This window comes from Aldersonia kunmingensis (assembly GCF_001646865.1).
Lineage (GTDB): Bacteria > Actinomycetota > Actinomycetes > Mycobacteriales > Mycobacteriaceae > Aldersonia > Aldersonia kunmingensis.
The window spans coordinates 1-41213 of record NZ_LRRB01000218.1 but is presented as its reverse complement, the minus strand read 5'-3'; the positions used below and the strand labels follow the sequence as shown (position 1 = coordinate 41213).

The window sequence follows — 41213 nt, the reverse complement described above, 5'->3', positions numbered from 1 at the left end:
GTTCACCGGATCAAGCACCGTCGAACCACTTGCCCGCCGCAGGCAGGTAAACCAGGAAGGACGCGATCAGCAGGGCCATCCCCGCGATGATGAGCAGGGGATGAATCGGCAGACTCGCGGAGCCGACCACGAGCAGGAAGGCAAAGACGACCGACAGCACGACCAGCGTGCGGCGCATTCGCGCGCTGCCCTTGCGAACCGGGCCGGCGAGCGCCGCGACGGCCACACCCACGACGGCGGTGATTGCACCCACCCCACGGATCAGCGTGATCGTGGCGTCGATATCGGCATCCGGATGCCGCTCGAGCAGAGCATCGCGCACGGCATCACCGGAGATGAACAGTTGCAGCAGGCCGAAGAACACGCACATCGCGGCGGCGGCCAGCCAAACCCAGTACGCGGCGTTCACAACAGTCGGGCGACGCGGCGTTTCGAGCGGGGCGGGAGATGTCGACACAGCGCTATCCTGCGTGACTCCGCTTGTGAAGACGAATCGGGATGGTCAGCCGACCATGCCGGGGACCAGCAGAACGGCGACGGTAATAAGGGCGAATAGGAAGATCAGGCCAAGCACAGCCATCTCACGTCGTGCACTGTGCCGCTGCTCGATCACAACCCGCATTCGCGCTTTCCTCCCCGAAACCCCGCCTGTGATTGCGTTCACAATAAGAGGTAGTGCCCTGATTCACAAATTTGCAATCAAAGCGCAGGTCAGCGCGGTCGCAGGCCCGGTAGGAAGTAGGTATTCGAGTCCTTGCGATGCATGAGAAATATCGCTCCCGCGGCGGCCACGCCACCGAGGATTGCCAGCGCGCCGGTGAGCATTCCGACCGCACCCGTCGCAGTGCCGAGCCCGAACAGTGCGGGGACCGCGAACACAACGAGGATCGAGCCGAGCATCGTGAGTACCGTGCGCGCCCACTGGCGACCTTTACGCATTTGATAGGCGATGAGCAGGACGATCGCTGCGAGCACGATGCCGATAACGACCGCAAGCACCATGCCGGCGAAGACAAACAGTTCAGCGGTGTTCCGGCTCAGCGCGAGCTCGGGATCCCGGCGGGCCATATCGGAGAGCAACTGATCGATGACCTGGTCCCGCTCGCCGAGCGCACTGATCACGGCGCAGACCAACTGTGCGAGCCCGAAACCGGCGGCGACCCACCACAGCTGGAACGCGGTGATGACGTCCTGCGGTGTCGAGCGCGGCGCCGTCACGGGCGGCGTCATCCCCGGCATGGTCACGAGAGTCGGCGGGCGACGTCGGCGGCCCAGTACGTCAGCACGATGTCCGCACCGGCGCGCCGGATGCTCAGCAGCGATTCCAGTATCGCGGCGTCGCGATCGATCCAGCCGTTGTCCGCGGCCGCGGTGATCATCGCGTACTCCCCCGAAATCTGGTACGCCGCAACGGGAACCGTGGACCGGTCGGCAACCTCTCGCAGGATATCCAAGTAGGCCATCGCCGGTTTTACCATGACGATGTCCGCGCCCTCGGCAAGATCGAGGTCCACCTCGCGGATCGATTCGCGGCGGTTCGCCGGGTCCTGCTGATAGGTCCGCCGGTCTCCCTCGAGCGTCGAACCTACGGCCTCACGGAACGGGCCGTAGAACGCCGAGGCGTACTTCGCCGCGTAGGCGAGAATCCCGGTATCCACATGACCGGCTTCGTCGAGCGCGGCACGGATCGCGCCGACCTGCCCGTCCATCATCCCGCTGGTCCCGAGCAGCACCGCGCCGGATTCCGCCTGCGCGAGAGACATTTCCACGTACCGGCGGAGGGTTGCGTCGTTGTCCACCGCACCGTCCGCGGTGAGCACACCGCAGTGACCGTGATCGGTGAACTCGTCGAGGCAGGTATCCGCCATCACGACGGTGTCGGCACCGACCTCGTCGCGCAGCGCGGCAAGGCCGCGGTTGAGGATGCCGTGGGGATCGCTCGCGCAACTGCCCTCGGCGTCCTTGTCCTCTTGCCGCGGGACACCGAACAGCATGAGCCCACCGACGCCGGCATCGACCGCCTCGGTCGCCGCCTTACGCAGGGAGTCGAGCGTGTGCTGCACGACGCCGGGCATCGACGAGATGGGTCGCGGCTCCGCGATGCCGTCGGCGACGAACATCGGCAGCACGAGGTGCCGTGCCTCCAAGGAGGTCTCGGCGACAAGTCGACGCATCGCGGGGCTGGACCGCAGCCGGCGAGGACGATCGGCGGGAAACACTGGGACTCCCTTCTCGACCGGCGAGCGGGTCAGCGCCGGCGACTCTTCTTACGCGGCGGCGGAAGCAGACCCTCGGCGCGCAGCCGGGCGGCATGCTCGGCGAGCGCCTCGACCAGCGGACCGACCTGCGCGGTCTCCGGCTGCACGTCCACGCGCAGACCGAATTCGATCGCCGTCTCCGCGGTCTTGGGACCGATGCACGCAACGATGGTGCGCGCGTGCGGCTTACCCGCGATGCCGACAAGGTTGCGGACCGTCGAGGACGAGGTGAACAGCACGGCGTCGAATCCACCGGTCTTGATCATCTCGCGGGTCTCGGCCGGCGGCGGCGCTGCCCGCACGGTGCGGTAGGCCGTCACGTCGTCGATCTCCCACCCCCGCTCGCGCAGGCCCTCGGCGAGGGTCTCCGTCGCAATGTCGGCGCGCGGCAACAGGATTCGGTTGACGGGGTCGAAGATCTCGTCGTAGGGCGCGAACTCCTCGAGCAGGCCCAGACTGGACTGCTCACCGGAGGGAACCAGTTCGGGCTTGATGCCGAACGAGCGAACCTTGTCCGCGGTTGCCTCGCCGACGCAGGCGATCTTGACGCCGGAGAACGCCCGCGCGTCGAGACCGAACTCGGCGAACTTCTCCCACACGGCCTTCACGGCGTTGGTCGAGGTGAACACCACCCACTGGTAGCGGCCGTCGACCAGGCCCTTGACCGCGCGCTCCATCTGCGCGGGGCTGCGCGGCGGCTCGACCGCGATGGTCGGCACTTCCATCGGGATGGCGCCGTGCGTGACCAGCCGATCGCTCATCTCCGCGGCCTGATCCTTGGTGCGCGGCACCAGAACCGTCCAGCCGTAGAGCGCGCGGGACTCCCACCACGACATCTTGGTGCGCTGACCGACGATCTTGCCGATCGTCACGACCAGTGGGCCAACCAGCTCGGAAGCCGACTCGTTCAGCGTGGCGAGGGTGGCCTCGACCGTGCGCTGCTGGCGGGTGGTGCCACGAACGGTGACCGCGACCGGGGTCTGCGGGGCCAGGCCGTGCTCGACCAGTGCGCTGGCCGTCTCGGCGAGGTGTCCCGAAGTGGCGTGCAGGACCAGCGGTCCCGGCGCCGCCGCGAGCGCGGCCCAGTCGACCTCGCCGCGGACATCGGCCTCGGTGTGGCCGGAGCCGAGCGCGAGACCGGCGTAGGCCGGCACAGCGGTGCCCGCCGACAGGCCGGGCAGCGCCTCGAACTGCACGTGCGCCCTGGCAACCGCGTTGACCTCGGCGATCACCGAGTCGGTGGTCAGCGGGTCGCCGGAGACGACGCGGACCACGTCGTGCCCGTTGCGGGCCTCGGCGACCAGGGTTTTGGCCACCTCGGCGGGATCGCCGAGCGCGGGCCGGATATCGGCCACGAGCTCTTCGGCGTCGCCCTCACCATGGGTCGCGTCGAGCGCGGTGCCGATCAGGGCGACTACACCCTTGTCGACATCCGGGTCGGTGAAGGCCAGCGCTGCCTGTGTGAGCACCTCGCGTGCCCGCACGGTCAGCAGCGCTGGGTCGCCAGGACCCGATCCAACGAACAGGACCCGTCCGGTCGTGTGCTTACGTACTCGGCTCATCGGTGGTTCTCCAGTGCATTTCCAGCGTCGAACATGAAGCGGTCGATTGGTTCGTTCGGGGGCCATCGGCGGGTATGCCGTGACCCCCGGCGTAGGTGCGTCATGGCGCACCCCCGCTCTCGGTACGAACGCCCATCAACTCGCGTGCCCCGAGGTCGAGCAGCTCGCGCGCTACCGCGCGACCGAGCTCATCGGCCTTGGCAAGTGAACCCACCGCGGAGGCGCGCAGCACATCGCTGCCGTCCGCGGCCGCTGCGCAGCCGCGCAGGGAAATCTCTTCGAAAATCCGGCCGTCGTCGTCTATCGACTCGACGACCTCGGCGAGCGCTCCGACCGGTGCGGTGCAGCCGGCTTCCAGCTCGGCGAGCAGCGCGCGCTCGGCGATCACCGCGGCGCGGGTGCCCGCGTCGTCGAGCGCCGCGAGAATGTTCGCGGTCTCAGGGTCATCGCTGCGGCATTCCACCGCGAGCGCACCCTGCGCGGGTGCGGACAGCATCTGTACCGGCTCGATCGCCTCGGTGATCGAGCCGGTCCGCCCGATCCGGGACAGACCCGCACGAGCGACCACGACGGCATCGAGTTCGCCGTCGGTTACCTTGCGCAGCCGGGTGTCGAGATTGCCGCGCAGCGGAACGATTTCGAGGCCGAGTCCGAGGGCGAGCAACTGCCCGATCCGGCGCGGCGCCGAGGTGCCGACCCGCGAACCGGGCGGCAACTCCCCGAGCACCATGCCGTCGCGAGCCACGAGCGCGTCGCGCGGATCCTCGCGGGGCGGGATCGCGGCGATGGTGAACCGCTCGTCGGGCGCGGTTGGCAGGTCCTTGAAGGAGTGCACCGCAATGTCGATGTTCCCGGCGGCGAGTTCGTCGCGCAGCGCGGTGGTGAATACGCCGACGCCGATCTCCGCGACCGGTGCGGCGGACTCGTCACCCGCGGTGCGCACGATCTTCAGTTCGGCTGGGTGGCCTGCCGCGATCAGTGCGTCGCGCACATGACCGGCCTGGGTGGTGGCGAGCAGGCTGCCACGCGTGCCGATGCGCAGCACGGGGTCATCGCCGGCCGGACGGGTACCCGCCACGGCTTCGGTGAAAGTGCTCACGAGGCAGCTCCCCGGTCCTCGTGCAGACCGCCGGCGGTGAAGTCATCGGCAAGCTCGATGGACAGCAGATCGCCCAGGCTCGCGTTGGAAACATCGCTGACGTTGCGGATTTCCATCGGCGCGGCAACCGCCTGCGCGGCACCGGGTTCGAGCGCGAACAGCTCGCGCAGCGCCTCGGCGTAGCTGTCGCCGCCGGGTGTGGAGGCAAGCTGTTTGACCCGAACCGTCGGGGCATGCAGCAGTTTGTCGACGACGCGTCGCACCGTGCGCGCGACCTCGTCACGCTGGGGATCGCCGAGGTTGGGCAGGCGGGTGTCGAGGCGCATCAGCTCGGCCTCGACCACCTCGGCGGCGCGCTGGCGCAGTGCCGTCACGGTCGGAGTGACCTCGGCCTGGCGCTGGCTGGAAAGGTATGCGGCGAGTTCGGCCGCGACGATTTCGCGTGCCGCCTCGGCATCGGATGCCGCGGCTCCCGCGGCGGGGTCACGCTGCAGCGTCTCCATATCGATGACGGTGACGCCGGGCAGGCCGCCGACGGCCCGCTCCACATCGAAGGGCAGTCCGAGATCGCAGACCACCAGCGGCCGAGCGGTGGTGTCCCGCTTCGACAGTGCCCGGTGGGCATCGCCGATCGTGACCACGGCACCGACCGCGCCGGTACAGGTGATCAGCACGTCGGACGCGGAGATCGCGTCGCTCAGCTCGGTGAGGTCGTACACCTCGGTATCGACGCCGTTGGACGCGGCAGTCGCCGCGAGGCGCTCGGCGCGCTCGCGGGTGCGGTTCACGATGAGAATGCGGCCGATTCCCGCACGGGTCAGATGCGCCACCGAGAGGCCGCCCATGGAACCGGCGCCGACGAGGGCTGCGGTCCGTCCGGCGAGGCCCGAACCGGTCTGCTTGACGAGCGAACGATCGGCGCGGTCGAGCGCGACCGAAACGACCGAGGCACCGGCCGAGTCGATACCGGTCTCGGAGTGCACCCGCTTGCCCACCCGCAGGGCCTGCTGGGCAAGTTCGTGCATGACACGGCCCGCGGCCTGCTGCGCATCGGCGGCGGCATAGGCATTTCGGATCTGGCCGAGCACCTGCTGCTCGCCCACGACCATCGAGTCCAGGCCGCTGGCCACCGCGAACAGATGTTCCGCGGCTGCCTCGCTGTATCGCACGTAGGCGTGCCGGGTGAGATCGGCCATCGCCATCCCGGAGTGCTGTGCGAGCAGCTCGCCGACGACGGCGAGAGCGGCGTGGAAGGCGTCGACCACCGCGTAAACCTCGACCCGGTTGCAGGTCGAAACGATCATCACCTCGGAAATGTGCCCCGAGGAGAGCATGCGGTCGGTGAGCTTCGGCCGATCCGACTCGGTAATCGCAACCTTCTCCAGCACGGATACCGGAGCACTGCGATGGGAGATACCGACGAGGAGAACGCTCATGGTGTGGCCACCGCTCCCTTGGTCGCTGACGCCGCCCCCGTTGGCGACGCAAGGGGCACTCGCGAGGAGCGCCCCGGTTCCGCAGCCGCACCGCGCTGCGAAGGCTGCGCGTTGCGCACACTGCTGAAGGAGAGCAGCTGCATCTCCACGGCAAGGTCCACCCGGCGGATATCCACCTGATCGACCTCCGACGCCGTTACCGGCGCGAAGCTGAGCAACCGCCGCACGCCGGCGGTGACGAGCTGGTCGCACACCTCCTGCGCTGCCGAATCCGGCACCGCAATGACGCCGATCGTCGGCGCGAGGTCCACGCACAGTGCCTTCAGGTCGTGGACGTCGAGGACCTCGAGACCGGCCACTTCGGTGCCGATCACATCGGGGTCTACGTCGAACAAGCCGACCAAGTCGAAGTTGCGGCGCCCGAAACCGCCGTATCCGGCGAGCGAGCGACCAAGGTTCCCCACGCCGACGAGGACAACCCGGTGGCCCTGGCCCATGCCGAGCGCGCCTTCGATCCGGGCACGGAGCCGGTCAACGCCATATCCGACGCCACGCACACCGTTCGGTCCGAGGAAGGAGAGGTCCTTGCGCAGCTTCGCCGAGCCGACGCCGGCCGCCGCGGCGAGCTCTTCGCTGGACACGATCTGCGTTCCCTCATCGGCGAGCACGCCGAGAACACGCAGATAATCGACGAGCCGCGCGACGGTCGCCTGCGGAATGTCCTTGTGCTCAGCGGGGCCCCGCGTCGCGCGCTCAGCTACCGCCGACGAATGCAAATGCAGAGCCTCGGAAGAAACGCCGCGCACGCTCGGCGTCTCGTCGTGCTCTGTCACTTCGATGGCTCCTCATGCGGCCGCAGGTAAACGCCCGGGTTTCCGATCGGCAATCCGGGAATGTTCACACCACGGTAACTGCTTGTGAACCCCTGCACAAAGTCGGTGAAATCCGCCACTACCAGGAAGGGCATGTGTGGGCGCGAGCGGGGGGTGGGTCACCGTGTCAAGTCGGCACGCAATCTGGCTTCGTCGACATCGAAATAACTGTGCTCGCGCCCGTCGAGGAGTACGACCGGTAGGCGATCACCGAATTCCGCCCGCAGCGCAGGGTCTGTACCTGCGACTTCGTCCACATCGACGGTCGCGACATCGATGCCGAAGTCGGCGCAAATGACACGTAACTCGTCGTGCGCCCGATGGCACAAACCGCAGCCCGCGCGAGTGAGCAGAGTCACTGTGTGAGCGTGCTCTTCGGACGCTGCATCGGGTGACGATCCGGACACTGTCATGCCTTTCACTGTGCCACCCCGAGCGTGCCCAGTCGGGATAGTGTTGTCGCGTACATCAGCGATGGTCGCGGCAGCCCCGTGACACTGGAGGTGCAGGTGCCGGAGCGACCGGAATCGAAGGTGTCGGGCCTGCTGCCGGCCGGGTTCGTACCCGGCCGATTCGGTGCACGCCCGCTCGTTGGTGGCCGTAACCGCAACCCGTTCCGCCCCAGCGACGCCGAGGTGCGCGCCAACCTAGCCGGTGAGGCCAGCGCCGACGCCGCGTTGGCGCTGCACGAGGCGGACGAGGTCGCCGTCGAGCGCGAGGCACCGCCGCGCGACCTCACCGCAGCTGCGTTCTTCGATGTCGACAACACGATGGTGCAGGGCGCCTCGATCATTCACTTCGCGCGTGGTCTGGCGGCGCGCAAGTATCTGAAGACTTCCGACCTGGTCGATTTCGCCTGGAAGCAGGTGAAGTTCCGGGTGTCCGGCAAGGAGAACAGCGACGACGTCGCGAGCGGACGGGAGAAGGCGCTTGCCTTCATCGCCGGGCGGTCCACTGCGGAACTCGCGCAGCTCGGCGAGGAGATCTACGACGAGATCATCGTGGACAAGATCTGGCCGGGCACTCGCGCGCTCGCCCAAATGCATCTCGATGCCGGCCAGCAGGTGTGGCTGGTCACCGCGACGCCCGTCGAATTGGCACAGGTGATCGCGAAGCGGCTCGGCCTCACCGGAGCACTGGGCACCGTCGCCGAGAGCGAGGACGGCAAGTTCACCGGACGCCTCGTCGGCGACATCCTGCACGGCGCGGGCAAGGCACATGCCGTGCGCTCGCTCGCCATTCGTGAGGGCCTGAACCTCAAGCGCTGCACCGCATATTCGGACAGCTACAACGATGCCCCGATGCTGTCGCTGGTCGGCACCTCGGTGGCGATCAACCCGGATTCGGATCTACGCGAGCTGGCCAAGAACCGCGGGTGGGAGATCCGCGATTTCCGGACCGCACGCAAGGCAGCCAAGATCGGCGTGCCCACCGCGCTCGCACTCGGCGCGGCCGGTGGTGCGGTGGCAGCGGTGCTCACCCGGCGGCGCGAGCATCCGCTCGCGAGCTAAACCACCTCTGCGACGGCGACGGGCGCAGGCTTTCTGGCGGTGGGGAATGCGCGCGTGCCGCGCGAGAGCCGCCCGCGCGGCGGACGGATCCTGCCGCCCGTCGGAATCCACCGCCCGAGCGCACGGTGCAATGCCCATGCGATCGGTACCGAGATCGCCACGGTCATCAGGAATGCCACAGCAGTCGAGCCGCCGAACAGCGGGTAGTTGAGCAGGTCGACGACAAGTTCCAGCACGATCACGTGCACCAGGAAAAACTCGTAGGAAATCTCGCCGAGCCAGACCATCGGCCGAGTCGAGAACAACCAGCCGATCGGGCCGGGGTTGTCCCCGATCACCAGCGGCGCGATCAGGCCGACCGCGACGACGAGGTAGAGCAGCGATTTCGTGATCGCCGCGCCCTGATCGTCGGGCACGATGGTCGCTTCCCCCGCGAGTGGCGTGCACGCCATGAAGAACGTGACCGCTACGAACACGAGCATCAGATAGGGGTTGGCCTGGCGCAGCCGACCGGCCAGAAACGCCAGAATCATGCCGCCGGCGAACCAGGCCATGAAGCCGGGGAGCCACAGTCGTGACGTGAAGTCGAAATTTTCGTTGTGCTGTGTGAGGAGGATCCACAGCGGTGTGACCAGCACGAGCGCGGCGAGAAATATCGCGAACCGCACCGGGTGTGCCCCGCCGCGGCACACCACCCGTACCGCAAGCCATCCCAGCACGGGCAGCACGAGGTAGAAGGTGGCCTCCACCGCGAGGCTCCACGTCTGGGTTAGCCCGGTGTGCAGGTGCCCGAGCCCGTAGATCTGGGTGAGCGTCATGTTGCGTAGATAGCCGTCGAGACCCTGCCCGGTCGGGCCCGGCTCGCGCACCAGGTAGATCAGGTACACCGCGGTCACGACGGCCCAGTACGCGGGAAGGATGCGCAACACGCGGTGCCGCAGGTAATTCCGCACCGAGGGCATCGGTCGGCCCCGCTCGGCCGCAAGGACCCAGGGGCGGAAGAGCAGATACCCGGATAGTGCGAAGAAGATCGCGACGCTGACCTCGAGCCGGGAGAAGAAGCCCCCGATCAGGTCGGGCGTGTAGCGGCCGGTCCAGAAACCGGCGTGCGCGCCGGCCACCAGCAGCGCGGCGAGCGCGCGAACACCGGTGAGCGCGGCGACCCGGTCTGCCGTCTTGTGCGCAGCGGTGGGCGGTTGCGTCATCATCCGACCGGCGTATTCGTGCGCGCGACGATGCCGACCGGTCCCGAGCCGACACACATCGACAATCCGGGCGTGCGGGGCCGCAGGTCGACGTGCCACCCCTTCCCGTTCAGGCGAACGAACACCGTGTGCAAACCCGCCTGCACAGGAACATCCACCGCGTCACCGGTGGACAGTGACACCGTGACGATGCCGTCCCGGTCGGCGTTGTAGTTCAGCTGCGCGGTCCAGCCCCAGTACAGCAGCCCACCGTCGAGGGCGATCGCGGTCACCGGAGCCAGTTCACCCGCTACGGCCGGGGTAATCCGGAACCCGCAGCCCGGTTCCGGGCCCTGCGGGATCGCGCGGGTCCAGTTCACATTCGCCTCCATGAGTCGGCCGAAGTCGTCCATCGATCGCAGCTTCGGGGTCCATGAACCGAATTCCGGACGCTCGGGCAGTGCGCCGAGGACATGGCTGATCTGGTTGTTCGGGTACGCGACCGGCAACAACACCCAGATCGACGCTGCCTCGTCGAGCAGCGGCACATCGCGATTCGCCGCAAGCTCGGCCCTGGCGGTGGCGAGGTAGTCGACGGTCGGGTTGTTGCGCCACGCCCGCTGGAAAGTCGCCGTTGAGACCAGGCTCGAGACGGTGAAGACGGCTACAAGGGCCACCACCGCGATCGACCGCATTCGCCCGTTCAGCGCCCAGCTCGGCAGGACCCGTCCCCCGCGCATCGGCGCACGTGCGGTCAGCGCCAGAGCTATCGCGATCACCACGGCCGCATCGGCGACATATCGCAGGGTCTGGCCGAGCTCGTATGCGGTGCCCTCGCTCGATCGGGTCACGATCATCGCGGCCTCACACACCGCGACGTAGCCGAGTACACCGAGCCACACCGCGCCCGAGGCGCGTTTGTAATAGAGCGCGGCGCCCAGAGCGAGCACGATCACCACCCACGCGAGCCACACCACCGCGTCCGGCGGGGTCGCCCATGGCGGGCTGGGCGGCCAGCGGTCCCACTGCGTGGGACCGCCGACGACGGCCGGGAAAAGCCCAAGCGACGTGGCGTGCCAGATCAACCCGGGCGCACCCGACGTGTGCTGGAACATGGGCCGGGACTGCACGATGACCAGGTAGAACGCGGTCCAGCAGGCAAGCAGCGCGCCGCACAGAATCCACAGGATCCGGCCCTCGCGCAGCACCGTCCGGATCGGGCGGAACTCCCCATCGATACGGGCGCACATGGCGACGACCGCGAACGCGACGAACGGAACGAGCACTGACTTCTCGAAGAAGGCCAGCGCGATGGCGAAGACGACGGCACCAGACGCGGCATAACGCGCGCGACCGGTGCGAACCAGTTTCAACGCGTCCCCGGCAACCCACGCCAGCGCGAACTGCATCGGTAGCGAGTTCAGCGCGGCGGCCCACCAGGCAAAGGACGGCAAGGTCAGCGGCGTGAACAGGTACCAGGCAAACACCGCGAGCAGGATCGGCCGGGTCCCGAGCAGCAGGCGCAGCAACCGCAGGACCGCCAAACCCACGGCGGCTTGCATGACGATCAGGGTGAGCGCCGCAGGCCACCACTGCAGCGGCGCGATTTTCGTGGCGGCCGCAGCGACGAAGAAGGCACCGGGCATGAAGTGCCCGTCGTGGTCGCGCAGCAGCAGGTCGGCGGAGAACAGTCCGTTCTCTGCACCACGGCCGATGAGGATCAGGTCATCCCAGTAAAAGTTGCCGGTCAGCGCGATGAACCCGCGCAGCAGCAGCGCTGCATCGAGCAACAGGAACGCGGCGATCAGAACCCGGCGGCCGGACCAGAACCGCCGAGTCGGATGGGCGACCCGGGCGGGAACATCGCGGATGAGGACCGACTGCACGCGAACACTGTCTCATCCGCCCGTTATCGAACGGTTATCACCTCGCGATGCGTCGTCTGACAAAGCTCGGGCCCGGTCGGTGACCGGGCCCGGGCAGCGTCTCAGCCGAGGAAGACGTTCCGTCGTTTGGCGAGCAGCCGGTAGAGCGTCTGCTGGATGGTCTCGCGCACCTGATCGGTGACGTCGAACATGATCATCGGGTCATCCGCGGTATCGGGTTCGTACGTGTCGGTGAGGATCGGCTCGCCGAACTCGATGTACCACTTGGACGGCAGCGGAATCGCTCCGAGCAACCCGAAATGCGGGAACAGCGGCGTCACCGGGAAGTACGGCAGCCCGAGCAGTCGGGCGAGCGGCGCGATGTCGCCGATCTTCGGGTAGATCTCCTCGGAGCCGACGATCGAGCACGGGATGATCGGCGCGCCGGTGCGCACCGCCGCCGAGACGAAACCGCCGCGTCCGAAGCGCTGCAGCTTGTACCGGTCCGTGTACGACTTGCCGACGCCCTTGAACCCCTCGGGGAACACCGCCGTCAGTTCACCGCCGCGCAACAGCCGCTCCGCATCCGCGGTGCAGGCCAACGTGTGCCCGGCCTTGCGCGCTGCGGTGCCGAGGAACGGGGTCTCGAACACCAGGTCCGCCGCGAGCATCCGCAGCGGACGCTGCTTCGGGTGGTGGTCGTGCACTGCGACCTGCGTCATCAGCCCGTCGATCGGGATGACACCGGCATGGTTGGCGACGATGAGCGCGCCACCGGCCTCCGGCAGGTTCTCGATCCCGCTGACCTCGACGCGGAACCACTTCTCGAACGTGGGCCGCAGCGCCGGCAGCAGCACCGATTCGGAAAGGTGCTCGTCGTAGCCGAACTCGTCGATCGTGTACTCGCCCGACAGCCGCTTGCGCAGGAACGAGGCCGCGCCCGTGATCTGCTTGGCGACCGAGCGGCGCACACCGTCGACGAACTCCGTGGGCCCGCCAGTGCCGGGCAACCGGTCTGTGAGCGAGGAGACCGTGCCGAGCTGATCTCCGTTGCTCGGGCGCCGTATGGCGGAGTCCGAACGGTGATCACTGTATAGCGGAATGACGCGGGCGCCGTTCGGATCGATCGCGTGTTCGGGGGCCGGCACCGCGGTGCCGCGTCCAGGGTGTACGTCGGATTCGTTGGTGAAGATGTCGTTGGTCACAGCGCTCCCGCTTTCGCTCCGACAAGATTCAGCAGACCGGCCTCGGCCGCGTCGATCCAGTCAGGTTTGATTACCGGTCGCAACGCTGCGCCCTTGACGAAATCATCGAATGCCTGCGGTGTCGTCCAGCGGGGCTCGAATCCGAGCACGCTACGCATCCGCGAGGTGTCCATCGCGCAGCCGAACTGGAAGTAGTCCATCTGCGCCGAGGTGTAATCCCTCATCAACGGGCCCATCAGAAAGCGACCGGCGTTGCTGAACACCGAGAACGGCATCGGTATCTCGACGCGCCCAGCGCGCCGGATAGCCTGCGACAGCATGAGCAGGCCGTCGCCGCCGATGTTGAATGTGCCGGCCGGACCCGAAACTGTGGCGAGTTCGAGCGCGGCGAGCGCATCCTCCTCGTGCAGCAGCTGCAACCGCGCATCGCGGCCGAGCACGCTCGGCACGAGCGGCGAGGTCACATAACGGACCGCGCTGCCGAGCAACTGCGGACCGACGGTCGGTGCCAGCCGCAGAACCGAGATCGCAATATCGGGCCTGCGGCGAGCCAGCCCGCGGGCGAAACCTTCGACCTCGATCATGTCGCGCGCGAATGCCCCCCGTGGCGGTCGCAGCGCGCCCATGTCCTCGGTGAACTTCACCGGATCCTTCGCACTCGATCCGTAGACCGAGGACGACGACCGCACGACAACCTTGCGCACGCTCGGCGTCTTTTGGCAGACCGCGAACAGCTGCATCGCGCCGAGCACGTTGGCGTCTTTCATCGCGGTACGACTACCGGACTTCAGCGGTCGCGCCATTGTGGCAGAGTGCACCACGGTGTCAACCTCGTTGCCCGCAATTACCTTACTGATCAACGGATTTCGAATATCCGCACGAACGAACTCGGCTCGGCCCATGCGCCGCAACAAATCCTTGGACGGCGTTTTGGCATCCACGGCGATCACCCGCTCGACGGCCGGGTTCTGCGCCAGCCGCGACACGAGATAAGCGCCGTAGAACATACTCGCGCCGGATACCAGCACCACCCTCGGTGGAGCAGTCCCACGTACTTCGTTAGTCAACGAGAATCCCCCAATTCCGTGTTATTCAGATCACTCTAGGTCACCTACGACCTACTTGATCGAAGGCTTAACCAGGTGCTAACGAGCTATTAATTAGCCGTTCGAAGTTGGTCCCTTGACTCAAAACATCGCGTTTCAAATACGAATGCCCGCCACCCCAAGTGGGTGGCGGGCATTCGCTGGAGCATCTACGGCTTACTTGCCGAGTTTGCGACGCTGAACTCGCGTGCGGCGAAGCAGCTTGCGGTGCTTCTTCTTCGACATGCGCTTGCGGCGCTTCTTGATCACAGAACCCATTCGGGCACCCTCACGTTCTCTCTAGCGTTCGCGCACGCCGGTCACGTACGCCCCTTCTTGCGCAGCGCTGACGGAACCTGGCTGGCACGACGAGCACCGATATTACCGGTCTCGCCTCGGTTGCACGAAACCGGCTGGGTACTGCACTTCCATTCGACTCGGTTTAGCGATCACCCGGCGTCGAAGTACGAGGTCTCGAGATAGTCGTGCACGGCCTTCGCGTGTACACGGAAAGAGCGTCCCACCCGCACTGCCGGGAGCTCACCCGCGTGCACAAGCCGATACACCGTCATTTTCGAGACCCTCATCAGGTTCGCCACTTCGGCGACGGTTAGGAACTGCGTTCCACCGAGGGCTTGCTGCGGGTCGGTCGACCCACTTGCGCCCTGCGACGGCTTGTTTCCAGACGCCATCAACTCACACACCTCCGGCACGTCCGCGCCGCAGGCTTCCCCTCCCGCGGAACAGACACGCACGTGCTAAGAGAAGCTTAGCGTTGCCAGTGGTATTACTGCGACGCCTGAGCGCAATCGGATTACGATTCAGCATCCAATCCGAGTTGAGCGGAACGCGCCTTTGCAGCACTCAGCGCCTCGATAAAGGCCGATCGGACGCCGTGACGCTCGAGTTCACGGATCGCAGCTGCGGTCGTGCCCGCCGGAGAGGTGACCGCGCCACGCAGCTGCGTCGCGGATTCTTCGGTCACCGCCAGCATCGCCGCGGAACCGGCCATCGTCTGTACGACAAGCTCGGTGGCGGTCGCGTGCGAGAGCCCGAGGCCTACCGCCGCATCCACCATCGCCTCGACGACCAGGAAGAAATACGCAGGTCCGGAGCCCGAGACCGCGGTCGCGGCATCGATCTGGCTCTCGGAAATCGTGGTTACCTGGCCGACCGCGCCGAGCACCTCGTTCACCAGCTCGATGTGCTTCTCGCGCGCGTAGCGGCCGGGCGCGATCGCGCTCATGCCCTGCCCGATCAGCATCGGAGTGTTCGGCATGGCCCGCACCACCGGGAAGCCGGCAGGCAGCTTCAGCTCGAATCGCGAGGTCGGGATACCGGCGACTAGCGAAATCAGCATCTGCTCGCGCTCGCCGTCGAGTTCGACCTCACCGATCGCATTGAGAACCGAGTCGACGTCGCCCGGCTTGACCGCGATGGCAATAACATCGGCGCCCTCGACGGCGTCGGCGACGTTGGTGACGCGGATTCCGTAGTTGGCGGCGAGTTCCTTGGCGCGCGCCTCGAGGTGCTCGGCCACGACCAGGTCCTTGGTGGCGCGGCCGGATTCGAGCAGTCCGGCGATCAGCGCCTCGCCGATCTTGCCGCCGCCGATCACTGCGATTCTCGTCATGGCGGACAGCCTAGGCCGCTCGGCCGACCCCACTCGCCCCGGCTGGGCACTAAATAAGCGGGGCTACTTCGGGGCCATTGCGAGCTGGCGGCTCTGCGCCACGACCGCGCCGGTCTCGTCCACAAGCACGTGATCCTCGTCGAAGAGCACGGTGCCGATCGACTTCGCGCTCGACATGACCCGCAGCCAGCCCGGGGCCGGGATGCGCTGCAGGTATGTGGTGATCTGCACGGTCGGCGCCCAGCCCATCTTGCCGAGGTTCATCAACACGGGCGGGCTGATATCGGCGGCCATCATCGCGAACAGCACGCGGGTGTCGAGGTCCTCGTCGTCCGCGTCGTACGGACGTGCCCACAGCCGGACCGCGGCCTCGCCGGTGCGGCCGGACAGGAAGTGCGCGGAGGTCGTGTCCAGGCGCAGGTGGCAGCCTTTCGCGACATTGACGATCTGCCCCATCGGCGACGCGGGCTGGTAGTCGTCCGCGTTGTCCGGCGGCGACAACGGCATATCGGCAAGTCCATCCACCTGATGCACCGGCGGAGTCTGCTCCGGGAAGCCGAGCGTGACGGTGGAACGCACGAAGGTCCGGTCGCCCTGGGTCAGCTCGACGTCGGCCAGACAGATCTGGCGGCCGGTCTTGCGCACTTGCACCGCGAGGATCACGTCGCCGGGAGTGGGCGCGCCGAGAAAGTCGACGCTGGCGGCGATCGGCTGCATCGCCGCGGCAGCCTCGCCGACGGTCCCGCGCAGTTCGTCACGTGCTGCAGCGGCAGTGACCGCGAGCATGACGCCGCCGTGCACCTTCGGCCCGATCGTCCAGATCGGATCGATGTGCGCCTCGTACCGGCCGCCCCCGAGTCGGGTGAGGGTGGTCAGCTGCCGGAAGGGTGCAAGCCCGGCTTCGTCGCCGCTCTGCATGCGGTCCACGGTGGTCGGGTCAGCGGTCATCGTCTTCTCTTTCGGTGTTTTCCGACGATTTCTGCACGTCGGTGACTACTGGGGTGCCGACAGACGCGGCGGCCAGGTCCTGATGCGCCAGACGCCGCATCGCGGCGAGTACCGGCTCGTAACAAACGGTACCGACGACTGCGTATTCGATCGCCGACAGTGCGGAGTCGGTCGGCATCTCGGCGAGGTCGGCCTCGGCGATGCCGCGGACATGCTGTCCATACGCGCGCAACCGCGCCTCGCTCATCGGGATGCCGATCTGCTCGACGGTCGCGAGCGCGTTCTCGAGCTGCGCCACGGCCGGGTAATCGGGGGTATAGGTCTGGCCGAGGCACGCAAGCGCGGCACGGGCTCGCGGATAGTCGACCGGCTCACTCGACGCTCCTGCTTCGCCGGCCTCATCGGAATCGAGGTAGGGCGGCAGGGCGGACAGCGCGGCGCCGAGCGTGGTGAACAGCGACTCCACCGGTGCATCGATGACCTCCACGATCTCGCGCACCTTGGCCAGCGGAATCCCGAGGGCGGTGAGCGCCTTGATCAGCCGGAGCCGGCGCACGTGTTCCTCGCCGTAGACCGCACGCGTCGCACTCGTCGTCTCGCCAGGCATGAGGAGGCCCTCACGCAGGTAGAACTTCACCGATGCCAGCGGGATGCCGGTCTCGGCGACCAGTTCCGATACGCGCATCGAAAACCTCCTTGACATTGGATACTAACACTATCCAAGATTGGATAGAAGCAGTATCCAATGCGTCGTCAATCGGAGGGAGTCGCCATGAGCGCCACCGCATCGACCGTCGAGCCGCTGTCCCCGCTGCTCGGCACGGTCATCGGAATCACCGTGCTGACCGTTGTCGGGATCGCGTTCGGCGGGACATTCATGCTCCGCGTCGTCACAGGCAAGCAGGGCGCCAACGACCTGCAAAAGACGTTCTTCCGCGCCGGTCACGCCCACGCGGGTGTGCTGGTGATCCTCGGACTGGTGATCGCCCTACTCGGGCCCGCATCGGGAGCGAGCCCGGGCTGGGCCGCGGCAGGCGCGATCATCGTGCTGTCCGCAGCGATCTTCGTCCCGCTCGGCTTCTTCCTGTCCGTGCTCGGCAGCGATCCGCAGCGGCCCGGCCGGATGATCGCATCGGTCTGGCTCGGATTTGCCTGCCTCGTCGTCGGACTGGTGATCTCAGGCGTTGCCGTGCTCGTTGCCGGCATCACCGGATTCTGAGGCCACGATGACCTCCGGTGTCCGGTAGTCGCTCGGCCCGGTCAGATGAGTGCGCGCGAACGTGAGCGCCTGGCGCAGCATTGCTGCCCGTTCCGCGAGGCTGCGCACGTTCTGCGTGTTCACCTCGAGCACCACCTGACCGGCGAAATTGCTCTGCGCCAACGTGTTCAGCACCTCGGCGCAGGGCTGGTTGCCCTCACCCGGAATCAGATGCTCGTCGTAGGCGGCACCGCGGCCATCGGCGAGATGCAGATGCGTCAAGCGATCGCCCATGCGCTTGGCGAGCGCGATCGCATCCGTTCCGGCGGTCGCGGTATGCGACAGGTCCAGGGTGTAGTGCGCGTGGTCGCTGTCCGTCGGATCGTAGGAGGGGCTGAAGACCGAGATCCCCGCGCCCGGACCGCCTCGGCGTCGCATCCGCTCGACCGACGCTTCACCGCGTCCGAACAGAGTGTCCGCGCGCATCGGGAACATGTTCTCCACCGCAACGCGGACGTTGCTGTTTTCCTCGAGTTCGGCGACCTGATCGACGAACCCGTCCGCGTAGCGGCGCTGCCAGCGGAACGGGGGATGCACCACCACGTTGTCGGCCCCGAGCGCCTCGGCCATCCGAACCGACCGGTCTAACTTGGCAACGGGGTCGGCACCCCACACACGTTGCGAGATGAGCAGACACGGCGCATGCACGGCCTGGACCGGCACGGCGTACTTGCGCACCAGCGCTTGCACGCGACCGAGATCCTGGCTGACCGGTTCGGCCCACACCATCAATTCGACACCGTCGTAACCGAGTTCGGCGGCGTAGCGAAATGCGTCCTCGGCGTTTTGGGGATACACCGACGCGGTGGAAAGCCCGACAGGGATCTTCCGCCGCAGCGGTCGGTCGACGTTAGTGGTCACGGCCCTATCCCGTACTCAGCAGGAATGCGAGCGGACCGATCGTAACGAAGATCCCGACCACGATCGCGATGACGAAGCTGAGGATGTCGTCGGTGCGGCGAACAACCCGCACCAGGGCGACGAGGCCGAGGATCACCATGACCGACAGCACCAATGCGACCCAGGGCAACATGTCCCACAATCGCTCGAAGCCCTTGAACAACAGTCCGCCTACGACGAGCGCAACGCCCGCCTCGACCGCCAGCGCGAGCCACTGCTTGAGCGGGCTGCTGCCTTCGCCGACGTCTTCCTCGTGCTCGTCCGCCTGCTCGCCCTCGTCGAAATCGACCTCATCGTCGTAGTCGACCTCGTCGATTTCCGGCTCGATGCCATCGGCCTCGAGATAGTCCGAGTCGAGGTAGTCGGACTCTTCATCGGCCCAGCCTTCGGGCTCATCGCGCTTGGCCGGATGGGGGGCGGTCCACCCGCCAAAAGTTGGCGACTGCGGGACGTCGATGTTGCCCGTGAGCGCCCACGACGGCACGTCGACGACCGGGAACTCCTTGCGGAACAGTCGGCGTTCGGGCTTCGGCGGGGCCTCCGGCGAAGGCTGGGTCGCGGGCGGCGCCGGTGGCGTGGGCGCGACGGGAGCGGGCGCAGCGAATGACGGTGCTGCAGGAGCGCGCGTTTCGACGGGAGGATCGTCGCGGGTTGCCTCGATGGAGTTGCGCAGCATCTCGCTGGCGACGGTGCTGCCGCCGGACAGCAGCTGCGGCTCGCGCTCGTATTCGGACCAGGCATGCACGGTGTCGCCCGTGCTATCGCCGGAGGAATCCGGCGCGGGGTCCGGCACCGGGGCGCGAGGCGGCGCCACTGGCGTGGGTGGCGGACTGGGCGGCGCCACTGGCGTGGGTGGCGGAGCGGCGGCCGCCGCGATTTCCTGCGCGTCGTCTTCCGGTTCGGCTGCCCTGCGGTGCCGCGTCGCGTCCCGGACCACCGGGATCTCGCCAGTCAGGTCGGTGACCGAAATCCCGCCGTCGGACTCACCACGGCGGCGACGGCCACCGCCAGAGCTGCCGCCCGCGCCGCCGGCCCGGCCGTTGCGCGCGAGTAGTTCGGCGACGCTGATCTGGCCGGTTTCGTTTGGGTTCTCGGCCGGGCTCACGGGGCCGCCTCCACCAACTGTGCGTCACTGCTGTGCCCGTTCGGCTCGGCATCGAGCTTCCGCAGGATCAAACCTTCACGCAGCGCCCACGGGCAAATCTCGAGCTCGTCGACATTCAACGCGCGCATCGCTGCTTCTGCTATCAGGGCCCCCGCCACCAGTTGGCGCGATCGATCTACGCTCACGCCTTCCAATTCTGCCCGGTCCGCGGCAGTCATCCGAGATATGAATGCAATCACTTGTCGAAGACCTGCCGCTGTGAGCGTTCGGCGCACCCGCAAACCGGCCCCGGACGGCGCCGCACCGGTCAGTCGGGCGAGCGAACGGAACGTCTTCGAGGTGCCCACGGCCAGGTCGGGTTTGCCGCCCGCCTTCAATTCCTTGGCCGCGTCGGCGAGTTCGGCGTCCAGCCAATCGCGTAGCACCGCGATGCGGCGCTTGTCCGGCGGGTCCTCCTGCAACCAGTCCCGGGTGAGCCGGCCGGCGCCGAGGCGAAGCGACAGCGCGCAATCGGGGTCCTCGTCGCCACCGGTGCTCAACTCGAGTGAGCCGCCGCCGATGTCGAGGTTCAGAATGCGACCCGCGCTCCAGCCGAACCAGCGCCGCGTGGCGAGGAACGTCAGCCGGGCCTCGTCCTGTCCCGACAGCACCTCGAGTGCCACGCCGGTGTTGTCCCGTACCGCGGCCAGTACCTCGTCGGAGTTCTCCGCCTCTCGAACAGCGGATGTCGCGAAGGCCATCAACTCGCCACAGCCGGAACTTCGCGAGATACCCGCGAATTCCTCCACCGTGCGGATCAGCCGGTCGGCGCCCGCCGTGGTGATCCGGCCCGCATCGTCGATGTTCTCGGACAGGCGGAGTGCGGCCTTCGTCGAACTCATAGGCATTGGATGCCCGCCGCGATGTGCGTCCACCACAAGGAGGTGGACAGTATTGCTGCCGACATCAAGTACCCCTAAACGCACAAATACAAGGTACTGGTCTACCGTCGGCGTCTGTGACACCAGGTGATCGCCCGTCGCAGTCGAAGATGGATCCTGCTCCCGAGGTGGACCTCGACTTTCCCCGGGAGTGGATCGAGTTCGTCGATCCAGACAACGATGAGCACATCATCGCCGCGGACCTCACCTGGCTGTTGTCGAGCTGGACGTGTGTTTTCGGCACGCCTGCCTGCCAAGGCATCATCGAGGGCCGCCCCGATGACGGTTGCTGCAGCCACGGCGCGTTCCTGTCCGACAAGGACGACCGCAAGAAGCTCGCGAACTCCGTGAAGATGCTGACCGCAGAGGATTGGCAGTTCCGCGAGAAGGGCCTTGGCAAGAAGGGCTACCTCGAAGAGGACGAACTCGAGGACGAGCCCGCGCTGCGCACCCGCCGCTACGACGGTGCCTGCATCTTCCTGAACCGTCCCGGTTTCGAGGGCGGCATCGGTTGTGCGCTGCACATCATGGCCGTCCGCAAGGGCATCGAACCGCTCGAGGTGAAGCCGGACGTCTGCTGGCAGCTGCCGATCCGCCGCACCCAGGAATGGGTGACGCGGCCGGATGGCGTGGAGATCCTGCGCAGCGAGATCGGTGAGTACGACCGTCGCGGCTGGGGCGAGGGCGGCCTCGACCTGAACTGGTACTGCTCCGGCTCCCCCGACGCCCACGTCGGCGCCAAGGCCGTTTACCAGTCCTACGCGCCTGAGCTCACCGAACTGATCGGTGCTGCCGCCTACGCCGAACTCGCCCGGCATTGCAAGCGCCGCGAGGGCCTCGGGCTGATCGCGGTGCACCCCGCGACCGCGCACGCGCATCCGGACCGCTGAGGGCCCACGCCGCACTGGTCCCTCCGTGATCACCGCGGGAACGAGCCCCCTACGCCTCGAGCTTGTACCCCAACCCGCGCACGGTGACGATGTACTTCGGCCGGCCCGGATCGTCCTCGATCTTGGAGCGCAGCCGCTTGATGTGGACATCGAGGGTCTTGGTGTCACCCACGTAGTCGGCGCCCCACACCCGGTCGATCAGCTGTCCGCGGGTGAGCACACGGCCGGTGTTGCGCAGCAGGTATTCGAGGAGATCGAACTCCTTGAGCGGCAACGTCACCTGATTACCGCCGACATGCACGGTGTGCCGGTCCACGTCCATGCGGACCGGGCCGGCGTCGAGAACTCCGCTGTCGAGAATCCCGCCGTCGAGATCACCCTCCGGACCGCGACGCAGTACCGCGCGGATCCGGGCGATCAGTTCGCGCGCCGAGTACGGCTTGGTGACGTAGTCATCGGCGCCCAGTTCGAGGCCTACGACCTTGTCGATCTCGCTGTCGCGTGCGGTCACCATGATCACCGGCACCCCGGAGCGGGCGCGCAGTTGCTTGCACACCTCGGTGCCGCTCATCCCCGGCAGCATCAGGTCGAGCAGCACGATGTCTGCTCCGGAGCGATCGAATTCGGCCAGCGCCGAGGGGCCATCCCCCACGACGGTCGCGTCGAAGCCTTCCCTGCGCAGCAGGAAGGCGAGCGGATCTGCCAGCGACTCCTCGTCCTCGACAATCAACACGCTGGTCAAAGAGTTGCCTCCACCACTTGTTCGAACCGGACCATGGCCGGCCTATCGAAATTGGTCTGTTCAGCCCTCGCCTGCGCGACGTAATCCGGCCAGAGCGGCAGGTCACGCAGCGGCACCTTGGTGTCGAGTTCCTCGAAGGCCGGTATGCGGATCGTGAACGTGGAGCCGATCCCCGGTTTGCTCCACAGCTCGATCTCGCCGTTGTGGTTCGCAACGACGTGCTTGACGATGGCGAGCCCGAGGCCGGTACCGCCGGTCGAGCGAGACCGCGCCGGGTCCACGCGGAAGAAGCGTTCGAACACGCGCTCCTGGTTTTCCTTCGCGATGCCGATACCGCGGTCGGTGACGGAGACGGCCACCTTGCCATCACGCAGGCTGCGGCTAACCGACACGCTCGATCCGGCCGGCGAATAGGTGATCGCGTTCTCGACCAGGTTGGTCAATGCGGTCAGCAGCAGGGTGCGGTCACCGGCGACCTCGAGCCCGCTGGGCCGATCGGTCGCGACGGTGATGTCCGCGGTTTCCGCCGATAGCCGGGACCGGACGACGGCCTCGTTGACGAGCTCGTCGATATCGACGATCGACAGCTCCGGCAGCTTCTCGGCTCCCTGCAGCCGTGAGAGTGAGATGAGTTCCTTCACCATGTTGCCGAGCCGGTTCGACTCCATCAGCACCTTGCCGCCGAAGTGGCGGACCGCGTCGGGGTCGTCGGAGCTTTCCAGCAGCGCCTCTGCGAGGAGGCTCATCGCGCCCATCGGGGTCTTGAGTTCGTGGCTGACATTGGCGACGAAATCGCGGCGGGCGGATTCCATCCGCACCTGTTCGGAGTCGTCGTCGGCAAAGATCAGGACCAGGTTGCTGTTGTACTGGGACAGCATGCGAGCGGTGCCGCGGACGGAGATGTTCTCCCGGGCGCCGAGTTCACGGTTGCTCAGATCGCATTCGGCGGCATCGCCGTTTCGCAGCACCACCTGCGCCGCGACCCACGCGCGGTCGTCGAGGCGTCCGCTCTCGTCTACGAGCCCAAGTTCAGTGGCGCGAGGGTTGAACAGCACGACGTCGCGGTGTTCATCGACCACCGCGACGCCACTCGGCGTCGACCGGACGATGTGGTCAAGCACCTGCGCAATCGTCAACCCGGTGTCCTCGATGACTCGCGGGCGTCGGCGACGCAGCGCTGGCGCGATCAAGGCACCGGCGAGGAAGGCCACCGTCGCCACAGCGACGATGACCACGATATGAACGGTGTCCACGCCGCAATCGTACGTTCAACCAAGGATTGGCAAACATCGGAAAAGTGGCGAGAGTGCGTTCTCACAGTTATTCCGAATGAGTATTCCGCTGCCGTTCACCCGCTGTTCGCCGGAATCGCGGCGTGCGCCGCAATGGGCGCCGCCGCGATCGAGAATTACTTCGCGGCGCCCTGGTTCGCGACCGCAGCCGCACCCGCGGCAGCCGCCTCGGGATCGAGGTACGCCGACGGGCCGAGCGGCTTGAGGTCCTCGCCGAGGTCGTAGCGCAGCGGGATACCGGTGGGGATGTTCAGGCCGGCGATGTCGTCGTCGGAAATGCCGTCGAGGTGCTTGACCAGCGCGCGCAGCGAGTTGCCGTGCGCGGCGATCAGAACTGTCTTGCCGGCGAGGAGATCCTTGGAAATGGTCTCTTCCCAGTACGGGACCATGCGCTTGACGACGTCCAGGAGGCACTCGGTGAGCGGCACGTCGATATCGGCGTACCGAGGATCGGTGTCCTGGCTGTAGGTGCTGCCGAGTTCGATCTCCGGCGGCGGGGTGTCGTAGCTGCGGCGCCAGAGCATGAACTGGTCGTCGCCGTACTCGTCCCGGATCTGGGCCTTGTTCTTGCCCTGCAGCGCGCCGTAGTGGCGCTCGTTGAGCCGCCAGTCGCGCACGACGGGGATCCAGTGGCGGTCCGCGGCGTCGAGGGCGATGTTGGCCGTGCTGATCGCGCGGCGGAGCACCGACGTGTAGACGATGTCGGGCAGGATGCCGTGCTCGGCGAGCAGTGCCCCGGCGCGCTTACCCTCGGCGACGCCCTTATCGGTCAGGTGAACATCCACCCAGCCGGTGAAGAGGTTCATCGCGTTCCACTCGCTCTCGCCGTGGCGGAGCAGGACGAGGGTTCCGGTGCTCATGGCAAATATCCTCGCACGCGACAATTCCGACCGCGCCGGGACCCGAACGGGTATGCGCTCAGTTTTCCTCGGTTGTTTCGACGAGGTGCTCGAAGGCCTTCAGGTTGGCCAGGGACTCGCCCCGCGACACTCGCCACTTCCACTCGCGCCGAATGGATTCCGCGAAGCCGAGCTCGAGGATCGTGTTGAAGTCGCCGTCCGCTGCCTCGAGTGTCTGACCCAGAACGCGGTCGAGCTCGTCCGGGGTGACCGACTCGGCGGAGATGCGGCCGACGAGGTAAATATCCCCGATCCGGTCGATCGTGTAGTGCACGCCGTAGAGCCGCCGATTGCGCCTCAGCAGCCAGCGGTGCACCCCGGCCTCGTTCTCGTCGGGATGCCGGGCGACGAACGCCTCGATCCGCACGCCGTGGTTGCCGACCGTGAGCAGGACAGTCGTCTTGAGCTTGCGCTCACCGGGCAACTCGACGATGAAATTGTCGTCGCCCTTGTTGGTGAATTCGAGTTCACGATCGCGCAGTGCAGCCTCGACGACCGCGCGGGTGTCCGCCGTGTCTATGCCCGCCTCCGGCGAGGTACTCACAGGCGGACCTCACTGCGCCACACCTGACGCGTCCCGGTGCGGCTGGACCATGCGAGCGCAGGCACCTCGCCAATCGGCGTCGCGCCGCGGTGACCGGCCAGTGCGGCGGCATAACTCGCCGCCAGGCCATCCGCGGTGGCGTCCCAGGAGAAGTCCGATGCGTGCCGGTGCGCGGCCTCGCCCATCTCGCGCAACCGGGCGGGCTCGCGCAGCATGGCGCCGAGCGCGGTGGCCCAGTCGTCGGTGCGATGTCCCTGCACGAGCAGGCCGGTTTCGTGGTTGCGCACGGCAGTTCCGAGGCCACCGACATCGGCGGCGATCACCGGCGTGCCACACGCCTGCGCCTCGATGGCGACCAGCCCGAACGACTCGTTGTAACTGGGCACGGCAACCAGGTCGGAGGCCCGGTAGACGTCGACGAGACGGTCCGGCGGCTGCGGCGGCAGGAAGCGCACCCGGTCGGCGATACCGAGTTCGGCGGCGAGATCGATGAGCAGGTCGGGACGCTCGAGTCCGGTGCCGGATGGGCCGCCAACGACGAGCACGCGCAGGCGCTGATCTGGACGATCCTGAAGCAGTCGGGCAGCGGCGCGCAGCAGGACGTCCGGGGCCTTGAGCGGCTGAATACGACCGACGAACGTCACGACGACCTCGTCGTCGGCCAGGCCGAGGCTTCGGCGGGCAGCAACCCGGTCACCGGGCCGGTACCGGGTCAGGTCCGCGCCCGGTGCCACGATGTCGATCTTCTCCGGCGCCGCGCCGTAAGCCTCGATGAGCGCCTTGGCCTCGTCGGCGGTATTCGCCGTGAGCCGGTTGGACGCGGCGACGACCTGCTTCTCTCCGATCACGCGCGCGGCGGGCTCGGGGCGGTCGCCGTCTGCGAGCGCTGCGTTCTTCACCGCAGCCAGCGTGTGGGCGGTATGCACGAGCGGCGTTCCCCAGCGATCGCTCGCGAGCCAGCCGACCTGCCCGGACAACCAATAGTGCGAATGCACCAGGTCGTAATAGCCGGGCTCGTGCCGGGCCTCTTCGCGCAGCACTCCGGCGGCGAAGGCGCACAGCTGGGTGGGTAGATCGTGCTTGTCCAGGCCCTCGAACGGTCCGGCGACGATATTGCGGACGACGACGCCGGGTGCGGCGTGCACCACCGGCTCATCCGCAGACGACGTCGCCCGGGTGAAGATGTCCACCTGGGTGCCGCGTCGGGCCAGTTGGAGGGCGGTCTGCAGCACGTAGACGTTCATTCCACCCGCATCACCGGTCCCCGGTTGTGCGAGTGGCGACGTATGCAGGGACAAGACCGCGACGCGGTTCGGCCGACTGCTCTGCGTGGGACTCACAGCCTCCATACTGCCTGTTTTCGCTGCGGTGTCGCGGTCCCGGGGTCCCGCAGCAGGTCGAATCTCAGCCGAGTGCGTCGACGAATTCGGTCACTTCGCCCACGAATCGGTCTCGGTCCTCGATGAACGGACCGTGCTGCGCGCCCTCCCAGAACGAGGTGCGCACATTCGGAATCAGTTGTGCCGCATGCTCTCCGGCCGAAACATCGGCGACCGGGTCGGCCGTGCCGTGGATGATCAACGCCGGCACGTTCAGATTTCGCAGCACTTCGTCGTGACCGAGCGTGCGCACGAACAACGCCTTGCGAACCCGCGGAAGTGTGCCGAGGCTCGCACCGAACATGCGCTGCGCGTCGATGCCCTTGTCCTCGCCCGCCCCGGTCATGGCATTCCCAAATGCACCAAATGCCCGAAGTGCCGCACCTGATCGCTCCTCGAAGACACCCGGGATGGCCGCCTTCATCGCCGGGCCGACCATTCCGCCGGGCTGCCCGGGTCCGATTCCGGTGATCGCGCCCACCAGCACCACTCCGCCGATCGCGCCGGTGCCGTGCACGGACAGGTAATCGCTGATCACCAGCCCGCCATAAGACCAGCCGAGGAGCACCGCATCGCTGGTGATGCCCTCCCCGTCGAGCACCGCCGCGACATCGGCGGCCCAGTTTGCGGAGTCGTTGTAGCCGGATTCGGGGGCATCGGAATAGCCGTGCCCGCGCAGATCCATCGCGATAACCCGGTAGCGCTTCGCCAGGTCATCGGCCGCCGCGCCCCAGCACTGCAGGTTTGCCGACCAGCCATGAATGAGCAGCAACGGTCGCGCGTCCTCCGGACCGGTCACCCGGTAGACGATCGCGGTTCCATCGGCGCTGCGTACCTCACGAATCGGCATGGACGCGAGCCTCTCATACGCCTGCTGAGGTCCTGCCGCTGGAACATTGGCCCACCCCAAACGGGTGCAGATTGTGTAGACGGGGGCGAAGTTTCGCACCCGCAGACACAATTTGCACCCGGGAAAGGTGCAGAACTGCGCTACGCCCCGACGCGGATTGCGCTGGTGCGCCGCATCGCCGGGATCGGGTCGGCATAGATCGCGCTGAGCGAGGTGACCGCGCCCGCGAATTCCTGCACCCGATTGCCGAATCCGGTGATCCGAATATCCTTGCGCGTCAACGCCGATGTGCGCGCAAACGCCTCCGCGACATGCGGGATAGCGGCCGGGTACTCGGTGAACGCCTGCCCGCCGAGGATCACGCGATCCGGGTTGAGCACATCGCGCAGCGTGGCAACCGCACGGCCGAGGATCCGCGCGCGGTCGACGAGAAGCTCATGCGCGCCGAGCGATCCCTCCCGCGCAACGCGGTAGAGCTCGCTCATGGCCGGGGTACCCACACTCGCATCGATCAGACCCAGCTCCACCGCGCGCGCCAGCACCGCTCGGTCGCTGACCGCAGCCTCGAGGCAACCCCGCTGACCGCATTCGCAAATCACGTCGGAAGTCGTCGGCAGATGCGCGATCGAGCCCGGGCCGTTGGCGGGTGTATGCACTCGATCATCGAGAGCGATTGCGACACCGGCAGTTTCACGTGCGTACACGAAGAGGCTCGTGCCGCCGCGCGGGGTGTCGCCCGGATTGCGTTGCGCCAAAAGCAGTTCCGAGGCCGCCATCGCCTCGACGTGTGCCGCGACAGACGCCGGCAGCGCCAGCACGTCGGCCACGATCGCGCCGACCGGAACGTTGTGCCAACCGAGCCGATCGTGCTGGACGACGACACCGGTCTCCGGGTCGACCCGACCACCGAGCGCGACGCCGACCCACAGCGGACGGCGGCGATGCCAGCGAGCGGCGAATTTCCTTGCGCTGTAGGCGATTGCGGCCACCGCACGGTCCGCGGGACCGCGCGGGGTGGGGATCTCGACGCCGCCGAGAATCCGGCCGCGCAGGTCCGATGCGACGACGCTGGTAACGACTGCACCGATGTGGATACCGACGGTGAGGAATGCCTCGTGGTCCACCTCGAACGGCACGCGCGGACGGCCGATCGCGCCGGGCTCGGTGAGATCCGCGCGCTCACGCAGCAAACCACACTGGAGTAGCGCTGCGACCTGGCGATTTACCGTCGCAATGCTCGCGCCCGTGATGCGAGCTGCAGCGTCACGCGCGATCGGTCCGTGCTGCACTGCGGCACGCAATACAGAGGCGGCCGAGGAGTCGGAGACGCGGAAATCGGGTGCAACGACCCGAATCCGATTGGTGGGTGCCGTCGGAGCGGCAACGAGCTGCGGAGAGATGGGTGCAACGAGCGTGGAGACGGACATCGATTTCCTTCTTTTGCCCCGGCTACGGCTCGGGGGCGAATGTCGACGCGGGCATGCGGGAAGCACTGCACAGCGACAGCCATCGCGAAGAAATCAGGGTTCAAGAACCGACTGTGGGCAGGGCCCTGCGATGGCGTCTAGCTGCAGCGACAGCTGCGCGGACAACACAGTTCGCGCGGGTGCGGCAGCCGCGAGCCGAGCGCACACGTCACGAAAGTGACGCGAAGGATGCGCGATCGGCCGGAAGACATGCGCTCAAGTTAGCACTGCCAGATCGTCTACGCCAATTTCACCCGCGCAAATTCTTGCTCACACCGTTGCGCTCAGGCTGACCGAAATCCTTCCGGCACGCATGGTTTCGCTGGTTGCCTTGTTTGCACGGCCGTGTTGCCGCGGATTTCCCAGCCCTTATTTCGAAAGGCATCGCTATGTCCATCGACCTCGCCACCTCCCCCGATACGCAGCAGGAGACGGCCACTGTGGTCAAGCTCGGCGCCCACATCGGCGCCCGCATCGACGGGGTGACCCTCGGCGGCGACCTCGACCCGGCCACGGTCGAACTCATCCGTCACGCCCTGAACGAGCACAAGGCGATCTTCTTCCGCGGCCAGCAGCACCTCGACGACGACTCGCAGTACGCATTCGCCGAACTGCTCGGCATCCCGACCACCGCGCACCCGACAGTCTCCTCGCGCGGCACCAAGACCCTCGCGATCGACTCCGACTACGGCAAGGCCAACAGCTGGCACACCGACGTCACCTTCGTCGACCGCATTCCGAAGGCCTCGATCCTGCGGGCCGTCGAGCTGCCGACCTACGGCGGAGCGACCCAGTGGGCGTCGACCACCGCGGCGTACGAGTCGCTGCCGGAGCCGCTGAAGCAGCTGGTGGACAACCTGTGGGCGGTGCACACCAACGTCTACGACTACTCGGCGTCCAGTGCCGCGCAGATCGAGGACGACAAGACGGCCGAGTACCGCGCCGAGTTCCAGTCCACCTACTTCGAGACCGAGCACCCGGTCGTGCGCGTGCACCCGGAGACGGGCGAGCGCACCCTGCTGCTCGGCCACTTCATCAAGAACTTCGTGGGCTTCTCCACCAAGGAATCGCAGGCACTGTTCAACCTGCTGCAGGACAGGGTCACCAAGCCCGAGCACACCACCCGCTGGAACTGGGAAGCCGGCGACGTGGCGATCTGGGACAACCGCGCGACGCAGCACTACGCGGTCGCCGACTACGACGACCAGTACCGCCGCCTCAACCGCATCACCCTTGCGGGCGATGTGCCGGTCAACCCGCACGGCGAGCGCAGCCGGGTCGTGAAGGGCGACGCTTCGGCGTTCTCCCCGATCGCGGACTGAGCCCAAGGTCGACGCGCACCTGCCGCCACGCCCGAACCGTGGCGGCAGGTGCGTTGTCTTGTTTCTAGGATCAAAGCCATGACCGCGATCAGTTATCCCGTCGCCGTCGTCACCGGAGCGAGCTCCGGAATCGGCGAGGCCACCGCACGCACGCTCGCCGCCCAGGGCTATCACGTCGTTGTCGGGGCGCGCCGCCTCGACCGGCTCGAGAAGCTCGCCAGCGATATCGGCGGCACGGCGCTGTCGCTCGATGTCACCGATGAGGACTCCGTCGCCGCATTTGTCGCAGCCCTCTCGAGGGTCGACGTGCTGGTGAACAACGCCGGCGGCGCGAAGGGCCTGGCCCCGGTGGCCGAGGCCGATCTCGACGACTGGCGCTGGATGTGGGAGACCAATGTTCTTGGCACGCTGCGCATCACCAAGGCGCTGCTGCCGAAACTGATCGACTCGCGCAACGGCCTGATTGTCACAATCACGTCCGTCGCCGCGCTCGAGGGCTACGACAACGGGGCCGGCTACACCTCGGCCAAGCACGCGCAGGCGCTACTGCACCGCACGCTCCGCGGCGAACTGCTCGGGAAGCCGGTCCGGCTCACCGAGATCGCACCCGGCGCGGTGGAGACCGAGTTCTCGCTGGTGCGTTTCGAGGGCGATGCCGAACGCGCCGCGAAGGTCTACGAGGGCATCGATCCGCTGGTCGCTGCCGATATCGCCGAAATCATCGGCTTCGTCGCCTCGCGCCCGGCGCACGTGAATCTGGACCAGATCGTCGTTCGCCCGCGCGATCAGGCGACGGCGGGGCGTTTCGCCCGCCGCACGACCTGAACGCTCGGATTACTCCGGGGCCGGCGGCTCGGTGGTCGGCGGCTCCGGAGTGGGTGCCGCTGCGTCCGAGTCCCCGTCCTCGGTCTGATCGAGGATGCTGATCGTCACGCCGTAGGGCAGGAAGCGCACTCGGCGGCGTGGATCGGTGTTCTCCCGATTGGCCCGCAACGCGTCGAGTTCGGTGGGATACACCTGGTCCACGCGCGCGATGCCGTCCCCGTCGAGCACGAATATCGCCCATACGCCGCTGCCTGCGTCGCCGGTGGTCTCCGGCTTCGTCGTCCGTTGCTGCTGTCCGGCCCGCGCAAGGTCGGAGAACACCGAGGTCCAGGCGCCCCCGCCGGTTTGCGTCAGCCCGGAGGTGAGGTTCTCGAACACTTCGCGAAGGCCTTCGCCGGCCTCGCGGGCGGCGCGCTCGAAATCTTCCGGATCGAATCCGAAGGGTCCGTTGTTCGCCATCGCCGCTCTCCTTTGTAGTGCGGTGGGTGGTTAGCGGCCCGCCACCGGTGCAGGTGCGATCGGGGTCGCCGATACGACGCTCGCGTCCGAGCCGTCCAGTGCGGACATCGACTGCCAGGTCGGCCAATCGATCGTCCAGTCGTAGATGTCACCGTCCGCGGCGGACAGATCGATCCGGGTGCCGGTGACCTCTACCGGGTCGCCGTAGAGCGCGGTCGGGAAGTACTCCGCCGCGTCCTCGCTCGAGAGGTTGATGCAGCCGTTGGTGACGTTCGAGGAACCCTGCACACCGGTGGTCTGCGGGTTGGCGTGGATGAACTCGCCATTGTTGGAAATGCGCACGGCCCAGCGCTCGCGAACGTTCTCGTAGAACGGCGGGTTGGACATGAGGAAGTCCTCGTGCTTCTCCGACACGACATGGATGCCGCTACGAGTCACGTTACGCGCCTCGTTGCCCTGCCCGTAGCTGACGGGGAAGTCGAAGATCTCCTCTCCCTCGCGGATCACCACCATGCGATGACTGGTCGCCTCGGCCTTCACGATCTGGCTGCGGCCAATGGTGAAGTCCGATGTCAGATCGGCCGCACCGTACGCGCCGTCGCCGAAGTCCACGCCGTAGAGCTTCGCGTCCACGTGCACGACGGTGCCGGGGGTCCAGTAGTTCTGCGGGCGCCAGTGCACGCGCGAGCCGCCACTGTCGTCGGGCAGCCAAGCCCAGGAACCGACCGTCGGCGGGGTCGTGGTGACCGTAAGGGCGCGCTCGACCGATGCCTTGTCGGTGATGTCGTCATCGAACTGCAGGATGATCGGCGCGGCGATGCCGACGGTCTGCCCGTCGGCGATCTGCACCTGCGCCGAGGTCTTGGACGTCGGCTGCAGCGTGGTGAAGCTTCCCTCGACCGGCACCGGCTTGTTGTCCATGCCGACCGCGATGCCGCTCCAGCTGTACGTCGCGGCGTAACCGAGCGGTTCGGTGACGGTGTAGGTCTTCGCGTCGGGGCTCAGCAGGCCGGCGACGACCTTGCCGTTCGAGTTCGTCAGAGCGACGTCGCGCAGCACGCCGTTCTCGGCCTGAACCGAAACCGGGGTGGTCGGGCTGACGCTCTCCGAATCCGCCTCGGGCGAAACCGTGACCTTGGCCACAGGACCCTGTTCGGCGGGGGTTCCGGAGCCGGGATTGGAATCATCACCACAGGCCACGACGAACGCCAGCAGGGCAAACACTGCCGCGACTAGCGAAATCAAGCGAGACGGACGCACGTGGATCCAGAATACCGGCCGAGGCCGGAAGTGCCCGATTCGCGCAAGTGCCGAAGACACGAAAACTTGAGACAAAAATCGGACATGTTGAGATTTTGAGACTGAAATCGGACATTTCAGGATTGTTGAGACTAGGCGAGGCCCAAACTTGTTCCTCCTGCCCAAATAGTCACCGTTCGGGCCTGTCAGCAGGCCTCCGGGGCTGACGTGGCCGAGTTCTTCACACCGTCTCCTGATCGATCGCTGCCTCGTAGAACGCGTCCGCGAGCGGAAGCCAGGGTCGACGTTCGCCCGCAGGGGAACCTCGATCCCAGCAGCTTGGGCGAGATGGCATCGCTCCGAGCTGAAGGCTGGACGTTCAAGGCGCTTGGAGAGACGTACGGGGTGACCCGACAAACAGTGGCGGCAAGGCTGCGATTAGCCAGCCCAGGGTCACGGGGGCACATCAGCCGAGGTGGTCCTCGAGGAACTTGCGGACCTTGCGGAGGGTCTTGTCATCAGCCCGGGTCAGGAGCGCGACCACCACGCCCAGTTCGGCAGCTCGATTTTGGCTGAGGGGTTCGTGAGGCGTTTCCTGCCAGTCCTCCTCCTCTTCCAGTGGGCCGCCGAGCACGAGGCGCCGCGCTTCGCGGATCCTGCTGTTGAACTCCACGAAGATCGGATCTCCGTCGTCGTTGATGGGGTCGAAGAGGATCAAGTCCTGCCGAGATCCATGAGGATCGGGCTCAACTGCGCCGTCCGCGCCGTAGACACTCAGGAATTTCCGCATCTGCCCGAGTGCAGGCGTGCGCTTGCCAACCTCGATCAGGCGGAGGTACTCGCCGGAGAACCCGAGCTGTGCCGCAGCCGCGTACGAGGTCTGACAGGACCACACAATGCCGTCAAATGCTCGGATTCGCGCGGCACTACGCCATACGGCCACCGGAATGCGTGCGTACGACACACAGTCGGCTCCAGCTCAATGTTGAGGAGCTTGCTGGTTGATAGACCCAACCCTGCGGGGCCCGCTGACTCAGCTCTCCTCGAATCCGGACTGGTCGAACTTGAGTGTCCTCGCGTTCTCGGAGACGGTTCGCACGCGGTTCTCGTTGAAGCCCTCAGAGTCAGTGGCCTCGATCTCGATCCGCACTGTCACGCTGGTGTTCTCTCCGGAACGAAGGTGCGCGAGCACCTCATCGGCAACGTTCTTGAACTCGAGCGCGACCTTTTCGGAGTTGAGGGTCTTAACGCCGTAAAAGCGGGTTGGCCAGGCGATATCCGGCTTCGGCGGCCTTGGCCCCGGGCCTTGGCCTTGGCCTGAGCCTGGGCCCTGTCCCGTTCCTGGACCCGGGCCTGGTCCAGGACCCGGACCCGGACCCGGCTCCTGCGCCCGTTGCCTTTCCGCGATGTCCGGACGCACGAGCAGCAGGGAGTCGGTCGCGAGTGGTGCGCTCTCCTTATCTCCCGGCGTCCAGAGACCGATGTACCGCCCGGCGGCCTCGTCGTAGCCAGCTGCGAGCGCGAACGCGTCCGTCTGCCAAATCATCGGCAGGTCAAGGATTCCCGCATCGAGAACGGATCGGTCGCGCAGGCGCGGCATGTATGGGTACTGCGAGTACAGGCCCCACAGTGCGCCCATGGAGACGTGTCCGTCCTTCCAGATCTGGGGAACCTTGCCGATCGCGAGTCGGATTGTCGCCGCGGCCTGACGGGTCGACAAATCGCCATCGTTACCGAGCCGTCGGGACACACGATCCGCAAGCGCGTCGGACTGGCCCTCGACCTTGGTCTCCCTGATCAGGAACGGCGCGCCCGGGTCGGGCTGCGCGGGAACCAGCGCCCACGTGAAGCTCTGCAGCAAACGGGCGGTGACGGTCTGGTCGGCCTGAGCAGCTCGCTGCGACGCCTGGTTCTTCTGGTTCTGAGTCAGGTCGAGGTCCGCCTCGTTGTCGAGGACGTGCGTCCAGCCGAGGTAGTCACGGGTCGCATTGTCGAGCTCTTCTAGACGGGCCTCGTCGGCGGCGAGGTAGACGAGTGCATTGCGGTGCGTTCTGTTCGAGCTGCCGCGATGCTCGGTCGCCTTGTGAGCGAATTCCTTTGCCGCAGAATCAGTACCTCGCTTATGTGTGACCTTCGGATGCAAGATGACGAGTCGAGCCTCGTCGGTGTCGGGGATGTCGGAATTCGACTCCGGGCAGACGTGGACACCCGCGAAGTCGCCCCGTTTGCGACCCTGATCCTGGAGCCGACGGACGATCTCGAACCACACGTCCTCCTTGTGAAGTCGCTCGGCCTGGTCCTTTGCGGTGCGTGTGATGTTGGGCTGGACGTCGTACCAATATTTGCCCGAGCCGGAGTAGAAGTACGTTGCGCGGTCGCCGAGCTGGGTCAGGGCGGAGTGGAAGTTGCCGGGGACGTCGCCTGGGATGGCGGTGCCGAGAAAGACTCGCTGCGCGCCGATGCCCTTGTGGATCGACCCGGGTGCGATTGTCGGAGCTGCGCCGAAGAAGACCGTGCGTGCGAGGCGCTTGGTCAACGCCCGCTGACCGAAGAGTGGCTTTTCCTTGTCGATGCGGGCCGGTTCGGAGTTCGCGCCGTCGACGTCGGCGTCGATGATCGTCTTCCAGGAGTCCTGGAGGTACTGCGTCAGTTCGGAGTTTACGTTCGACGTGGCGAGCGGGATCGACGCGGGCATGATCAGCGGCGACGAGTCCTCACCGACCCAGAGGGCGTGAATGACCGTACTCATCAGACGCAGGACACCACGCGTGCGCTGAAAACGCTCCAGCGACGACCACTCCTCGTAGAGCGTGTCGAACAACTCAGGGTGGATCGGGTAGGTCCGCTTGATCCGGTCCTCGTACGCGCTGTCGCGGGCTTCGCGTGGGAAGTCGTCGGAGAACTTGCGATACATCTCGACGTACGTGCGGGCGGTCGCGCCGATAGCTGCGAGTGCCGCGGCGTCCGGCTGTTTGAACAGCCGCTGTTTGACGATGTGGTACGCCTCATCGGACGACGCGGGTCGCCACTGATCCGCGACACGACGAACGACGTTCTGCAGGCGCTTGAGTGCCTCCAAACCGTTTTGGCCGCCGACCTCTTCGGCGTTGCCGGCGACGATCTTGTCGGTTGCGTCCCCGGTCTCCGACGCCGGGATCGAGATCGCGAGCAGAACCCCTTGGGTGCCCTTGACGGCCTCGGTAAGCGACTGCGCGAACGTGAACTGGTCGTCGAACGTGCCGCCGGCCAGGTCGTCTCGACCGACCAGTGACCGCGCGTAGGCGACCCATTCGTCGATGAGGATGACGGCCGGCGCGTACGTGGTCAGCAACTCGTGCAGCGCCTCGCCGGGGTGGGTCCTGTCGCGGTCGGCCTTGGCGACGACGGCGTATGCGTCAGGCCCGCCAAGTTGCCACGCGAGCTCACCCCAGATGGTGTTCACCTGGGTGCCGTCGTCCTTTGTCACCCCGGACGGGCTGAAGTGGTTACCGACGATCGCGACACGGTTGACCGTGGTTGCCGAATAGCCGTTCGCGGTAAGGAGTTCCTGGGTTTCCTGCGGGAAGGTGCCAACAGGCAGACCCGCGGCGACGTGCCACAGCGAGAGCATCGAGTGGGTCTTGCCGCCACCGAAGTTGGTCTGCAGGTTGATGACCGGGGATGCGTTGTCGTCACCTGCCAGGCGGCGGACAGCCCGGCCGATGAGGTCGCGGAGACCTTCGGTCAGGTAGGTACGGCGGAAGAATTCGACAGGGTCGGCGTAATCGGCGTCGACCTCGCCGCCCGTGGCGACCTTGTAGAGATCGGCCGCGAATTCCGAGGCGTGGAAGTTGCCGGTCGCGACGTCGTCGTGGGGTTGGAGTACCTCGCGCCAAGGCCGAAGGCCCGCGGCCTCGGGATTGTCGACCGCCGCCTTCAAAGCCTTCTTGTCGTCTTTGTCAGCGGTGACGCGACGGAGGTTCAGGCGGATTGCTCGGACCTGGTCGGCATCCTTGCCGGCACCGATTAGCTTGAGGAATCTTTCGCCGGTGTCGAGAGCGCGATAGGCGTCGTCGTCGGTGAACGTGCCGTTGTGCGCCCATTCATTGCGTACTTCGCGAAGTTCGCTGGCGAAGGTTTCACCAGTGCGGCCGATGGCCTGATTGAACGGGCGCCACCCCGGCTTGAACCCGGTGGTGATGTTGCCCTCGGTCAGAATCCTGAACTGCACCTGCGGGTCCAGAGCGTCATAAATCTTCGTCGACGGCGCCCCATTTTTGCTGTCCTTCGCCTGAACGAGCTTCGTCCAGGCAGCCCCAATCGCAGGGTCACCCTGCCCGACGACGGTCGCGATGAAGTCATCGAGTGCCGGCGCCAGAACCTGGAACATGCGGTCGATGCGGTCGCGGTTGCTCAGTGCCATTTCAGTTGAGCTCCCATTCCTTGTGTAGCACGGCCAGGAGATCCGCCTGGCGGGCCTCTATCACCGCCGGAGTCCACTCGTCGTGCGTGAGCACCTGGGTCGTTAGCGCGAAGACTGCGCTGCCGTTGGCGCTGGTGAAGTAGTTCGCCTTCTTCTTGGCGAAGTCATAGTTCTGGGCCTCACTATTTTTGGCTCGGTTGAGCAACACCAGATTGCCGAGTCGGTGGGTCCAGTGCAGGCGCTCTTCGTCGCTGAAATCCTGCTTCCACACGCTGTTGTCCTTCGGGTTCTGCGGCAGGACGTGCTCGACGGTGATCATCTTGTGCTGGTAGCTGACACCAGGCTGCTTGGCGAGCAGATCGTCCAGCCGGAGAAGGACGTACTTACGCACGGGCGTAACGAGATACAGCCGGTCGGAAAGACGGTCTTTCGTATCAGCTACTTCCTCAAGAGTGAGGTCGAGGGCTGCCGCAGATAGTCCGTCACCTCTTTCGAGCTGCATGAGGAGTTCGCCGTACCTTAAATTTCGCGGCGTCGCGTACACGCGCCGAAGCAGCATGCTCGCGGCGAGGCGCTCAAGTTTACGTAGAAAGTCGGATAGAAATGCCGGATCGTTTCCGTGCTCCTTCAGTGCCCACAGAGCGGGCGCTTGCCAGTTGTCGTTATCGATCTGCATCAGGCGGCGCAACCAGTTGTTGACCGGCGACCAGTTCACGTCGTCGGGGTAATTCTGGGTCAGTAGGCGCTCGTAAGCATCGGAGAAGGGGATGAGCACGTCATCGACGAACTCGCGAGCCTTGCCAGGCAGGTACCTACTGAGGACCTGCTCGTCGAACTCCTGAAGCAATACCTTCCTGGGCCGCTCCTTCACAAAGATCATGCGGATGTGCCCGAAGAGGCTCGCAAAGGAGTCGCGCCCGAGGTCGACCTCCTCCTGCTCCCACTTGTCGGCGTAGTCGCCGGCGTCCAGTTCCGCGACGTTGCCAATCACCTTGGACTTGAAGATGTCTGATGGAGTGAGATCGAGTCCGCGCGCATTCATGACGCTGAAGATGCGGTGCGCACTGTTGAGATCAGGAGTACTCACCACGACCAAGAAAGTGCGAGTGCCGAGCATGGCCGCAAGTCGCTGCCGCTGGTCATCGGGCCAAGCCCCGACACGTTCGCGCAGCGCTGCCGTGTTGTCGCGGATAGCCTTCTGCGCGTCCGTCTTGAGATGAGCGTCGTCGAGTGCAACGAGGCCCTCGGTAGCTCCCTCTGTCTGAACCCGCTCAGCGAAGAATTTGGCGTCCCGCTTCCGCAGCGTCAGTCGCGGCTTCGCCTGAGTGCCGGCAAGGATCTCGCCCGGCTCAACAACCACCTTGGCCAGTTCCGCGGCAAGCTGCTGGTTTTCCGTTAGATCACGAAGTACCGCAAAGAGAATGCTCAGGGTCGTCAGCCGCTGCTGACCGTCGATGACCTCTGCGCGGGGGTCAGATCCCGCCTTGACCAACACGATCGATCCCAGGAAGTAGGGCTCGTCGGAGTCTCGGGCTAGGGCGCCCTCCAAGTCGTCGAGAAGTTGGAGTGCCTGTTCCTTGCCCCATGCGTAGGGGCGTTGGTAGTCCGGGATCGTGAACTCGTAGTCGCTCGAAAAGATCTTGCGCAGCGAGTACTCACCTGCGGTGAGGTCCTTCATCAGTCGTCTCCCTCGTCGAAGTCGAATGCCCTCTGATCGGCCGCAGGCTTTTTGACGCTCCTCGCGACTTCGAGGATCTCGGGCCAGCTAGTGACCAGCGTGTTGAAGCTCAGTGCGTCCTTGGTCCAGCCGTTGCCCTCGGCGATGCGGAAGAGCAAGTGCGCCAATTCTTTTACAAGGTCGGTGTCGATTGCCCCGTCGGGGCGGCTCAAAGCCGACTGCAGGAAGTCACCGGCGGGAGCGATGCCATCACGCTCCAGCACCTTGATCAAGTGGTGAAGGGCTTCCCAGTTGCTCGTGTGCATGTCCTTGAGGACGTCGTAGTCCCACGACAGGTCGGATGGCTTGATGAGCTGGACATTGCCCGCACGGCTCGTCAGAATCTCGTCGCGGTCCATCGTGTCCACGCTCGTATTGCGCGCCCGCGCAAGGTTGTCCGCGTCGCCGAACTTGCCAACGCCATAGCCGTGCTGGCGGTACCAAGCGATGGCGAAACGCGACGTCGAATCGAAGTCGCCCTCTTGCTCGTTAAGTACCTGGTCAAGGATCTCGTTGATACGAGAGAGCGCGGCGCGAACGGTCATCTTTCGACCGTCAGGTTCAAGGACAGCGCTATATCGGCTGAACACACCCATGCCCGGACCGATTGCTGCTTGTGGAAGATCCACCGGCGCGATCTGACCCTGCTGAAGCTTGCGGAGGGCCCCCGGCAGCTCGGCCTCGAGAGCAGCAATGAATCCTCGCCTGTCGGTCGTTGCGGCGCTGTCCACGCGCGGCCGGAGGCTCAGAACGATCGAGGAGGCAAGGGCGTTCTTCCCGCTCGCGATCATCCGATTGCTCATCTCGGACCGGTTCGGCCATGTCGACGTGATTTCCCAACCCGAGGTGATCATGCCTTCGAGCAAAGTCTCCCAACCCGTGGACGCTTCGCCAGCATCGTCCGCCTCGCTCTGTTTAAAGGCATACCAAACAGTGATCGGGTAATCGAAGTTTGCCTTTTCGCGAGCTCGGAAAAAGACGCTACGGAAGCCCTCTTCGAAGAAGCGCTTTGCGCCGTCCTTGCCGTTATGCCGGTAGGGATTGGCCACCAGTTCCTCCGCCTTAGGAACCAGCATTGTCGCCAACAGATCAGGGTGAACATTGCGAAGCGCTCTGCGAAGCCATACGTAGAAGAAGTCCGACAGATCCGAATACCCGATGTTGTCGTAGTACGGCGGATCAGTGCTGATAACGACTCCGCCGTACTCCCGGGTCGCAGCATCCGCCTGCTCCACGAACCCTGTGGCCGCGGGTGCCAATTGTTCGAGGACCTTGCTGATCCACGTCCACTGGTCACGCATGTTCCCAGATGAACTCGACAACGGGTTGGCTTCGCAATAATCCCAGACCATCGGAATTGCTTGGCGGGCGAAAAGATGGCCAATTCCTTCGTTCTTCACGTCCGAGCGCCAGGCACAAAGGGCGTTGTGATAGTCGGCTGCCTTTGAGATACCGAAGCCTAAGAGTGTCGCGATCGCATCTGCCCGATTCTGCGAACCACCATCGGCGATTACGCGCGCCCTAGCTTCCTCGACCAAGTCAGCAAAGGTGCCGAGCATGTGCAATTGGCGGTTCGTGAAAAGCGATGCCCAAGTGTTCATCCCGTAGTTCGGAGTCTTGAAGTCGCGTGGGTTCGCCGGGAGCTGCCCCACAGGAACATCGTTCGGTACCGGCATAGCGGCGACAGCGACGTGTTCCGAGGAAGGAGGAAGGTAGATCCGCTGACGGTTGCCTTCGGCAACGATGGCCATGAGCTCGGAGCCCATACGCCCGGCGCGCCCTTCAGCGCGGATGTAGTCGAGCGGCACAGATGACTCGCACGCAAGGCACCGGCCTCCAAGCCGGCCGACGGTGCCATCGCTCTCTGCCGTTGGCGCACCAGCGAGACCGTGACCGATCGTGTATGCCACACGCTGTTGGCCGGGGTGATCTGAATCCGAGATCACCTCGGGGACAACGTAAGTTTCCTTACCTTTCTTTTTACCTAGCCACCATGAGCGCACAAGCGGCATCGCGATGCCACACGCCGGATTCGGGCAAGTGACTGTGCGGCACCAAATCCAAGCTATGACCGTCGCAGCACCGTCGCGCGTCGCAGCCTTGGGATAAAGCAAGCCGAGACGGCGGTCCCCTTCGTCGCGCATCCACTGCCCATAGGCGCGAACGTCTGCGGCAAGTCCCTCCGCTCCTGACCAACTACGGATTTGAGATTCCGCCAGCCCGGGGTACACCGGCGGCTCGTCGCGGAACCGACCGGGAATCTCGATCAAAGCCTTATTGATAAGGACGGCAACTGGGTTTAGATCGGATGCGCGCGACTCAAGGCCAAGCCGCTGCGCCTCGAGC

General features: G+C 66.0%; 38 protein-coding genes. 5 read left to right on the top strand and 33 right to left on the bottom strand.

The window, feature by feature from the left end:
* Positions 1–10 precede the first annotated feature (10 nt).
* From A8G08_RS16960 to A8G08_RS16925, 8 genes are all read right to left on the bottom strand, one after another.
* Positions 11–457, bottom strand: a complete 447-nt coding sequence (locus tag A8G08_RS16960; RefSeq protein ID WP_068276498.1) for a hypothetical protein — start codon at positions 455–457, stop codon at positions 11–13.
* Positions 458–711: 254 nt separating this feature from the next.
* Positions 712–1230 (bottom strand): hypothetical protein, encoded by a 519-nt coding sequence (locus tag A8G08_RS16955; protein WP_068276533.1) that lies wholly within the window; start codon positions 1228–1230, stop codon positions 712–714.
* An 11-nt stretch (positions 1231–1241) separates the two neighbouring features.
* Positions 1242–2219, bottom strand: coding sequence for a porphobilinogen synthase (gene hemB / locus A8G08_RS16950; protein WP_068276495.1), 978 nt, complete (start codon positions 2217–2219; stop codon positions 1242–1244).
* Between the two features lie 29 nt (positions 2220–2248).
* Positions 2249–3820, bottom strand: a complete 1572-nt coding sequence (locus tag A8G08_RS16945; protein WP_068276493.1) for a bifunctional uroporphyrinogen-III C-methyltransferase/uroporphyrinogen-III synthase — start codon at positions 3818–3820, stop codon at positions 2249–2251.
* Between the two features lie 100 nt (positions 3821–3920).
* Entirely contained in the window at positions 3921–4919 is a 999-nt protein-coding gene (gene hemC / locus A8G08_RS16940) for a hydroxymethylbilane synthase (RefSeq protein ID WP_068276490.1), read from the bottom strand.
* Positions 4916–6355: a glutamyl-tRNA reductase gene (locus A8G08_RS16935; RefSeq protein WP_068276488.1), complete on the bottom strand. Its 1440-nt coding sequence runs from the start codon at positions 6353–6355 to the stop codon at positions 4916–4918. Before A8G08_RS16935 ends, hemC begins: the two co-directional genes overlap by 4 nt.
* A complete protein-coding gene (locus A8G08_RS16930) occupies positions 6352–7188 on the bottom strand; it encodes a redox-sensing transcriptional repressor Rex (protein ID WP_187344480.1) in 837 nt (278 codons plus the stop codon). The genes A8G08_RS16935 and A8G08_RS16930 overlap by 4 nt, the downstream gene beginning before the upstream one ends.
* Positions 7189–7346: 158 nt before the next feature.
* The gene (locus tag A8G08_RS16925; RefSeq protein ID WP_068276484.1) at positions 7347–7640 is read right to left on the bottom strand and encodes a glutaredoxin family protein; all 294 of its coding nucleotides are present in this window, start codon (positions 7638–7640) and stop codon (positions 7347–7349) included.
* 132 nt (positions 7641–7772) lie between these two features.
* On the opposite strand from A8G08_RS16925, the gene A8G08_RS16920 reads away from it, so the two are divergent.
* Positions 7773–8738: an HAD family hydrolase gene (locus A8G08_RS16920; protein ID WP_245672866.1), complete on the top strand. Its 966-nt coding sequence runs from the start codon at positions 7773–7775 to the stop codon at positions 8736–8738.
* On the opposite strand, the gene A8G08_RS16915 is transcribed toward A8G08_RS16920, so the two are convergent.
* The 9 genes from A8G08_RS16915 to A8G08_RS16880 all read right to left on the bottom strand — a co-directional run bounded on the left by A8G08_RS16915 (position 8735) and on the right by A8G08_RS16880 (position 17343).
* Positions 8735–9946: an acyltransferase family protein gene (locus A8G08_RS16915; RefSeq protein WP_245672862.1), complete on the bottom strand. Its 1212-nt coding sequence runs from the start codon at positions 9944–9946 to the stop codon at positions 8735–8737. The genes A8G08_RS16920 and A8G08_RS16915 overlap by 4 nt on opposite strands.
* Entirely contained in the window at positions 9943–11808 is a 1866-nt protein-coding gene (locus A8G08_RS16910; RefSeq protein ID WP_245672861.1) for a hypothetical protein, read from the bottom strand. Before A8G08_RS16910 ends, A8G08_RS16915 begins: the two co-directional genes overlap by 4 nt.
* A gap of 101 nt (positions 11809–11909) precedes the next feature.
* Positions 11910–12935: a lysophospholipid acyltransferase family protein gene (locus tag A8G08_RS16905; RefSeq protein ID WP_425394572.1), complete on the bottom strand. Its 1026-nt coding sequence runs from the start codon at positions 12933–12935 to the stop codon at positions 11910–11912.
* A 53-nt stretch (positions 12936–12988) separates the two neighbouring features.
* Complete coding sequence (locus A8G08_RS16900) at positions 12989–14059, bottom strand: NAD-dependent epimerase/dehydratase family protein (RefSeq protein ID WP_187344479.1); 1071 nt, start codon at positions 14057–14059, stop codon at positions 12989–12991.
* Between the two features lie 195 nt (positions 14060–14254).
* Entirely contained in the window at positions 14255–14356 is a 102-nt protein-coding gene (locus A8G08_RS26775) for a 30S ribosomal protein bS22 (protein WP_003402602.1), read from the bottom strand.
* A gap of 170 nt (positions 14357–14526) precedes the next feature.
* Entirely contained in the window at positions 14527–14769 is a 243-nt protein-coding gene (locus tag A8G08_RS16895) for a helix-turn-helix domain-containing protein (protein ID WP_068276516.1), read from the bottom strand.
* A 122-nt stretch (positions 14770–14891) separates the two neighbouring features.
* Positions 14892–15710: a pyrroline-5-carboxylate reductase gene (proC, locus tag A8G08_RS16890; RefSeq protein ID WP_068276480.1), complete on the bottom strand. Its 819-nt coding sequence runs from the start codon at positions 15708–15710 to the stop codon at positions 14892–14894.
* A 63-nt stretch (positions 15711–15773) separates the two neighbouring features.
* Positions 15774–16658: a thioesterase family protein gene (locus A8G08_RS16885; RefSeq protein WP_084436400.1), complete on the bottom strand. Its 885-nt coding sequence runs from the start codon at positions 16656–16658 to the stop codon at positions 15774–15776.
* Positions 16648–17343 carry a MerR family transcriptional regulator gene (locus tag A8G08_RS16880; protein ID WP_068276478.1) on the bottom strand — a complete coding sequence of 232 codons (696 nt, stop codon included), beginning with the start codon at positions 17341–17343 and terminating at the stop codon, positions 16648–16650. Before A8G08_RS16880 ends, A8G08_RS16885 begins: the two co-directional genes overlap by 11 nt.
* Before the next feature lie 87 nt (positions 17344–17430).
* On the opposite strand from A8G08_RS16880, the gene A8G08_RS16875 reads away from it, so the two are divergent.
* Positions 17431–17877 carry a hypothetical protein gene (locus tag A8G08_RS16875; RefSeq protein ID WP_425394571.1) on the top strand — a complete coding sequence of 149 codons (447 nt, stop codon included), beginning with the start codon at positions 17431–17433 and terminating at the stop codon, positions 17875–17877.
* Here the strand turns inward: A8G08_RS16875 and A8G08_RS16870 are convergent.
* Genes A8G08_RS16870 through A8G08_RS16860 form a run of 3 tightly spaced genes read right to left on the bottom strand, consistent with a single transcriptional unit; the run spans position 17836 to position 20886 of the window.
* Positions 17836–18777 (bottom strand): sugar phosphate isomerase/epimerase family protein, encoded by a 942-nt coding sequence (locus A8G08_RS16870; RefSeq protein ID WP_068276475.1) that lies wholly within the window; start codon positions 18775–18777, stop codon positions 17836–17838. The two genes, A8G08_RS16875 and A8G08_RS16870, sit on opposite strands and share 42 nt — an antisense overlap.
* A gap of 4 nt (positions 18778–18781) precedes the next feature.
* Positions 18782–19921, bottom strand: a complete 1140-nt coding sequence (locus A8G08_RS16865) for a Yip1 family protein (RefSeq protein ID WP_068276472.1) — start codon at positions 19919–19921, stop codon at positions 18782–18784.
* Complete coding sequence (locus A8G08_RS16860) at positions 19918–20886, bottom strand: Ppx/GppA family phosphatase (protein WP_068276507.1); 969 nt, start codon at positions 20884–20886, stop codon at positions 19918–19920. Before A8G08_RS16860 ends, A8G08_RS16865 begins: the two co-directional genes overlap by 4 nt.
* Positions 20887–20951: 65 nt before the next feature.
* Between A8G08_RS16860 and A8G08_RS16855 the strand changes: the two genes are divergently transcribed.
* Positions 20952–21731: a DUF3109 family protein gene (locus tag A8G08_RS16855; protein ID WP_068276469.1), complete on the top strand. Its 780-nt coding sequence runs from the start codon at positions 20952–20954 to the stop codon at positions 21729–21731.
* Between the two features lie 49 nt (positions 21732–21780).
* Here the strand turns inward: A8G08_RS16855 and A8G08_RS16850 are convergent, their stop codons facing one another.
* From A8G08_RS16850 to A8G08_RS16820, 7 genes are all read right to left on the bottom strand, one after another.
* Complete coding sequence (locus tag A8G08_RS16850; RefSeq protein ID WP_068276468.1) at positions 21781–22473, bottom strand: response regulator transcription factor; 693 nt, start codon at positions 22471–22473, stop codon at positions 21781–21783.
* The gene (locus A8G08_RS16845; RefSeq protein WP_084436398.1) at positions 22470–23726 is read right to left on the bottom strand and encodes a sensor histidine kinase; all 1257 of its coding nucleotides are present in this window, start codon (positions 23724–23726) and stop codon (positions 22470–22472) included. Before A8G08_RS16845 ends, A8G08_RS16850 begins: the two co-directional genes overlap by 4 nt.
* A gap of 155 nt (positions 23727–23881) precedes the next feature.
* Positions 23882–24634: a phosphoglyceromutase gene (locus A8G08_RS16840; RefSeq protein WP_187344481.1), complete on the bottom strand. Its 753-nt coding sequence runs from the start codon at positions 24632–24634 to the stop codon at positions 23882–23884.
* 49 nt (positions 24635–24683) lie between these two features.
* A complete protein-coding gene (locus A8G08_RS16835; RefSeq protein ID WP_068276503.1) occupies positions 24684–25184 on the bottom strand; it encodes a type III secretion system chaperone family protein in 501 nt (166 codons plus the stop codon).
* Positions 25185–25204: 20 nt separating this feature from the next.
* Positions 25205–26557: a D-inositol-3-phosphate glycosyltransferase gene (gene mshA, locus A8G08_RS16830; RefSeq protein ID WP_068276462.1), complete on the bottom strand. Its 1353-nt coding sequence runs from the start codon at positions 26555–26557 to the stop codon at positions 25205–25207.
* Between the two features lie 55 nt (positions 26558–26612).
* Positions 26613–27437 (bottom strand): alpha/beta fold hydrolase, encoded by an 825-nt coding sequence (locus tag A8G08_RS16825; RefSeq protein ID WP_068276458.1) that lies wholly within the window; start codon positions 27435–27437, stop codon positions 26613–26615.
* A 140-nt stretch (positions 27438–27577) separates the two neighbouring features.
* Entirely contained in the window at positions 27578–28864 is a 1287-nt protein-coding gene (locus A8G08_RS16820; protein ID WP_068276455.1) for an ROK family transcriptional regulator, read from the bottom strand.
* 428 nt (positions 28865–29292) lie between these two features.
* On the opposite strand from A8G08_RS16820, the gene A8G08_RS16815 reads away from it, so the two are divergent.
* Together A8G08_RS16815 and A8G08_RS16810 are read left to right on the top strand one after the other, a co-directional pair.
* The gene (locus A8G08_RS16815) at positions 29293–30225 is read left to right on the top strand and encodes a TauD/TfdA dioxygenase family protein (RefSeq protein WP_068276453.1); all 933 of its coding nucleotides are present in this window, start codon (positions 29293–29295) and stop codon (positions 30223–30225) included.
* Positions 30226–30303: 78 nt separating this feature from the next.
* On the top strand, positions 30304–31050 hold the full coding sequence (locus A8G08_RS16810; RefSeq protein ID WP_068276451.1) for an SDR family NAD(P)-dependent oxidoreductase: 747 nt from the start codon (positions 30304–30306) through the stop codon (positions 31048–31050).
* A gap of 9 nt (positions 31051–31059) precedes the next feature.
* Here the strand turns inward: A8G08_RS16810 and A8G08_RS16805 are convergent, their stop codons facing one another.
* The 6 genes from A8G08_RS16805 to A8G08_RS16780 all read right to left on the bottom strand — a co-directional run.
* The gene (locus tag A8G08_RS16805) at positions 31060–31509 is read right to left on the bottom strand and encodes a hypothetical protein (protein WP_068276448.1); all 450 of its coding nucleotides are present in this window, start codon (positions 31507–31509) and stop codon (positions 31060–31062) included.
* A 30-nt stretch (positions 31510–31539) separates the two neighbouring features.
* The gene (locus A8G08_RS16800; protein ID WP_068276500.1) at positions 31540–32775 is read right to left on the bottom strand and encodes a L,D-transpeptidase; all 1236 of its coding nucleotides are present in this window, start codon (positions 32773–32775) and stop codon (positions 31540–31542) included.
* A gap of 439 nt (positions 32776–33214) precedes the next feature.
* Positions 33215–33712: a transcriptional regulator gene (locus tag A8G08_RS16795; RefSeq protein ID WP_068276447.1), complete on the bottom strand. Its 498-nt coding sequence runs from the start codon at positions 33710–33712 to the stop codon at positions 33215–33217.
* Positions 33713–33781: 69 nt separating this feature from the next.
* On the bottom strand, positions 33782–37150 hold the full coding sequence (locus A8G08_RS16790; RefSeq protein WP_068276445.1) for a Swt1 family HEPN domain-containing protein: 3369 nt from the start codon (positions 37148–37150) through the stop codon (positions 33782–33784).
* A gap of 1 nt (position 37151) precedes the next feature.
* Entirely contained in the window at positions 37152–38828 is a 1677-nt protein-coding gene (locus tag A8G08_RS16785) for a DUF262 domain-containing protein (RefSeq protein WP_068276442.1), read from the bottom strand.
* Positions 38828–41213: DUF1156 domain-containing protein (locus A8G08_RS16780; protein WP_068276441.1), on the bottom strand; the 2386-nt coding region annotated here is incomplete at its 5' end. The genes A8G08_RS16785 and A8G08_RS16780, both read right to left, overlap by 1 nt.

What these genes read in the sequence shown, in the direction of transcription:
- A8G08_RS16790 (WP_068276445.1), bottom strand. Translation starts at nt 37,150, where the DNA reads ATGGCACTGAGCAACCGCGACCGCATCGACCGCATGTTCCAGGTTCTG.
- A8G08_RS16895 (WP_068276516.1), bottom strand. Translation starts at nt 14,769, where the DNA reads ATGGCGTCTGGAAACAAGCCGTCGCAGGGCGCAAGTGGGTCGACCGAC.
- A8G08_RS16785 (WP_068276442.1), bottom strand. Translation starts at nt 38,828, where the DNA reads ATGAAGGACCTCACCGCAGGTGAGTACTCGCTGCGCAAGATCTTTTCG.
- A8G08_RS16880 (WP_068276478.1), bottom strand. Translation starts at nt 17,343, where the DNA reads ATGCGCGTATCGGAACTGGTCGCCGAGACCGGCATCCCGCTGGCATCG.
- A8G08_RS16815 (WP_068276453.1), top strand. Translation starts at nt 29,293, where the DNA reads ATGTCCATCGACCTCGCCACCTCCCCCGATACGCAGCAGGAGACGGCC.
- proC (WP_068276480.1), bottom strand. Translation starts at nt 15,710, where the DNA reads ATGACGAGAATCGCAGTGATCGGCGGCGGCAAGATCGGCGAGGCGCTG.
- A8G08_RS16825 (WP_068276458.1), bottom strand. Translation starts at nt 27,437, where the DNA reads ATGCCGATTCGTGAGGTACGCAGCGCCGATGGAACCGCGATCGTCTAC.
- A8G08_RS16805 (WP_068276448.1), bottom strand. Translation starts at nt 31,509, where the DNA reads ATGGCGAACAACGGACCCTTCGGATTCGATCCGGAAGATTTCGAGCGC.
- mshA (WP_068276462.1), bottom strand. Translation starts at nt 26,557, where the DNA reads ATGGAGGCTGTGAGTCCCACGCAGAGCAGTCGGCCGAACCGCGTCGCG.
- A8G08_RS16945 (WP_068276493.1), bottom strand. Translation starts at nt 3,820, where the DNA reads ATGAGCCGAGTACGTAAGCACACGACCGGACGGGTCCTGTTCGTTGGA.
- A8G08_RS16820 (WP_068276455.1), bottom strand. Translation starts at nt 28,864, where the DNA reads ATGTCCGTCTCCACGCTCGTTGCACCCATCTCTCCGCAGCTCGTTGCC.
- A8G08_RS16955 (WP_068276533.1), bottom strand. Translation starts at nt 1,230, where the DNA reads ATGACGCCGCCCGTGACGGCGCCGCGCTCGACACCGCAGGACGTCATC.
- A8G08_RS16855 (WP_068276469.1), top strand. Translation starts at nt 20,952, where the DNA reads ATGGATCCTGCTCCCGAGGTGGACCTCGACTTTCCCCGGGAGTGGATC.
- A8G08_RS16875 (WP_425394571.1), top strand. Translation starts at nt 17,431, where the DNA reads ATGAGCGCCACCGCATCGACCGTCGAGCCGCTGTCCCCGCTGCTCGGC.
- A8G08_RS16935 (WP_068276488.1), bottom strand. Translation starts at nt 6,355, where the DNA reads ATGAGCGTTCTCCTCGTCGGTATCTCCCATCGCAGTGCTCCGGTATCC.
- A8G08_RS16925 (WP_068276484.1), bottom strand. Translation starts at nt 7,640, where the DNA reads ATGACAGTGTCCGGATCGTCACCCGATGCAGCGTCCGAAGAGCACGCT.
- A8G08_RS16885 (WP_084436400.1), bottom strand. Translation starts at nt 16,658, where the DNA reads ATGACCGCTGACCCGACCACCGTGGACCGCATGCAGAGCGGCGACGAA.
- A8G08_RS16915 (WP_245672862.1), bottom strand. Translation starts at nt 9,946, where the DNA reads ATGATGACGCAACCGCCCACCGCTGCGCACAAGACGGCAGACCGGGTC.
- A8G08_RS26775 (WP_003402602.1), bottom strand. Translation starts at nt 14,356, where the DNA reads ATGGGTTCTGTGATCAAGAAGCGCCGCAAGCGCATGTCGAAGAAGAAG.
- A8G08_RS16810 (WP_068276451.1), top strand. Translation starts at nt 30,304, where the DNA reads ATGACCGCGATCAGTTATCCCGTCGCCGTCGTCACCGGAGCGAGCTCC.